This is a genomic window from Empedobacter brevis NBRC 14943 = ATCC 43319, from assembly GCF_000382425.1.
Lineage (GTDB): Bacteria > Bacteroidota > Bacteroidia > Flavobacteriales > Weeksellaceae > Empedobacter > Empedobacter brevis.
This window is the reverse complement of the sequence record NZ_KB908300.1, coordinates 57672-115342: the sequence shown is the minus strand read 5'-3', so window position 1 is coordinate 115342 and position 57671 is coordinate 57672. Positions and strand designations below refer to the sequence as shown.

Annotated in this window: 57 protein-coding genes, 2 tRNA genes and 2 riboswitches (1 of these 61 only partly in view); of the genes, 32 read left to right on the top strand and 27 right to left on the bottom strand. The window is 32.1% G+C overall.

Annotation, left to right across the window (positions count from 1 at the left end; all coding sequences use genetic code 11):
• Nucleotides 1–511, bottom strand: partial view of a S1/P1 nuclease gene (locus H277_RS0114430; protein ID WP_019976325.1) — the 5' portion only. It extends 281 nt beyond the left edge of the window; 511 of the gene's 792 nt are visible here — the first part of the coding sequence; the start codon lies at nt 509–511; its stop codon lies off the left edge, out of view.
• A 537-nt stretch (nt 512–1048) separates the two neighbouring features.
• On the opposite strand from H277_RS0114430, the gene H277_RS0114425 reads away from it, so the two are divergent.
• The 11 genes from H277_RS0114425 (at nt 1049) to H277_RS0114370 (ending at nt 9826) form a co-directional block, all read left to right on the top strand.
• The gene (locus tag H277_RS0114425) at nt 1049–1390 is read left to right on the top strand and encodes a PadR family transcriptional regulator (protein WP_019976324.1); all 342 of its coding nucleotides are present in this window, start codon (nt 1049–1051) and stop codon (nt 1388–1390) included.
• Nucleotides 1383–3173, top strand: a complete 1791-nt coding sequence (locus H277_RS0114420) for a PspC domain-containing protein (RefSeq protein ID WP_019976323.1) — start codon at nt 1383–1385, stop codon at nt 3171–3173. The genes H277_RS0114425 and H277_RS0114420 overlap by 8 nt, the downstream gene beginning before the upstream one ends.
• A gap of 146 nt (nt 3174–3319) precedes the next feature.
• Entirely contained in the window at nt 3320–3880 is a 561-nt protein-coding gene (locus H277_RS0114415; RefSeq protein ID WP_019976322.1) for a 1-acyl-sn-glycerol-3-phosphate acyltransferase, read from the top strand.
• A 3-nt stretch (nt 3881–3883) separates the two neighbouring features.
• A complete protein-coding gene (locus H277_RS0114410; RefSeq protein ID WP_019976321.1) occupies nt 3884–4306 on the top strand; it encodes a PaaI family thioesterase in 423 nt (140 codons plus the stop codon).
• Entirely contained in the window at nt 4299–5330 is a 1032-nt protein-coding gene (locus H277_RS19195) for an isochorismate synthase (RefSeq protein ID WP_019976320.1), read from the top strand. The genes H277_RS0114410 and H277_RS19195 overlap by 8 nt, the downstream gene beginning before the upstream one ends.
• Nucleotides 5331–5503: 173 nt before the next feature.
• A complete protein-coding gene (locus H277_RS0114400) occupies nt 5504–6337 on the top strand; it encodes a 1,4-dihydroxy-2-naphthoyl-CoA synthase (RefSeq protein WP_019976319.1) in 834 nt (277 codons plus the stop codon).
• A gap of 192 nt (nt 6338–6529) precedes the next feature.
• Nucleotides 6530–7291, top strand: coding sequence for a prolipoprotein diacylglyceryl transferase (locus H277_RS0114390; protein WP_019976317.1), 762 nt, complete (start codon nt 6530–6532; stop codon nt 7289–7291).
• Nucleotides 7284–7520: a hypothetical protein gene (locus tag H277_RS0114385; protein WP_019976316.1), complete on the top strand. Its 237-nt coding sequence runs from the start codon at nt 7284–7286 to the stop codon at nt 7518–7520. The genes H277_RS0114390 and H277_RS0114385 overlap by 8 nt, the downstream gene beginning before the upstream one ends.
• Before the next feature lie 10 nt (nt 7521–7530).
• Nucleotides 7531–7761, top strand: coding sequence for a hypothetical protein (locus H277_RS0114380; RefSeq protein WP_019976315.1), 231 nt, complete (start codon nt 7531–7533; stop codon nt 7759–7761).
• Nucleotides 7762–7777: 16 nt separating this feature from the next.
• Complete coding sequence (locus tag H277_RS0114375; RefSeq protein ID WP_019976314.1) at nt 7778–9187, top strand: radical SAM protein; 1410 nt, start codon at nt 7778–7780, stop codon at nt 9185–9187.
• Nucleotides 9188–9205: 18 nt separating this feature from the next.
• Nucleotides 9206–9826 (top strand): SGNH/GDSL hydrolase family protein, encoded by a 621-nt coding sequence (locus tag H277_RS0114370; protein ID WP_019976313.1) that lies wholly within the window; start codon nt 9206–9208, stop codon nt 9824–9826.
• A gap of 33 nt (nt 9827–9859) precedes the next feature.
• Here the strand turns inward: H277_RS0114370 and H277_RS0114365 are convergent, their stop codons facing one another.
• Nucleotides 9860–10624 carry a T9SS type A sorting domain-containing protein gene (locus H277_RS0114365; protein WP_019976312.1) on the bottom strand — a complete coding sequence of 255 codons (765 nt, stop codon included), beginning with the start codon at nt 10622–10624 and terminating at the stop codon, nt 9860–9862.
• Between the two features lie 381 nt (nt 10625–11005).
• Nucleotides 11006–11135: riboswitch (FMN riboswitch) on the top strand.
• A gap of 132 nt (nt 11136–11267) precedes the next feature.
• On the opposite strand from H277_RS0114365, the gene ribB reads away from it, so the two are divergent.
• Nucleotides 11268–11930, top strand: coding sequence for a 3,4-dihydroxy-2-butanone-4-phosphate synthase (gene ribB / locus H277_RS0114360; protein ID WP_019976311.1), 663 nt, complete (start codon nt 11268–11270; stop codon nt 11928–11930).
• A 136-nt stretch (nt 11931–12066) separates the two neighbouring features.
• Here ribB and H277_RS0114355 read toward each other — a convergent pair whose 3' ends face one another.
• Nucleotides 12067–13779, bottom strand: coding sequence for a T9SS type A sorting domain-containing protein (locus tag H277_RS0114355; RefSeq protein ID WP_019976310.1), 1713 nt, complete (start codon nt 13777–13779; stop codon nt 12067–12069).
• Between the two features lie 275 nt (nt 13780–14054).
• Between H277_RS0114355 and H277_RS0114350 the strand changes: the two genes are divergently transcribed.
• Nucleotides 14055–15308, top strand: a complete 1254-nt coding sequence (locus H277_RS0114350; protein ID WP_019976309.1) for an MFS transporter — start codon at nt 14055–14057, stop codon at nt 15306–15308.
• 16 nt (nt 15309–15324) lie between these two features.
• On the opposite strand, the gene H277_RS0114345 is transcribed toward H277_RS0114350, so the two are convergent.
• Nucleotides 15325–16428, bottom strand: coding sequence for a PepSY-associated TM helix domain-containing protein (locus H277_RS0114345; protein ID WP_019976308.1), 1104 nt, complete (start codon nt 16426–16428; stop codon nt 15325–15327).
• A 69-nt stretch (nt 16429–16497) separates the two neighbouring features.
• Here H277_RS0114345 and H277_RS0114340 point away from each other — a divergent pair, with 69 nt between their 5' ends.
• Nucleotides 16498–18720 (top strand): TonB-dependent receptor, encoded by a 2223-nt coding sequence (locus H277_RS0114340; protein ID WP_019976307.1) that lies wholly within the window; start codon nt 16498–16500, stop codon nt 18718–18720.
• 31 nt (nt 18721–18751) lie between these two features.
• Here H277_RS0114340 and H277_RS0114335 read toward each other — a convergent pair whose 3' ends face one another.
• Entirely contained in the window at nt 18752–19588 is an 837-nt protein-coding gene (locus H277_RS0114335; RefSeq protein ID WP_019976306.1) for a glycoside hydrolase family 25 protein, read from the bottom strand.
• 79 nt (nt 19589–19667) lie between these two features.
• On the opposite strand from H277_RS0114335, the gene menA reads away from it, so the two are divergent.
• From menA to H277_RS0114305, 6 genes are all read left to right on the top strand, one after another.
• Entirely contained in the window at nt 19668–20594 is a 927-nt protein-coding gene (menA, locus tag H277_RS0114330) for a 1,4-dihydroxy-2-naphthoate octaprenyltransferase (protein WP_026357625.1), read from the top strand.
• Between the two features lie 17 nt (nt 20595–20611).
• On the top strand, nt 20612–21292 hold the full coding sequence (locus H277_RS0114325; RefSeq protein ID WP_019976304.1) for a metal-dependent hydrolase: 681 nt from the start codon (nt 20612–20614) through the stop codon (nt 21290–21292).
• A 112-nt stretch (nt 21293–21404) separates the two neighbouring features.
• Nucleotides 21405–22001: a glutathione peroxidase gene (locus H277_RS0114320; RefSeq protein WP_019976303.1), complete on the top strand. Its 597-nt coding sequence runs from the start codon at nt 21405–21407 to the stop codon at nt 21999–22001.
• Between the two features lie 3 nt (nt 22002–22004).
• A complete protein-coding gene (gene bshB1, locus H277_RS0114315; protein ID WP_019976302.1) occupies nt 22005–22706 on the top strand; it encodes a bacillithiol biosynthesis deacetylase BshB1 in 702 nt (233 codons plus the stop codon).
• A gap of 120 nt (nt 22707–22826) precedes the next feature.
• Nucleotides 22827–22902, top strand: a tRNA-His gene (locus tag H277_RS0114310).
• A 42-nt stretch (nt 22903–22944) separates the two neighbouring features.
• Nucleotides 22945–23020 (top strand) — tRNA-His (locus H277_RS0114305).
• Nucleotides 23021–23079: 59 nt separating this feature from the next.
• Here the strand turns inward: H277_RS0114305 and H277_RS0114300 are convergent.
• A complete protein-coding gene (locus H277_RS0114300) occupies nt 23080–23568 on the bottom strand; it encodes a hypothetical protein (protein ID WP_019976301.1) in 489 nt (162 codons plus the stop codon).
• A gap of 71 nt (nt 23569–23639) precedes the next feature.
• Here H277_RS0114300 and H277_RS0114295 point away from each other — a divergent pair, with 71 nt between their 5' ends.
• Complete coding sequence (locus tag H277_RS0114295) at nt 23640–25286, top strand: dipeptidyl-peptidase 3 family protein (RefSeq protein ID WP_026357624.1); 1647 nt, start codon at nt 23640–23642, stop codon at nt 25284–25286.
• A 67-nt stretch (nt 25287–25353) separates the two neighbouring features.
• Here the strand turns inward: H277_RS0114295 and H277_RS0114290 are convergent, their stop codons facing one another.
• The 4 genes from H277_RS0114290 to H277_RS0114275 all read right to left on the bottom strand — a co-directional run bounded on the left by H277_RS0114290 (nt 25354) and on the right by H277_RS0114275 (nt 30101).
• Nucleotides 25354–25929, bottom strand: coding sequence for a porin family protein (locus tag H277_RS0114290; RefSeq protein WP_026357623.1), 576 nt, complete (start codon nt 25927–25929; stop codon nt 25354–25356).
• A gap of 66 nt (nt 25930–25995) precedes the next feature.
• A complete protein-coding gene (locus H277_RS19825) occupies nt 25996–26502 on the bottom strand; it encodes a YqiA/YcfP family alpha/beta fold hydrolase (RefSeq protein WP_019976298.1) in 507 nt (168 codons plus the stop codon).
• Between the two features lie 125 nt (nt 26503–26627).
• Nucleotides 26628–29750, bottom strand: a complete 3123-nt coding sequence (gene secA / locus H277_RS19185) for a preprotein translocase subunit SecA (protein ID WP_019976297.1) — start codon at nt 29748–29750, stop codon at nt 26628–26630.
• Between the two features lie 129 nt (nt 29751–29879).
• Nucleotides 29880–30101: a DUF2795 domain-containing protein gene (locus tag H277_RS0114275; protein WP_019976296.1), complete on the bottom strand. Its 222-nt coding sequence runs from the start codon at nt 30099–30101 to the stop codon at nt 29880–29882.
• Between the two features lie 172 nt (nt 30102–30273).
• On the opposite strand from H277_RS0114275, the gene H277_RS0114270 reads away from it, so the two are divergent.
• Complete coding sequence (locus H277_RS0114270) at nt 30274–31215, top strand: NAD(P)H-dependent flavin oxidoreductase (RefSeq protein WP_019976295.1); 942 nt, start codon at nt 30274–30276, stop codon at nt 31213–31215.
• Nucleotides 31216–31275: 60 nt separating this feature from the next.
• A complete protein-coding gene (locus tag H277_RS0114265; protein ID WP_081623235.1) occupies nt 31276–32043 on the top strand; it encodes a GH12 family glycosyl hydrolase domain-containing protein in 768 nt (255 codons plus the stop codon).
• Nucleotides 32044–32084: 41 nt separating this feature from the next.
• Here the strand turns inward: H277_RS0114265 and H277_RS0114260 are convergent, their stop codons facing one another.
• From H277_RS0114260 to H277_RS0114245, 4 genes are all read right to left on the bottom strand, one after another.
• A complete protein-coding gene (locus H277_RS0114260) occupies nt 32085–32984 on the bottom strand; it encodes an MBL fold metallo-hydrolase (protein WP_019976293.1) in 900 nt (299 codons plus the stop codon).
• A gap of 1 nt (nt 32985) precedes the next feature.
• Nucleotides 32986–33441 carry a hypothetical protein gene (locus H277_RS0114255; protein WP_019976292.1) on the bottom strand — a complete coding sequence of 152 codons (456 nt, stop codon included), beginning with the start codon at nt 33439–33441 and terminating at the stop codon, nt 32986–32988.
• Between the two features lie 97 nt (nt 33442–33538).
• Nucleotides 33539–34501 (bottom strand): zinc metalloprotease, encoded by a 963-nt coding sequence (locus tag H277_RS0114250; protein ID WP_019976291.1) that lies wholly within the window; start codon nt 34499–34501, stop codon nt 33539–33541.
• 147 nt (nt 34502–34648) lie between these two features.
• On the bottom strand, nt 34649–35134 hold the full coding sequence (locus H277_RS0114245; protein WP_019976290.1) for a TlpA family protein disulfide reductase: 486 nt from the start codon (nt 35132–35134) through the stop codon (nt 34649–34651).
• Nucleotides 35135–35250: 116 nt separating this feature from the next.
• Between H277_RS0114245 and H277_RS0114240 the strand changes: the two genes are divergently transcribed.
• Nucleotides 35251–35718, top strand: a complete 468-nt coding sequence (locus tag H277_RS0114240; protein ID WP_019976289.1) for a DUF4268 domain-containing protein — start codon at nt 35251–35253, stop codon at nt 35716–35718.
• Between the two features lie 35 nt (nt 35719–35753).
• Here H277_RS0114240 and H277_RS0114235 read toward each other — a convergent pair whose 3' ends face one another.
• Nucleotides 35754–36605 carry an ATP cone domain-containing protein gene (locus tag H277_RS0114235; protein WP_019976288.1) on the bottom strand — a complete coding sequence of 284 codons (852 nt, stop codon included), beginning with the start codon at nt 36603–36605 and terminating at the stop codon, nt 35754–35756.
• 110 nt (nt 36606–36715) lie between these two features.
• On the opposite strand from H277_RS0114235, the gene H277_RS0114230 reads away from it, so the two are divergent.
• Entirely contained in the window at nt 36716–37294 is a 579-nt protein-coding gene (locus H277_RS0114230) for a PhnA domain-containing protein (protein ID WP_019976287.1), read from the top strand.
• Nucleotides 37295–37327: 33 nt separating this feature from the next.
• On the opposite strand, the gene H277_RS19820 is transcribed toward H277_RS0114230, so the two are convergent.
• From H277_RS19820 to H277_RS0114180, 10 genes are all read right to left on the bottom strand, one after another.
• Nucleotides 37328–38155, bottom strand: a complete 828-nt coding sequence (locus H277_RS19820; RefSeq protein ID WP_019976286.1) for a hypothetical protein — start codon at nt 38153–38155, stop codon at nt 37328–37330.
• A 62-nt stretch (nt 38156–38217) separates the two neighbouring features.
• Nucleotides 38218–39021 carry a helix-turn-helix domain-containing protein gene (locus H277_RS19175; RefSeq protein WP_019976285.1) on the bottom strand — a complete coding sequence of 268 codons (804 nt, stop codon included), beginning with the start codon at nt 39019–39021 and terminating at the stop codon, nt 38218–38220.
• Nucleotides 39022–39104: 83 nt separating this feature from the next.
• On the bottom strand, nt 39105–39671 hold the full coding sequence (locus tag H277_RS0114215) for a hypothetical protein (RefSeq protein ID WP_019976284.1): 567 nt from the start codon (nt 39669–39671) through the stop codon (nt 39105–39107).
• 12 nt (nt 39672–39683) lie between these two features.
• A complete protein-coding gene (locus H277_RS0114210; RefSeq protein WP_019976283.1) occupies nt 39684–41315 on the bottom strand; it encodes an ABC-F family ATP-binding cassette domain-containing protein in 1632 nt (543 codons plus the stop codon).
• Nucleotides 41316–41497: 182 nt separating this feature from the next.
• Nucleotides 41498–44086 (bottom strand): T9SS-dependent M36 family metallopeptidase, encoded by a 2589-nt coding sequence (locus H277_RS19170; RefSeq protein ID WP_185093394.1) that lies wholly within the window; start codon nt 44084–44086, stop codon nt 41498–41500.
• 202 nt (nt 44087–44288) lie between these two features.
• Complete coding sequence (locus H277_RS0114200) at nt 44289–45173, bottom strand: Ppx/GppA phosphatase family protein (protein WP_019976281.1); 885 nt, start codon at nt 45171–45173, stop codon at nt 44289–44291.
• Complete coding sequence (ppk1, locus tag H277_RS0114195; protein WP_019976280.1) at nt 45163–47229, bottom strand: polyphosphate kinase 1; 2067 nt, start codon at nt 47227–47229, stop codon at nt 45163–45165. The genes H277_RS0114200 and ppk1 overlap by 11 nt, the downstream gene beginning before the upstream one ends.
• On the bottom strand, nt 47226–47711 hold the full coding sequence (locus tag H277_RS0114190) for a SixA phosphatase family protein (RefSeq protein WP_019976279.1): 486 nt from the start codon (nt 47709–47711) through the stop codon (nt 47226–47228). Before H277_RS0114190 ends, ppk1 begins: the two co-directional genes overlap by 4 nt.
• Nucleotides 47712–47801: 90 nt before the next feature.
• The gene (locus H277_RS0114185) at nt 47802–48233 is read right to left on the bottom strand and encodes an acyl-CoA thioesterase (RefSeq protein ID WP_019976278.1); all 432 of its coding nucleotides are present in this window, start codon (nt 48231–48233) and stop codon (nt 47802–47804) included.
• A gap of 24 nt (nt 48234–48257) precedes the next feature.
• Nucleotides 48258–49292, bottom strand: coding sequence for an AI-2E family transporter (locus H277_RS0114180; protein ID WP_026357622.1), 1035 nt, complete (start codon nt 49290–49292; stop codon nt 48258–48260).
• A 144-nt stretch (nt 49293–49436) separates the two neighbouring features.
• Here H277_RS0114180 and H277_RS0114175 point away from each other — a divergent pair, with 144 nt between their 5' ends.
• The 3 genes from H277_RS0114175 to H277_RS0114165 all read left to right on the top strand — a co-directional run bounded on the left by H277_RS0114175 (nt 49437) and on the right by H277_RS0114165 (nt 51937).
• Nucleotides 49437–50456: an isoaspartyl peptidase/L-asparaginase family protein gene (locus H277_RS0114175; protein ID WP_019976276.1), complete on the top strand. Its 1020-nt coding sequence runs from the start codon at nt 49437–49439 to the stop codon at nt 50454–50456.
• A gap of 37 nt (nt 50457–50493) precedes the next feature.
• Nucleotides 50494–51276 (top strand): hypothetical protein, encoded by a 783-nt coding sequence (locus tag H277_RS0114170; protein WP_019976275.1) that lies wholly within the window; start codon nt 50494–50496, stop codon nt 51274–51276.
• Nucleotides 51277–51361: 85 nt separating this feature from the next.
• Entirely contained in the window at nt 51362–51937 is a 576-nt protein-coding gene (locus H277_RS0114165) for a hypothetical protein (RefSeq protein ID WP_019976274.1), read from the top strand.
• Between the two features lie 113 nt (nt 51938–52050).
• Here H277_RS0114165 and H277_RS0114160 read toward each other — a convergent pair whose 3' ends face one another.
• Nucleotides 52051–52935 carry a NifU family protein gene (locus tag H277_RS0114160; protein ID WP_019976273.1) on the bottom strand — a complete coding sequence of 295 codons (885 nt, stop codon included), beginning with the start codon at nt 52933–52935 and terminating at the stop codon, nt 52051–52053.
• 56 nt (nt 52936–52991) lie between these two features.
• Between H277_RS0114160 and H277_RS0114155 the strand changes: the two genes are divergently transcribed.
• A complete protein-coding gene (locus tag H277_RS0114155) occupies nt 52992–53504 on the top strand; it encodes a gamma carbonic anhydrase family protein (RefSeq protein ID WP_019976272.1) in 513 nt (170 codons plus the stop codon).
• Nucleotides 53505–53552: 48 nt separating this feature from the next.
• Nucleotides 53553–53618: riboswitch (Fluoride riboswitch) on the top strand.
• 28 nt (nt 53619–53646) lie between these two features.
• Entirely contained in the window at nt 53647–54951 is a 1305-nt protein-coding gene (locus H277_RS0114150; RefSeq protein ID WP_019976271.1) for a voltage-gated chloride channel family protein, read from the top strand.
• Between the two features lie 82 nt (nt 54952–55033).
• Here H277_RS0114150 and H277_RS0114145 read toward each other — a convergent pair whose 3' ends face one another.
• Nucleotides 55034–55489: a hypothetical protein gene (locus tag H277_RS0114145; RefSeq protein WP_019976270.1), complete on the bottom strand. Its 456-nt coding sequence runs from the start codon at nt 55487–55489 to the stop codon at nt 55034–55036.
• Between the two features lie 181 nt (nt 55490–55670).
• Between H277_RS0114145 and H277_RS0114140 the strand changes: the two genes are divergently transcribed.
• Together H277_RS0114140 and H277_RS0114135 are read left to right on the top strand one after the other, a co-directional pair.
• Nucleotides 55671–56627, top strand: a complete 957-nt coding sequence (locus H277_RS0114140; protein WP_033422729.1) for a hypothetical protein — start codon at nt 55671–55673, stop codon at nt 56625–56627.
• Nucleotides 56628–56871: 244 nt separating this feature from the next.
• Entirely contained in the window at nt 56872–57627 is a 756-nt protein-coding gene (locus H277_RS0114135) for a 4-hydroxy-tetrahydrodipicolinate reductase (RefSeq protein ID WP_019976268.1), read from the top strand.
• Nucleotides 57628–57671 lie beyond the last annotated feature (44 nt).

Genomic DNA, 57671 nt, shown 5'->3' with positions numbered 1-57671 from the left:
CAGTATGAATATTTACTTTATCACGAAACCATTCGACTTTAATACGGTTTCCTCCTAAATCATCCGGACGTCCTACGTGAAGTGGCTGATGCGCATCACCAAGAATATGAATTAAGAAGTATAAATCGTGTTGTTTTTGCTCGATTGTAAGGTTTTTATTGTTTTTTAATTCATTCATTAAAAACAATCCTTTTTTGTACATGTTATCCTCTGAAGTTTGCTCTAATGCAATATCAAATTGCTGACGATTTAAATCTCCAGGAATGTTAACATAATGGTAAGAATCTGCATGTTTCCAAGAATCATCAGATTTAATGAAATCCGGCCAGTTTGCCCAATACGCCAACTTTTGTGGGCCAATAATTTTTGTGATTTCTTTACGAGTTTTCTTGCTAATGTGTTGTTCTGCAATTTGAGAAACTACTCGGTGGCCTGTTAATCCCCAAGCTAAAGCATTTTCTGAAGCTAAAAATGCACCTAAAAGCATTGCACTTCCTATAATTTTTTTCATTGTGTGAGCTCGATTTTTTGCAAAGATAAACAAAGTTAATTGTTGATGAATATGATTAATACGATTAAAAAAAAGGTTGATTATATTTTATAGGAAACATTTCTAAATCAAAAGAATTATTGGAATTTGTGCAAAAAATTAGAGGCAAATTTTCTAACGTCATTAAACACCAAGTAAAATTCTCAGGAAAGAGAAATGAATTAGAATCGAATTTTGAGCTTTTCTGAAAATCAAGATATTTTGATATTGAAATATTAATTTTCGTTGTTTTTATAATCTTTTATCCAAGAGAATTGATTCATTTAATGGCTTTAATTATCTCATAAATTTAATAAAAATAGCCTTTTAAAAGCTCATTTTTTTAAGATTTAAAAATAATCTTAAAAAACTTTTAAAAAATATTAATTCAACAAACCACGATAAATAGACCGATTGTTGTGTTTTATTTATAATACTAAAAATAATTCAGTACTTTGTTTTGCATAATACTAAAATATTTATATATATTTGTATAACAAAATAAAACAAGCCGTTCTTATGAATATAGAGAAAACAAAAGTTCAGATGCGAAAAGGTGTACTGGAATATTGTATTCTCAGCATTATCAAAAAAGGAGATGCATATGCATCTGATATCATAGACGAATTGAAAAAAGCAGAGATGATTGTTGTTGAAGGAACATTATATCCGCTTTTGACAAGACTAAAAAATGATGACCTTTTACAGTATCGCTGGGAAGAATCAACGTCGGGACCACCTCGCAAATATTATGCACTTACAGAGTTAGGTGAAAATTTTTTAAATGAATTAGCTGAAACTTGGGAACAGTTAATCGAAGCCGTGAATAAAGTAACCACAGAAACGCACAAAAATGGATAAAACAGTATCGATAAGTATAGGAGGATTTTCTTTCGTGTTAGACGAAATCGCCTATAATAAATTAAAGACCTATTTACAAGATGTAAAAACTTCGTTGAGAGGTACAGAAGGTGTAGAAGATATTATTGAAGATGTAGAAATCCGTATTTCTGAATTGTTCCGTGAACGATTAAAATTCAGAGAAGTTGTCAACGAAGATGATATTAATTTTGTAATTGCAACAATGGGACATCCAGATCAATACAAAGTTGAAGAGGATGAGGAGAACGAAAAAACATCTACAAATTCATCGTACAATTATTCGTCAAATAATCAATCCTATGGAGGACAACAAACAAGTGCGAAACGTTTGTACCGTGATCCGGATGATACAATTGTAACAGGATTATCTGCTGGTTTAGCACATTATATGGGTGTTGATCCTTGGTTTGTACGCTCTATTTGGTTAGTTCTGGGAGTTTTAGGGATTTTCACAGCAGGCGTATCGTTTTTGTTAGTGGTGTTCTGTTATTTTATCTTGTTAATTTTTGTTCCGAAAGCAAAAACAACATCGGAAAAATTACAAATGTATGGACAACCAGCGAATATTGATACGTTAAAAAAAAACGTAGAACAAGCCAGTGAAGCTGTTGTAAGTGGAAGCAAAGAATTAAGTAATAAACTAGGAGGAGCCTTTGGTGTTTTTGGTCGAATTTTACTGTGGTTCATTGGATTTATCATTCTAAGTACAGGAGTTGGTCTAATCATTGGAGGATTCTTTTTCTTCTTTACAACCTGGACCGAAATGCCCACAGAATTATTCGGTTACCTTGTAGAAGAGGAATGGATGAGTATGGCAGCTAAAATATTTGGAGGAATTTTAATGGTAATTCCAGGTGTTTTATTGACAATTTTAGGGGTGAAATGTTTTTGGAATAGAGTAAAAGTTAGTAAAGCTGTAATATTTGGAGCAATTGCTCTTTGGTTTGTTGCTTTATTTGCAATCATTGGAATTTCGGTGAGTACAGCTAGTAAATTTAGAAACTCAGTTGAAATGACGCAAGAAAAAAGTTATGTTATTCCTTCTGATACATTACAAGTTTATTTTAGAGAAAATAATGAAGGAAACTTGAAGTTCAAAACCTTTAACGATTTAGATCAATTAATTGATGCTGATGGAAACTTAATTATTCCAATTGATGATATTTTTGAGATTGAAGAAAGTACAGACGAAAAACTTCATGTTCAAGTAACTTATTCTTCTAAAGGTGGTAGCAAAGAAGAAGCAAAACGTAATTTAGAAGCAATTAGGTATAATTATGAATTAAACGGGAATAAACTTTATTTAGATGAATTTATTAAAATTCCTAAAGATGGTAAATTTAGAAATCAAACTGTTGATATTAAATTATATATTCCTAAGAACAAATTAATTCACACAAATAACACTGATCGAATGACAATTATTAATAATGATAACGACCGTGATTATTTATATGATTTGAAGAATAAATTTATTGGATATAATGGAAAAAAATTCGTATGTTTGAATTGTCAAAAAGATTCAGAGGATGATATCAATCTTGATTCTGAGAATCTAAACATAAATGTTAATGACGGAAACGACTCAGCGAGAGTTCGAATTGATAAAAATGGTATTCGAGTTCAAAGTAAAGATGGTTCTATAGGAATAAATTTACCAAAAACAGAAAACAAAAAAGCAAAATCAAACCAAGAAATACACTATAAAGATGATACAGATTCTATTAACATTAACTACAGAAATCATTCAAATAATCGTTGATTTCTTTGCATAGACTTAAGAAGTATTTTAATTAATCATATTCAAAAGAGACGTTTCATTTCGGAACGTCTCTTTTTATTTTTGGTTACATTTATAAATATCCGTGTTGAGTTTTGTATGTTTGCAAATGCATAAAGCATCATTGTATGAAAAAAAAAATAGGGAAACTTTTGTATTCATTAGGAGGTTGGAAATTAGATAACCATCTCGATTTATCAAAAGTAGATAAATGCGTTTTAGTTTGCGCTCCACATACTTCTAATTGGGATTTTTACTATACTATTTTGGCTTTTTGGCAAATGGGAATTCCGATGAAAATGTTCATCAAAGATGCTTGGACAAAACCTTGGTACGGGTATTTTATCAAGAAAATGGGTGGAATCGGAATTGATCGCTCTCAACGACATAATATGGTTGATTTTGCTTCAGATATTTTGAAAAAATCAGATAAATTATATTTAATCAATACGCCGGAAGGAACGCGTTCTCGTGCAGAAAAATGGAAAAATGGATTTTTCTATATAGCACAAAAAGCAGATGTTCCGATTGTTTTGGCTTATTGTGATTTCAAGAAAAAACGAGCTGGAATTTCAAAAATTGTGGATACAGAAAACAGAACTTTAGAAGATGTAATGGATGAAATTCAAGATTTTTACAAAGATGTTACGGCAAAACATCCAGCACTTTATAACCCAAAAATACATTAAATCATGAATGAACAAGATATTTTACAGAAGTTTAACGATATGTCGAAAAATACATTACTTGAAACTTTAGATATAGAATTTACGGCAGTTGGAGAAGATTTTTTATCAGGAAAAATGCCTGTTACGTCCAAAGTTCATCAGCCTTTTGGTTTGTTGCATGGCGGCGCTTCTATCGTTTTGGCAGAAACCTTAGGGAGTACGCTTTCGAATATAATTCTTCAGTCAGATGACTTTGTGGCCGTAGGACAACATGTTGATGCAAATCATCTTCGTCCAAAGTCAGAAGGAACGATTTTTGGTCATGCAACAATCGTGAAACAAGGTCGAACTTCGCATTTAATTAAGATTGAAATCAAAGATGAAAACGATAAATTAATTTGTTACACACATTTGACAAACGCTATTATTCCTAAGAAACATGCTTAAACATTTTCAAGAAAAACTTGAAAGATTAATTCAGAATCAACAAGCTTTTGTTCTTTTTCGTAAACCCAGTTCAACTCAAATTGAATTATGGGAAAACAAAAAAAATAAATCAGTGAATACGTTTATTTGCAATAGTTTTGATAATTCAAGATTAATTGAATTTAATGATGATGAGGTACTAGAAATTTCGGTTGAAGACTTACCGTATTTTGAACTTTTATTGCCGGAATCAAAGTCTGATGAAGCGATTTCCTATGAAAATTATACCGCTTTAATACACAAAACAGTCGATGAGTTGCGAAGTAATTCGCCAACTAAGAAAATTGTCATTAGCCGGATCAATACGCTTGAAAAGACAAGAATAAATTTAGCGGAGACCTTTAAAAATTTGCATCAGCATTATCCCAATGCGTATGTATATCTGCGTTATGATGCGAAAGAAGGATGTTGGATCGGAGCATCTCCTGAACTATTGTTAAAAGAAAAGAATCAATTCATTCAAACCGTTTCTTTAGCAGGAACCAAAGCGAAAGAAGATACTTGGACCGAGAAAGAATATCACGAACAACAGGTTGTAACAGATTATATAACATCAACATTAAAACCTTATACTTCTTACATAGATGTTGACGGGCCTTTTTCAGTTAATGCAGGTTTCTTTGAACATTTAAAATCATTTATTTCCGCTCAAATTAAAGATAAATCGAAACTTTATAATTTATTGAAAGCTCTGCATCCTACACCAGCGGTAGGTGGAATGCCTAAAGATTTATCCAAAGATTTTATTCTTCAAAATGAAGGATACGATCGAACTTTTTATGCCGGATTTATGGGATATCAAAATGAAACGGAATCAGAGTATTTTGTGAACCTTCGTTGTGCTAAAATATTTTCGAATAAAGTGAATTTATATGTTGGAGGCGGAATTATGCCTGATTCTATTGCTGAAAATGAATGGCGAGAAACTGAATTGAAATCGAAAACAATAGGAGAATTATTAATTGACTCAAACGAAAAAACATAATTCGTCTGTTTTATAAGTGTTGATGGAGATAAAAAACACTTAAACATAGTATTAGGTAAAGTAAGACTTTTATCAGATGGGTAGATAAATTTTGATTTTGATTAAAATTCGATAATTTATTAGAAAAGCAGTATTTTCGAAGTGTTAAAATGGTAAAATAAAAAAGATATAGAATGACAACAATAAATTGGCAAACAGTAAAAGAATACGAAGATATTACGTTCAAAAAGTGTGATGGTGTAATGCGTATCGCTTTTAATCGTCCTGAAGTTCGCAATGCGTTTCGCCCAAAAACAGTTTTCGAATTATTAGATGCTTTCCAATTAGCTGAAGAGGATCGTGAAGTTGGAGTGATTTTATTGACAGGAGAAGGACCATCGCCTAAAGATGGCGGTTGGGCGTTTTGTTCAGGCGGAGACCAACGTGTTCGTGGAACCAAAGGTTACGAAGGACAAGATGGAATAGGACGGTTGAATATTTTAGAAGTTCAGCGATTAATTCGTTTTTCTACAAAAGTTGTGGTAGCTGTAGTGAATGGTTGGGCAGTAGGAGGAGGACACTCTTTGCATGTTGTTTGTGACATGACATTGGCGTCTAAAGAACATGCTATTTTCAAACAAACAGATGCCGACGTAGCTTCTTTTGACGGAGGATATGGTTCGGCTTATTTAGCAAAACAAGTGGGACAAAAACGCGCACGCGAAATTTTCTTCTTAGGATTGAATTATTCAGCACAAGAAGCTTACGACATGGGAATGGTGAATTTAGTTGTTCCTCATGAAGAATTAGAACAGGTGGCATTTGATTGGGCGCAAGAAATTTTAACAAAATCGCCAACGGCTATCAAAATGTTGAAATATGCTTTCAACTTAGTAGATGATGGTTTGGTAGGGCAACAAATATTTGCAGGAGAAACAACGCGTTTTGCTTATGGAACGGAAGAAGCTGTAGAAGGCCGTAATGCCTTCTTAGAAAAACGTAAACGCGATTTTTCAAGGTTTAGATAAGACAAAAATAAAGAATGGATGGAGCACAACAATTAAAACTAATTGTTTTATATCTTATTTTTATAGTAGGATTTATACTATTATATCCGAAAGGAAATAAAAGAGAACGAATAGCACTACTGATATGTTTAGTTATAGTGATTATAGTTTCACTTCTCTATTCTTTTAACTAAAAAAATAGAGATATTATCAGTGACAATTACTTTCCCTGTAACGGTAGAATTATTTGGACATTCGGTTTTAGCGCATCCGATTCTCGAATCGATTGGAATTTTTATTGCGATGCGCTATTATATGTTTCTGAAAAAAAGAAGCACATCAAATTTAACAATGATTCAATCGTTCAGTATAATTATTGGAGCATTGATTGGAGCGCTTTTAGGTTCTAAAATTATTGGAACATTGGAACATCCCCAAGCGCTTTTTGAAGTTAAAAATCCATTGATCTATTTCTGGATGAGCAATACAATTGTTGGGGGATTAACCTTTGGTCTAATCGGAGTTGAATTAACAAAAAAACTGATTGACCACAGAGAGAGTACCGGCGATTTAATGGTTTTCCCATTAATGCTCGCCATGATTATCGGACGAATTGGCTGTTTCTTGACGGGAGTTTACGAACAAACGTATGGAGTAGAAACGAGTTCTTTTTTAGGAATGGATTTGGGTGATGGATTATATCGACATCCGGTTGCATTGTACGAAATTGTTTACCTTATTATACTTTGGACAGTATTAAGAATAATACAAAAAAAATATATTTATCCATCAGGTTCTATTTTTCAACTTTTTATGCTTGCGTATTTTTCATTCAGATTTTTATTGGATTTTATCAAACCAATACATCCGCTTTTTTTAGAATTAAGTTCTATTCAATTAACCTGTATTTGTATTGTAATTTATTATATCTTTAAGATCAATCAATCAAAATACAAAACTATAAATCATGAATAATTTAGCTGTAATATTTGCCGAAGGAGGTTTAGGTAATGATTTTATTTATGTGGTAATATTTATTTTAGCAGCTTTTGCCATGGGATTTGGATTGTTTAGTGTAATCATTGCTTATGCAGTGAACTCATTTAACAACGAAAAACGATCAGCTAAATATTATTGGTCAATATTTGCAATTTGTGCAGTTTCATCTCTTCTTGTTTCCGGACTTGTTTGCGGATCGATGTAAAACTTTGTGAATGTTAGCATTTATTTTTTCACAAAATTTTATAACAACAGAAGGATTAATTCTTTTTTTACTTTTTGTTGCTTTAATAGGCGCAAGTCTTATTACTCTTATTAGTTTACTTTATCAATCAATTCAGAAAAAAATCAATCTACAACGATTAACCATCTTATTTTTTGGTTTATTTATGGGGTTATTCTCTTTATCAATAGCTTTAATCTTTCTCATTTTTGGAGGATTTTAAACACTAAACTTTTACTATGCCCATTAGAAATTATACCTATTACGATTATACAATTAGTCTTTGCCCGGAATGTTTGAAACGTGTTGGAGCAAAAATAATCATTGAAGATGAAAATATTTTCATGACAAAAAGATGTCCCGATCATGGATTTTTCAAGACGAAAATAGCGTCGGATGTTGACTACTATAAAAACATTAGAAACTACAATAAAGCGTCGGAAATGCCCTTGCATTTCGGTACTGATGTTGAATATGGCTGTCCTTATGATTGTGGTTTGTGTGTAGATCACGAACAACATTCGTGTTTATCTATTGTCGAGGTGACAGATCGGTGCAATTTAACGTGTCCAACTTGTTATGCCATGTCGTCGCCTCATTATGGTTCTCACCGGAGTTTAGAGCAGATTGAAGCAATGTTTGATGTGATTGTAAAGAATGAAGGCGAACCGGATGTTGTTCAGATTAGTGGTGGCGAACCAACAATTCATCCACAGTTTTTCGAAATAATGGATATTGCCAAATCAAAACCGATTAAACATTTGATGTTAAATACGAACGGAATTAGAATTGCGAATGATCCTGGTTTTGCTGAAAAACTAGCAACTTATGCACCTGAATTTGAGGTTTATCTGCAGTTCGATTCTTTTAAAAAAGAAGTTTTAGAAGATTTTAGAGGAAAAGATTTGACAGATATCCGAATGAAAGCTTTAGAAAAACTGAATGAATTAAACCTTTCAACGACTTTAGTTGTCGTCTTGCAAAAGGATAAAAATACGGATGAAATTGGAAAAATTATCGATTTTGCTTTAAAACAAAAATGTGTACGTGGAGTTACTTTTCAACCTGTAGAAATTGCAGGTCGAAACAGAGAAGACTCTATTCATGAAAAAATTACCTTAACGGAAGTTCGTCAAGAGATTCTGAATCAGTATTCTCTTTTCAATGAAAATGATATTATTCCCGTTCCATGTAACCCGGATGCTTTGGCAATGGGATATATGTTAAAGTTAAATGATGAGGTAATTCCGTTAACACGCTATATAAATCCTGCCGATTTATTGAATAACGAATCAAAAAATACAATTGTTTACGAACAAGATGAAGAATTGAAAGTTCAGTTGTTGGATATTTTTAGCACAGGAATTTCTGTGGATAAAGTACAACCAAAAGTGAATCAGTTGCTTTGCTGTTTACCGGAAGTTTGTGCGCCTGAATTGGATTTGGATTATGATAATTTGTTTCGAATAATTATTATGAATTTTATGGACGCACATGATTTTGATGTTCGAGCAGTTAAAAAATCGTGTGTGCATATTGTCAACAAAGAGTTGAAATTGATTCCCTTTGAGACCATGAATTTATTTTATCGTGATGATAAAGCTCAATATTTAGAGCAATTGAGGAAAGAGGATAAAGTTTTGTTTTAAATTTGAAGTTTTAAAGAAATGACAAACTGCTTATTTTTTGGTGATAGTATTACCTATGGAGAATACGATGGAATTTTAGGAGGTTATGTGGATATTTTAAAACGTTATTGCCATGCCGAATTTTATCAAAACAATACAAATGAAATCAATTGTTTTAATCTTGGAATAGGAGGAGAAACAACAGAAGGATTAATAAAACGATTTGAAATTGAAGTGCAAGCCCGGTATTCACCGGATGAAAATTTGATTTTCTTTTTGTATGGAGCAAATGACTTGGCTGAGAAAAATAATGTAGAGTTGGTTTCGTTATCTGATTTTGAAGCGAATCTTTCTCAAATGATTTCTCATGCAAAAGAATTTACAAAGCATGTTTATTTGATTAGTATTTTACCAATTTCTAAAACTGTTGATGGAATAAACGTTCCTGAACGTAAATTTCGTACTACTCAAAAAATTGAATTGTATAATCAAAAATTAAAAGAATTGGCTGCTCAAAATGATATTGAATTTATAGATATTTTCTCAAGTTTTAATGCCAATAAAGAAGTTTTTCTCTCAAAAGACGGTGTTCATCCAAATGAAAAAGGGTATGATTTTATCGCAACTCAGATTAAACCTATTCTTGAGAAGTATTTGTAAAAAAAGCACCTCATTTAAGGTGCTTTTTAGGATTTATTTTTTCATAAATTTAGCCGAAGAATTACCTATTTTGTAAATGTAGTTTCCATTAGATAAATCTTGAACATCTATAGAAATTTTATTCTCATAAGGATTAAACTCTTTTTTTAGAATCAATCTTCCTGATATATCATAAATTTCTACATTGTTTATGCCGTTTTTAGGATTAACAATAGTTAAAGTAGATTGTGCAGGATTAGGAAAAGCTTGTAAGTTAGAGTTTGTTTTAACTTCTTCTATTGATAAAGATGAGGTTGGTAAAACATAAACTTCTTGATAATTCTCTGTAAAATTGCTTGTCGTAAAATCAACAATTAATTTGTTCTTGTTTGATTTTTTATCATAATATACTGATTGAATAAAGTTTGAGTAATTTGGATGAAAATCTTTTAATACTTTACCATTTTCATCTATAATTAAAGTTTTATATTGTTGATTATTTCTGATTTCTACAACAAATTCGTAATTATCATCAGAGTTAAAGATCTGTTTCGAAACTGAATACCAAGTATCAGTTGTATTATAAATAAATCTTAATGAATAATCAGCAGGCATATCCACATTAATAATCTTTTTTATTGAATAATCAGCATTATACAAGACAAGCTTATTATCTTTTGTTGAAGAAATATATGCAATATCATTATTGTTGGAAATTGCAGTAACTTTTTCGTTATTAGAAAATGTTTTTTCTAAATTAATCTGACTAAATAATAAAGATGAAGCTAATAATGCACCAGAGAATAAAATTTTTTTCATAGAAAAGTTGTTTATAATTCGTACGAAGATATTAATTAAATAATATTTAAGGGTAAAGTAATATTAGTTTTAGAATTGAAAATTTCTATTACGATTAAGTTAAGGGTATACAAATATTATACAAATAACTTCTTGCTCGAGAGAATAAAATAAGAGAGTGACAGAGGTAAAAAAAGGTTTAATTCCAATAGATAAATAATATAAATAATATTTCCAATTGAAAAGTTGATCTATTTTATAACGAATTTAAATAAATATAACTTTAAATAGTCGATATGATTTTATCTTTACTCATTATAAATAACTCATTTCTATTTTGTAACTTTGTGTTTGAAAGTTTATAGTAATTTATTTCAAAACAAATTAGTATTAATTAAACGAAATTTTCTTCGGGGCAAGGTGTAATTCCTTACCGGCGGTTATAGTCCGCGACTCCTTTAACTCTTGTTATTGGACTGATTTGGTGAAAATCCAAAACCGACAGTTACAGTCTGGATGAGAGAAGAAAATTGAACATAATCATGTCGTACTGAACAAAGTTGAGTATCGCACCTTTTGTGGTGTGATGCTTTATGAGTTTCGGAGGACGATTTTTTATGTTTCGCCCTGAAGTGATGTTTCATGATCAAACAAAAAAAATCAAATGAAAACAATCACACAATTTGGTAAGAATGCCAATGAAAGAATTGCAAATGCAATCAAAGAACTTCAAAACGGAAAAGGAATTTTATTAATTGATGATGAAAACCGAGAAAACGAAGGTGATATCATTTTTCCTGCTTCCACAATTACATCACCGGATATGGCTTTATTGATTCGTGAATGCAGCGGAATTGTCTGCTTGTGTCTAACACCAGAAAAAGCAAACCAATTGGAACTGAATCCGATGGTCGAAAATAACAATTCACGTTTTCATACAGCATTTACAGTTACAATAGAAGCAAAAGAAGGTGTCACGACTGGTGTTTCTGCAGCAGATCGTGTTCAAACGATTAAAACGGCGGTTCATGCTTTCGCAAAACCATCAGATCTTAATCGTCCCGGACATATTTTTCCATTAATAGGGCGTCCAAAAGGCGTAATAGAGCGTCGCGGACATACAGAAGGAAGTATCGATATTGTGAGATTAGCAGGTTTGGGTAATGAAGCTGTCTTATGCGAGTTGACAAATCCTGATGGCACAATGGCAAAAGTTCCTCAAATTATAGATTTTGCTGAAAAACATGAAATGACAGTTTTAACGATTGAGGATATCTATGAATATCGTGTTCAATTGGAAAAACAAAAAGAATTGGAATTAGCTTAAATCAGAATGTAAAATCAGGCTGTAAACTTTCAAAAATCTTCAGGTAGAAATGCTTGAAGATTTTTTTATTAGAAAACAAAAAAGTGAGCATTTTCAGCTCACCTTTTGTTTACATCGATTAGTTTTTAGTGATAAATTATTTTTTGATTAATTTTTTAGTGATTGATTGACCGTTAATATTCAATTTAACAATATAAACACCTTTTGGTAAAGACGAAACATCGATAGAATGATCCGGGTTTAATTGGAAAGTTATTTTTCTTCCATGCAAATCGTATAATTCAACCGAATTCAAGTTATCAGCTTTTACGAAAACTTTATCAGATGCAGGATTTGGGTAAAGTTGTAAATGATTTGTAAGCGAGTAATCTGTAAGCGCAAGATTTTCTTCTTTAGAAGCATCAGAGTACGTATTAGAAGCATCAATAGATTTTACACTCCAGTAAACATTTGCAGGCGCATTCTCTAATTCTAAGAACCAAGAAGGAGTAGTGACAATGTATTTTGCAATATCTTGTGCACCAGTTGTTGTTCCTACTTTAATTTCGTATCGTAATGCCTCAGTTGGGGTTTTATCATCACTTGCACCATTCCAAGAAAAATTAAATCTGTTTTCTTTTTTCTCTAAATGAAGTTCAGTAGGTGCAAGAGGTTTTTTATTTTCCTCTGTTGCGATGTTTTTAAATAATTTTGTTAGAGATGGCATACCTTCATGACTCCAATCGAATCCAGACATTAATACATCTAGGTGGTTGTCATTATCATAGTCAAAAAGAACTATATTTCCTTGGCTTCCAAGATTAAACAATCCTGTATCTTCTGCTTTTGTAAAAGTATGAGTAGAAGGATTATAAAGAAAAATTTTAACCCATCCGTTAAAATCTTCATCATTTCCGATTACTATAAAATCATAATAACCATCATTATTTAAATCTCCGGTTTGAACACTAGATCCTGAAAGACCTTCATTTTCGATAATTTCTGTGGTAAAATTTCCTTTCCCGTCATTCCACAAGATAGTTAAATATTCATTGAAATTTTCATCAACTCCGGAAGCGACCAAATCCAAAAATCCGTCAGCATTGAAATCTGCATAAGCCATTTTTCCGTCGCTCATTGCAGGTAAATCCTGAGAAAACTCCAATTGACCATTGTTGTTTAAATAGACTTTAAAAGTAGGTGTCATATCAGCGTCAAATCCAAAAACAACTGCATCAAGAAGATGATCGTTATTCAAATCTAGTACCTTGAAGTTTCCATTTTGAGTTCCAGGCAACCACGCATTTTTTATATCGAAACCATTTCCATTGTTTTTATACAAATCTAGTTCGAAAGTAAATCCTTTCCCTTTTACATATTGTGTTCCCTTCAAGGCAAAGTCTTGTTTTCCATCATTATTGAAGTCAAAAACATCTAAAGAGCCATAAATCTTTCCAGGTGTATTGTCAATCAATTCGAAACCGCTTCCTGTATTCCTGAATTTGTATTGTTGATAATTAACAATATCATTATAACTTAGCCCCGTAGATATAATATCTAACAAACCGTCATTGTCAAAATCAATAAATTTTATATCCCCTAGGTGAGTAGAATTCATTCCTAAATCTCCGTAAACCGAATAAACTCCATTTGTATTTTTGTAAATTTCATTGTGGGTAACATCAACATTTCCATCTTTATCAGAATCAATTGCCCCATTATAGACAATATCTAAAAGACCATCTCCGTCAAAATCTGCAACATCGCTGGAAGAGTAGTAATAATCAGCCATGGGAGTTTCTATTTCTTTGAAATTTTGAGCATTTAATGCCAATGGTAATAGTGCTAATAAAAAGGTAAATTTTTTCATATCTTATATTATTTTTATTTAGTCTAAATTAAATAATATATCAAACCTGACAAATTTTTTTACAGCTTTAGAACATAATATTTATCAGGTATAAAAGCTAGAAAAATAAAGAAGAGTTCAAGAAAACTAAGAAAGAAATTTGTTTGTTAATTTTTTTAAATATTCTGATAGGAATGCTGATTGTTTTTGTACGCATTCAAAAATTTATTATCTAAAATCAAGATGATTTGATAAAAATCAATGTACATTTAAACCTTAAAAATTCAATTTAGAAAATGACGACAGAGGAGAAAATTCCGTCCGTTTGGAAAAATAAAGAATTTATTCCATTCATCTTTTTAAGATTTTCATTAATCTTTGCTTTATTTATTCAGAGTACTTCAGTAGCCTACGAAATTTTTAAAGTGACACAGAAAGAAATTTTTCTGGGATTAATAGGTTTAGCAGAATTTTTTCCGATTCTTTTGACAGCCTTTTATGCGGGGCAGTTGGTTGATAAATTAGATAAACGAATGATTTTGATAAGAAGTATCGGTAGTCTGATGACGGCTTCTTTTGTTTTGATGATTGTCAATTTCCCTTCCGTTAGAGAGGCGATTGGAATACCTGTTTATTTAGGCGTTTGTTATTTTGCCTTTTTTATATTGGGATTAACACGATCTTTCAGTGGACCAGCTTTATTCGCACTTCTGGCATTAGTTGTTCGTAAAGAAAATTATACAAAAGCAATTCCGATTTCTTCTTCTGCCTTTATGATTGGTTCAGTTTTAGGGCCTTTAGCAGGAGGAGTAATTTTAGCGAAATTTGGGATAGAAGCAGCTCTAATAACAGCTTTTACAATCATGTGTATTTCAATGATCATGATTTTTATGATTTCGAAAAAACCGGCAGAGGCTTCTGAATCAGAGTCTACCGAATCGCCTATGACACGTATCAAAGAGGGGTTGAAATTTATTTGGGGAACACCGATTATTTTAGCTGTTTTGAGTTTGGATATGTTTGCGGTTTTCTTTGGTGGAGCAGAATCTTTGTTACCTGCTTTTGTAGAAAAAGTATTGAATCAAGGATCCGAAGCATTTGGCTTGCTACGTTCGGCACATGGCATAGGATCATTAATTATGATGTTTTTCTTATCCATGATTCCTAGTTTATTAAAAGGGAATGTTGGTCCAAAATTATTGGGTGCTGTTGCCATGTTTGGAGTTTGCATTATTTCGTTTGGATTGAGCCGAAATCTATATATATGTTTCGCAATTTTACTGTTCGGAGGTGCTTTTGATGCCATTTCGATGGTCATTCGTCAAAGTATATTACAAATTAAAACACCTGAGAATTTAAAAGGGCGTGTTTCTTCTGTCAATTCAATATTTGTGAGTTCTTCTAATGAATTAGGAGCATTAGAAAGTGGAATTGCTGCTACATTTTTGGGATTAGTTCCGGGGATTGTTTTTGGAGGATCAATGACTATTTTAACTGTAATATTAATTGCATTATTTATCAAGCAGATCAGGCAGGTTGAGTTAAAATAAATAAAAAAAATCTCAGTTATTTAACTGAGATTTTTTTATACTTACGTTTTTTGTTTCGCCAAATAAGAAAGCCTGTTATTGGTAAACTAGCTACAATTAATGAAGAAGTAAAAGCCAATAGTTTTCCAAGCAATCCTAAAATTTGCCCTGTATGAATATCATACATAGCGTTAGAGAACTTTTTACCATTCGATAAATCTTTGTCCATTAATTGAGAAACTTGAAATTCTTCGGAATCAAATTGATATTCATCAACACTATAATACCGTAAACTTTTGTGGTAAGCTCTAATCGCCAACGGATTTTTGTCAGGAACAGGAAGATAAATCCAATGCATTGCAGCAGTTGGGCTATTCTTTAAACTATATTGATATGCTTTATCGACACTTGAAAAATTATTTTCTAAAATTTCGGTAGGATGATAAACATATCCTTTTTCTTCATTCAGATAAGACTTTCCTAAATTCACAATTTGTGAATACGAGTTTCTAACTGGTTTGAAACTAAACGCTAATCCTGATAAAGCAACGATTATGGCTATAGAGAATGCATAAAAACCTAAAACATTGTGTAAGTCGTAATTGACACGCTTCCACTTTGCACTCCATTTTATTGTCAGTGCATTTTTGGTTTGTTTTTTCTTCTTTGGCCACCATAAAATCAAACCACTTATTATAATAATGATGAAAATTATTGTCGAAAATCCAATAATATTTTTACCAATTTCTCCTAGTAAAAGATTCATGTGAATGTATTGAATGACCAAAAAGAAATCTTGTTTCATATTTTCCTGATGCAGGATTTGGCCAGAGTAAGGATTAACATATATAAAATATGATTCCTTCTTGTCATCTTTTGTCATCACAACAGTCGAGCGGTTTTTATCCATATACATCACACGCAAAACCTGATGTTTAGGATTTTTCTTTTGAACGTTTTGAATGATTTGACTAGGTTGTATAAATGATTGATGGCTTACCTCAATTTTTCTATAGCTAAACAAAGCATCTTTCAATTCATCTTGAAAACAAAAAATGGCACCTGTAATAGCTACAATGAAGATGATTATCCCGGTAAACAATCCTAGCCACTTGTGAAGAAAGATGAAAAATTTTTTCATGAATTAAAATTAATTTAGAACAAATAAAAATTATATTTGCAGCAAATATAGAATTTTTAAAAATACACCATGAAAAAAAATATAATCTGCTTAGCAATTTTACTTGGAACAGCTTCGCTGTCTTCAGCCCAAACGAATGACAGCATAAGTACAGATTTAAATGATGTAGTCGTTGTAGCTTCAAGAAAACCGACTAAAATATCTGACTTAGCAGGAACTGTTTGGATCATTAATCAAGAACAAATTGCACAACAGGCCAAAAATGGAGTACCTCTGAAAGAGGCCTTATCCATTATGATTCCAGGTATGGATGTTGGATCGCAGGGACGTTCCAATTATGGACAGAATATGCGCGGACGTTCAATGTTAGTTATGATTGACGGTGTTTCATTGAATAGTATCCGAAATATCAGCCGTCAGTTAGATGCAATAGATCCTTTCAACATAGAAAGAGTTGAGGTTTTGTCTGGTGCAAGTTCAATTTACGGAGGGAATGCTACTGGAGGGATCATTAATATTGTGACGAAGAAAGCTCAGAAGAATGGAATCAGCGGAGAAACCGAACTTGGTTTACGAACAGGTTTTGCAGGAAAAGATGATCATGATTGGCGTGCAGCACAATCTCTGGGGTATAAAAATGATAAATTTACGGGAAGATTAGCCGTTGCTTTTCAACAAAATGGAGGAGCTTATGATGCAGATGGTGATCAGATTTTTGCAGATATATCACAGTTAGATCTTCAATACAATCAGTCGATAGATGTTTTAGCAACAGCGGGTTATAAATTTAATTCGAAACATCAACTGAATGGATCTGTGCAATATTACCGCTCAAAATATAGTGGAGACAGAAGTTTATATTTAGGTGAAAATATTAGTGTATTAACTAAAGGAGATGCTTCTGTTTTAGAGATGAGAGACGGTTTTGACACTGATAAAAATCCTGGAACAGAACGTATCATGGGAACATTAAGCTATAACGGAACAAATATTTTAGGAGGACAAGATGTGTATGTTCAACTTGCTTCTCGTGTCGAAAAATTAGGATTTTACCCTTTTCCGGGAAGTTTGACATTACCTTCCGGTACTAGTCCATATATGTCCGCTTCTCAACAAGATACCTACTATTCGGGATTAAAAGCTGTTTTAGTAAAAGATTGGGGGAGATTTAAATTGACATACGGAGCTGATATTGATTTCGAAAAATTTGAAGGTCAGCAAAATGTCTTTGATTCTCAAAAATCATTATCTAGTGGAGGAATGATTAATAAAACCGTTTTAACAATTGATCGTTATCCTACAAATCGTTCCACTAGTTTTGCAGGGTATGCACAAGCAGAATATGACATTTTACCTCAATTGAAAGTTTCAGGAGGAATTCGTTATCAGGATATTTCAATTAAGTTAGATGATTTCGTTGGTTCTACACAACAGCTGCAAATTGCCAATGGTTATGGAAAGACGGCAGATTATATTCCCGGAGGGAAAAGTAGTTATAACATGACCATGCTGAATGCAGGATTGTTGTATAAAATCAATGCATCCAATCAAGTATGGACAACTTACTCTCAAGGAGTTTCTTTAGCAGATCCGTCTAAATTTTATGGATATGGAAATTATAAATTTAATTCTGCTACAAATAATTGGGATTTAAGTTCAAGTGTAAATGTAAAAGACTCTCCTCTTTCTGGTGTTAAAACAGGGCAATTTGAATTGGGATATCGATTCAAAACTGCGAATGGATTTAAAGGACAATTATCAGGATTTATTAGTAATTCAGATAAAAACATTGCTTTGAAAAGAGATGGGTTGAATCTTTGGGTAGAAGTCATTGATCAAAAGCTGAGAAATATGGGAGTTGAAGCTGAGGTTTCATATGCTACCGGAGGATTTTATATTGGGGCGAATACATTGTTAATCAAATCAGAAGTTGAAAAGGAGGGGAGTTGGAAGAAGCAAGATGTTTCAACTTCAGGACCTTCTAAACTTACCGCTTATGCAGGTTATGGTTTTGATAATTGGAACTTTAGATTTCAGACTTTGCAAAGCTTCAACTACACAGATGGTTTAGAGAATGTGATTGAAAGTTACACGACTTCGGACTTGATGGTGGCTTACAAATTGCCTTTTGGAAAAATTAATTTAGGGGTACAAAATATTTTTAATACCGATTATCAAACAATTTGGAGTGCGAAATCTCAAGTGTTATACAGTGCGTATAAAGTTCCTGAATTGTTTTACTATGCTGGACGTGGAAGAACATTCAACTTGAATTTTACCTATACTTTTTAAAATATAAAGCGAATCATTTGATTCGCTTTTTTTATAAGGTCAGACTTTCCAAATCATCAATAGTTCCGTTGTATATATTGACATCAACCTTGTATCGTTCAACACCTTCTATAGTTGCTTTTTCAGTGAATTGCCAAAAATCCCAATGACCTTTCATTTCCTCTACCCAAAAATTGTAATTCGCAATCCAAATAACGTAATCCTTGAAATGATGTTGTAAATAATCTTCAAAATATTTGTCAGATGTATAGATAATAGGCTTTATATCGTAATGCTCTTCAATAATTTTACACCAATTTTTGATTCCCTCGACCAGGCGTTCCATTGATTGTGTTTTTGGTAAAGTTTCAATATCCAGAACAGGGGGTAAATCACCACTTTCTAATTTTACTTTATTGATGAAATTTTGGGCTTGTAAAGTCGAGTTTTCATCAGGGCGATAAAAGTGATAGGCACCACGTAGAATATTATTCTCTTTTGCGCCTTTCCAATTGTATTCAAAAGTTTCATCAATAGATGATGTTCCCATTGTAGAACGTATAAAAGCAAAATTGATCGGATACAATTGATAAATCGTATGCATCTTCGTCCAATCAATTTTTCCTTGATAATGAGAAACATCGACACCAAAAGTTTTGAGATAATAGTTATCCATTACCTCTATATTCCGAATGTCATATTTTGTGACTTTATCATCAGTTATTTTTTCTCCTTTCAATGATTTTTCGACGATGACAAAATAATAATGAATGCCATGCCGGTAACGGTACGTAAAATAGATAACACATAAAATAACAAACGCAATAAAATACGTCGAAGGTTTAATCTTTTTGTAAAAAGCGTGTTGTTTTGTTTTTTTACGAGGCATTTTGGTAGATAAATTCTATGCAATATTACTTCAATTTTCGATGATAAAAAAAGTAAAATCTTCATTATCTTTGTTCAGTATGAAAAAATGGATATTAGCCGCAAGGCTTCGCACCTTACCACTTTCTTTGAGTGGATTATTATTAGCAGGATTTATTGCAAAATCAGAAGGAATCTTCCGAAATGATATATTTTTCTTATCACTTTTAACGACATTGGCTTTCCAAATATTATCAAATTTTGCCAACGACTATGGTGATGCGGTAAAAGGAACTGATGCAAATAGAGTGGGAGAACAACGTGCTGTAGCTTCAGGTTTAATTACACAAAAACAAATGAAAATAGCCATCGCAATTATGGTTGCAGTCTCGCTAGTATGCGTTGCAGCATTATTGTATGTGTCATTTTATCCCAATGAGATGAACTATATTTATATTTTCCTTGGTTTGGGTGTTGCATCTATTTTTGCAGCAATGGCTTACACAATGGGGAAAAAACCTTATGGATATATTGGGTTAGGAGATCTTTTTGTATTTTTATTTTTCGGGATATTGGCAGTCGCAGGAGGAGAATTTTTGTATTCTAAAGTTTTTCAATGGCAAATTTTGTTACCGGCAGCTTCTATGGGATGTTGGAGTGTGGCGGTTCTAAATTTGAATAACATGCGTGATGTTAAAAATGATGTCAAAAACAATAAAATAACAGTAGCATCAAAGCTTGGATTTCAAAAAAGTAAATATTACCAAATGGCATTAATGACAGCACCCTTTCTATTAAGTGCACTTTATGTAACCATGATACCTGCTAAATCAGGAAAATTATCCGGATTGGTATTTTTAATATTAATCTTTTTTGCAAATGCAATTCGCCGCCAGATATTTGCTGTAAAAGATCCGAAAGACTATGATCCCTTCTTAAAACAAGTTGCTATGCTAGCTTTATTCTTTGCGGTATTACTAGGCTATAGTTTAATCGGATTTGATTTTATTGATACATTAACGCGTTAATCACAAAAAAATATACAATGAAAATTCAATACTTAGGTCATGCTTCATTAGCAGTCGAAGCAAATGGAAAACATATTGTTGTCGATCCGTTTATTACGCCAAATGAATTAGCTAAAAATATAGATTTTGAAAATTTAAAAGCAGATTATATTGTAATTACACATGCGCATCAAGATCATGTGTACGATGTAGAAACTTTAGCAAAACGAACAGGAGCTCTAATTATTTCGAATGCAGAAATAGCAGGTTATTATAGTGCAAAAGGATTAAATGCTCACGGAATGAATACCGGAGGTAAATTTAATTTTGATTTTGGTTCAATTCAGTCTACAATAGCATTTCACTCAAGTTCTTTTGCAGACGGAACATATGGAGGAGATCCTAATGGATATATTATCGAAAGCGAAGGAAAACGAATTTACATTGCTGGAGATACCGCTTTGACGTACGAAATGAAATTGATTCCGGATACCATCGGAGAATTAGATTTGGCAATCTTACCAATTGGTGACAATTTTACAATGGGAGCTAAAAGTGCTTCAATTGCTGCAGAATATGTACAAGCTACAAAAGTATTAGGTTACCATTACGATACTTTTCCACCTATTAAAATTGATAAAGCTGAAGCTAAATCAATTTTCTTTTCGCGCCATATTCAATTGATTTTATTGGATATAGGAGAAGATTTAACAGTTTAGTATAATTTTCTAAATAAACAAAAAGCTCATCAACAGATGAGCTTTCTTATTTTAACCTTCTTTAACTTACAAATCGAGACAATTTGTTTAAATTTGTTTAAAATAATACGCAATGAAATACTTATTCATCGGATTTTTAGGCCTGTTTATGGCTTGCAATGCGCAAGAAACAAAGAAATCTGTTTCTAAAAAGCAATCTATTCATCAAAACACAAAAACACCCCAAAAAGTGAACAAAATTTACAATTATACATTCAAGGACATCAATGATGACGATTTTAATTTCGCTGATTTGAAAGGAAAAAAAATCATAATTCTGAATACTGCTTCAAAATGCGGTTATACACCTCAATATGATGCTTTGGAAAAATTGTATCAGGAATACAAAGACCAAGGAGTGGTTATCGTTGGTTTTCCATCTGATAATTTCGGAGGGCAAGAATTTGATAACAATGAAGAGATTGCAAGTTTCTGTAAATTAAATTATGGTGTAACATTTCCCTTGATGTCAAAAAGTGATGTGATTGGGAAAAACCAGAATGAGATCTTCAAATTCTTAACAAAAAAATCATTGAACGGAAAATCAGATAATGAGGTAAAATGGAATTTTACTAAATTTTTGATTAATGAAGACGGAACTTTAGAAGCTTCTTATCCTTCTAAAGTAACACCGGATTCAAAAGAAATAATTGATTGGTTAAATAAATAATAAATGAAATTAGATATTCTTGCAATTGGTGCACATCCTGATGATGTTGAATTAGGGTGTGGCGGAACACTTGCAAAAGAAATTAAAAACGGTAAAACAGTTGGAATTCTCGATTTAACAAAAGGAGAATTGGGAACGCGTGGTACTGATGAAACACGTCGTGTAGAAGCGAATGATGCAAAGAATATATTGGGAGTTGCTGTTCGAGAAAACCTTGGAATCCCAGATGGATTTTTTTTAAATGACAAAGAAAATCAATTGAAAATTGTAGAAATTATTCGCAAATATCAACCAGATGTCATTTTGAGTAATGCTCCTCATGACAGACACCCGGATCATGGAAAAGGATCTGATTTAGTAAATACGGCTATTTTCTTATCAGGTTTACCAAAAATTGAGAATGGTTGGCCTGCCTGGCGTCCGAAAAAACACTTTCATTATATTCAATGGTTGCCTTTAGAACCTCATTTTGTAGTTGATATCTCCGGATTTATTGATACAAAAGTAGAAGCTTGTTTAGCCTATAAGACGCAATTCTTTGATCCAAATTCAAGCGAACCACAAACACCCATTTCGTCGAAAAACTTTACAGACTCTATTCGATATAGAGCATATGATTTGGGAAGATTAATCGGAACAGAAGGAGGAGAAGGATTTATTTCGAGAAGTTATATTGGTGTAAATAATTTAGATTCTTTAATTTAGAAATAAAGGTGTAAAAAACCTTTATTTTTTTTATCAAAATTATTTGCAAGTACCGATTAATAGGCTATATTTGCAATCCAATTGAGAGATTAATTTAAAGTTAATTTCTCAATGAAAAATGGTGATTGTAGCTCAGTTGGTTAGAGCGCCGGATTGTGGTTCCGGAGGTCGTGGGTTCGAGACCCATCATTCACCCTAAAAACGTTAGAATTCGTTTCAAAAGAAATTCATACCAAATGGTGATTGTAGCTCAGTTGGTTAGAGCGCCGGATTGTGGTTCCGGAGGTCGTGGGTTCGAGACCCATCATTCACCCGCATTAAATCTCAATTTCAATAGAAGTTGAGATTTTTTTATTTCATATAATAATGATAATTAGTCAATGCTAATATAAGTTGTAATAAAATTTTTAAGTTTAAACTTCTCTTGTTCAGTAAAACCCGTAAGAATAATTTTTGTTTTATTACTACCCAAGAAAAATGAAAAAATATTATATGGATAATAAACAACCACTAATCTTTCCTTTTTGTCAAAATACAATTCGTTAATAGTTTCTGTTTCTTGATTTTCAAAAAATCCAGAACTTGATAAAATCAAACTTTTCAAGGGATTGAAATTTTTTTGAGATGTAATGTAAATTATATTTTCTCTAATAAATAAATTATACGTTGAAAAGTCTAGCTTAAATTTTGGAATAATATCTTTTTCGACTACCAGCCCTTTTAATTTAAATATTGATACATCTGAGTTGACGTTTAATTTATGATTATTTTTTTTATTATTCCTAATTCTAAATAAAGTAAGAATGAAATAAATAATATAGAAAAGTATAATTAGGATTATAAATTTTTTATCAAAAAGCATTACAAATTTTATGTATGAACTTAATTTATAAATATACTCTTTTTCTCTTTAAATTTACCAAAACAATCGAAATGAAAAAATCATCAATATTCTTGGGATTGATTGCTTTTGCAGGAGTTTTGAGTTCTTGTTCAACTCAGAAAGCTGTAAGTGAATCGACTCAAACCTCAACTCAAATGACAAAAGATTATGCTTATCAATATTATGCTCAAGTTCCATTAACAACAGATATTTCGCATTTAACAAAAAACGAAAAAGAAATTTTACGTTTGATGTTTAAAACGGCTGATATTATGGATGATTTATTTTGGCAGCAAGCTTATGGTGCTAAGATAGATTTGATAGACGAAACCAAAGGAAAAGCCAGAGAATATGCAAAAATAAACTATGGCCCTTGGGATCGATTGAATAACGAAGTGCCTTTTATTAATGGTGTTGGAACAAAACCTGCTGGAGCAACTTTCTATCCTACAAATATGACCAAGGAAGAATTTGAACAAGCTGATTTAAAAGATGGAAAATCTCCGTATACAATTGTTCGTCGCAATAGAGAGGGAAAATTGTATGCAGTTGCTTATCATGAAAACTTTAAAAATCAATTGCAAAAAGCAGCCGAATATTTGACTCAAGCTTCCGAATTAGCAGAAGATGCTGGGCTTAAAAAATATTTAAAATTACGTGCTGCCGCTTTGATGAGCGATGATTTCTATGCAAGTGATTTGGCTTGGATGGATATGAAAAATGCAAATATCGATATGGTGGTTGGCCCGATCGAAAATTATGAAGATCAATTGTTCGGATACAAAACTTCATATTCAGCGTACATTTTAGTAAAAGACATCGAATGGTCGAAGAGATTGGCAAAATTTGTTCAATATTTACCGGAACTACAAAAGAATTTACCCGTTTCTGCAAATTATAAAAAAGAAGTTCCCGGAACAGACTCTGATCTTAATGCGTACGATGTGGTTTATTATGCGGGAGATTGTAATGCTGCAGGAAAAACAATCGCCATTAATTTACCAAATGATGAGCGTGTACAACTGGAAAAAGGAACACGTCGTTTGCAATTAAAAAATGCGATGAAAGCAAAATTTGATAAAATTTTAGTTCCGATTTCGACAGCTTTAATCGATGAGAGCCAACAAAAGAATGTTAGATTTGATGCATTTTTCTCAAATGTGATGTTTCATGAAGTAGCACATGGTTTAGGAATCAAAAATACAGTCAATGGAAAAGGAACTGTACGAGATGCTTTGAAAGAAGCAAATTCTGCTTTAGAAGAAGGAAAAGCAGATATTCTTGGTTTGTATATGGTGAATCAATTATTGAAGAAAGGGGAATTGACAGGTGCTCAGGAAGATTATTTTGTGACCTTCTTGGCCGGAATTTTACGTTCTGTTCGTTTTGGAGCAAGTTCTGCTCATGGACAAGCAAATATGATCGCCTTCAATTATTTTGCTGAACAAGGTGCTTTTGAGAAAACTGCAAGCGGACGTTACAAAGTAAATGCTGTTAAAATGGAAAAAGCAATGAATGGTTTATCAGAATTGATTTTGACATTACAGGGAAATGGAGATTACGAGGGAGTAAAAAAATTGTATGCAGATAAAGGAACTATTCATACTGATTTACAAAATGATTTAGATATTTTGAAAACGAAAAACATTCCGGTTGATGTTGTTTTTGAACAAGGACCTGAAATGTTGGGATTATAAAAAACTATTGATAAAATAAAAGCCACTTTTAAAAGTGGCTTTTATTTTATTTAGTAAGAATGTAAATTTATTTATGTCCCAAGTAAATTTGGAACCCTACAGCTACACCTAAACCGTTTTGAGCTTGCGCGTTGGCTAAATTAGATTTTGAATAGTTGTATCCAACCGTTCCTTCTAATGCTACATTTCGGGAAATAAAGTGAGCATAACCTGCATTTACTCCAAATCCAAATGAAGTATCAGAGACACCTCCTGATTTAGCTCCTGTTACACCAACTTCTCCTTGTCCAAAGAAACGTCCTGTCGAACTAGCTCCTTCAGGAAAATAATAACGAGCAAAAGGCATTAATTTGTATTGATAAATATTATCACCTCCTTTCACGGTTTGCAAACCAAAACCAGTCGTTAAACCAATAGCAATCCCATCAGAAATAAAATATCCGGCTTGAGGGCTTAAATTGATATTAAAATTTTCACCTTCAAAAGAATAACCTATAGAACCTATCGACCCACCTACAATCCAATTTCCTTGTTTAATTGGAGTTGTACCGACATTGGCTGAAGTTTGAGGAGTTGTTATCTCTTGAGCATAAGAAAATACAGATAGCATACCTACACAAAGTGTTAAAACTAGTTTTTTCATAATATTTATTTTGATTTTCTTTAGAACTTCATAAACTATACCAAAAAACGTTAAAACTATATTTACTTATTCTGACTTCTTCAATTCAAGGAACATTTCAAATGCTTTTTCAAATTCTTCGAGTGTAATTAAGTGTGTCATTTCTGCATCAAAAATTTGATCAATGGTTGCGTTTTGTTGTTTTAAACGTTCAACAAATTCGATTTGGAATTTTGGTTCGATAACATCATCTTTTAAACCTGTAAAAATTAAGTTGCGTTGCTGTGGAATACCATTTAACAGTTGGTCAGGAATAAATGGTTTTAACCGTTCTACAGCAATTACAGCAGGGTTGAACATCAGAACAGGGATGTTTAACATTAATCCCAAATAATAACTTATCATTCCGCCTAAACTTGTTCCTGCTATAAATTCGATTGGTTCATTTGTAAATTGCTGCACTAAATCCTGAATCAATGTAGGTGAGTTGTCATAATCTATTGTTGGGGCATAACATTCTCCCAAAGAATTTAAATATTCTCTTTTTTCATCTGTTACAAATCCTTGGTAGCCATGTAAATATGCAAATTTCATTTGTTTTTAAATTTATTTAATAAATAAAATACTGAAAGATATTCAGTATGACAAGAAATGTAAAAATACGAAAAAACCCTTTCTGAAAATATTCAGAAAGGGTTAAAATTATATGAATAAATCTTTTAGTTCGCTGTTTCAGTTTCCTCTACAGATTCTTCCTTTTGAGCATTTGGCAATTCACCTTTGAACAAGAATGAAATAATTTCTTTGTTTACAGTGTCTAACATTCTTTGGAAGATATGGAAAGATTCTTGTTTGTAAATTACTAACGGATCTTTCTGCTCGTAAACCGCATTTTGAGATGTTTTGCGTAAATCATCAACGTCACGTAAATGCTCTTTCCAATTGTCATCAATTAAACTTAATACAACAGATTTTTCGAAATCTTTGATTAATGTTTTACCTTGAGATTCATACGCTTCTTTTAAATCACAAACCACAGTCATTTGACGAATTCCATCTGTAAATGGGACTTGAATACGAGAGAACATATGTCCTTGATTTTCGTAAACATTCGAAATAACAGGAAAAGCTGTTTCTGCCACATATTTCATACGTGCTTTGTAATCTTCGATTGCCGCATCGTATGTCATATTTGTTAAATCCTTTATTGATTTAGATCTAAATTCATCCTCTGTAACAGGAGTACCCATTGTGAAGTATTTAATTAAATCTAATTCGTATTGAGCAAAATCTTCAAAATCTTTGTTCGATTTTACAATAGAAGCTGCAACATCATAAATCATGTTTGCAATATCTACTTCAAGACGATCTCCAAATAAAGCATTGTGACGACGTTTGTAAATTACCTCACGTTGTTTGTTCATAACATCATCGTATTCCAGCAAACGTTTACGAATACCAAAGTTGTTTTCTTCAACTTTTTTCTGTGCACGTTCGATAGATTTTGTAATCATCGAGTGTTCAATGACATCACCATCTTTGTGTCCCATACGGTCCATTAGCTTAGCGATTCTTTCAGAACCAAACAAACGCATTAATGAATCTTCTAATGAGACAAAGAATTGAGATGATCCTGGATCTCCTTGACGACCGGCACGACCACGTAACTGACGGTCTACACGACGAGAATCGTGACGTTCGGTACCAATGATAGCCAAACCTCCGGATTCTTTTACTTCTTGGGTTAATTTGATGTCGGTACCACGACCGGCCATATTTGTTGCAATTGTAACAGCTCCCGGTTTACCAGCTTCTGTTACAATATCAGCTTCACTTTTGTGTAGTTTTGCATTCAAGACATTGTGTGCAATTCCACGTAGCTTTAAAGCTTTCGATAATAACTCAGAAATCTCAACATTCGTTGTTCCAACCAATACAGGTCGTTTATCTTCTTGTGATAATCGAACAATTTCCTCGATTACGGCTTTATATTTTTCACGATTTGTTTTAAAAACAATATCATTTCTATCGTGACGTAAAATTGGGCGGTTTGTAGGAATAGAAACAACATCTAATTTGTAAATTTCCCAGAACTCACCAGCTTCAGTTTCCGCTGTACCAGTCATACCTCCTAATTTGTTGTACATACGGAAGTAATTCTGTAATGTAATGGTTGCAAATGTTTGTGTAGCAGCTTCAATTTTTACATTCTCTTTCGCTTCTATTGCTTGGTGTAAACCATCTGAATAACGACGACCATCCATAATACGACCTGTCGATTCGTCAACAATTTTTACTTCTCCGTCTACCACAACATACTCAATATCTTTCTCGAATAATGTATATGCTTTCAATAATTGACTTAGCGTATGAATACGTTCAGATTTAATAGAAAAATTACGGAAGAATTCTTCTTTCATTTTAAGAATCTCTTCTTTCTCTTTTCCTGAGTTTTCAATTGCCCCAATATTTGTAGAAACGTCTGGTAAAATGAAGAATTGATCATCTTCCATTCCTTTAGACAAATACTCGATACCTTTATCTGTTAAATCTGATTGATTTTGTTTTTCATCAATTACAAAGTATAAATGCTCGTCAACTTTTGGCATTTCACGGTTATTATCCTGAATGAAATGAGCTTCTGTCTTTTGTAATTGAGCACGAATACCGTCTTGTGATAAGAATTTAATTAAAGGTTTGTATTTTGGTAAACCACGGTAAACCTGATACAATTTGAAACCACCTTCTTTTAAATCACCTTGTTTAAATAATGTTTTTGCTTCGTTCAATGTTTTACCCAACATTTCACGTTGCATATTGTATAAACGATCAATTTTTGGTCTTAATACATCGAACTCGTGACGATCACCTTGTGGAACAGGCCCGGAAATAATCAATGGTGTACGGGCATCATCAATTAATACAGAATCGACCTCATCGACAATCGCAAAGTTTAGTTCGCGTTGCACCAAAGCGTCAGGCGTATTGGCCATATTATCACGTAAATAATCGAAACCAAATTCATTATTTGTACCATAAACAATGTCACAAGCATAAGCTTCGCGACGACCCGGAGAGTTTGGTTGGTGGTTATCAATACAGTCTACAGATAACCCATGGAAAGAGAAAATCGGACGCATCCATGCCATATCTCGTTTTGCCAAATAATCATTCACCGTTACTAAGTGAACACCACGGCCTGTCAATGCATTTAAATAAATTGGCAATGTTGCTACTAACGTTTTACCTTCACCTGTTTGCATCTCCGCAATACGACCTAAGTGCAAGGCAGAACCTCCAATAAACTGAACATCATAGTGCGACATATCCCATGTAACCTGACGACCTGCTGCATCCCATGAATTTTTCCATATTGCAGTATTATCATCTTTTAGAGATACGAAATCGTGACCACGATTCACTAATGTTTTATCAAATTCAGAAGCAGTTACTTCTAATGTTTCATTTTCAGTAAAACGTTTACCTGTTTCGCGCATAACCGCAAAAGCTTCCGGTAAAATTTCTAATAAAATCTTTTCTTCAATCTCGTAAGCTTGTTTATTGATTTTATCGATTTGAGAATATAACTCTTCTTTTTCACCAAAATCTTCAGTTTCTTCAACTTTCTGCTTTAACTCATCAATCTGAGCTTTAAGGTCTTTTGTTGCTTCAACTAATTTTGTTTTAAAGCCTGTCGTTTTTTCTCTTAATTCATCAATTGTTAATGAACCAAACGATTGACCAGCTTCGTTAGCTGCATCAACATATTTTTGTAATTCTTTTACATCTTTCGCATTCTTATCTCCTAAGAATCCTTGTAAAATTTTTGTTAAAATATTCATATTTTTCTGCGTTCTTCGTCCAAATTAGCTACAATATATTTGATGACTAATTTAGATGCAAATATACGTTAACTATGTTAGTTATAGATTATAGAATTGAAAAAAGCCCCAATTTGGGCTTTTTTATTTTTAATATTCGTCTTCGTTCCAAAGGAAATCATCATCCGTTGGATAGTCCGCCCAAATTTCTTCAATGCTTTCGTAAGAATCTCCTTCATCCTCTATAGATTGTAAGTTTTCTACCACCTCCAAAGGTGCACCAGTACGAATTGCGTAATCAATTAATTCATCTTTTGTTGCTGGCCAAGGCGCATCACTTAAATAAGATGCCAATTCTAAAGTCCAATACATAGCTTATATTTTTTTTATTATTAGTAGAGATAATTAAACTCTAAATTATTTTCTAAAAATTTGATTTTTGCAAATCAAATAATTTGCCAAAGTCAAACTGTCAGTATTTATGTTAAAATTAAATTTTTTCCTTCTCTATATTTAATTATTTTTATGCCTAAATATAACGAAAATGGACACGAATATAACAAAATTATTTGCAATAAAATACCCAATTATTCAAGGTGGTATGATTTGGAACAGTGGATGGCGTTTAGCTTCAGCTGTCAGTAATGCAGGAGGATTAGGATTAATAGGTGCAGGAAGCATGTATCCCAATGTTTTACGTGAACATATTCAAAAGTGTAAAGCTGCTACAAATCATCCTTTTGGAGTAAATGTTCCGATGCTTTATCCTAATATTGAAGAAATTATGCAGATTATTTTAGAAGAAGGTGTAAAAGTTGTGTTTACTTCTGCAGGAAATCCAAAAACATGGACTGAAATTCTAAAAAAAGAAGGAATTACTGTAGCACACGTAGTGAGTAGTGCTAAATTTGCACTGAAATCTCAAGAAGCAGGTGTCGATGCTGTCGTGGCAGAAGGTTTTGAAGCTGGCGGACATAATGGCAGAGAAGAAACAACAACATTGTGTTTAATTCCGAATGTCAGACGTCAAATAGATATTCCGTTAATTGCAGCGGGAGGTATAGGAACAGGTTCTCAAATTTTGGCAGCATTAGCTCTAGGTGCAGACGGAGTACAAATTGGTTCCCGTTTTGCCGCAACACGAGAATCTTCTGCAAATCAAACTTTCAAGGAGGTGATTGTAAAAGCGCAAGAGGGAGATACGCAATTAACATTAAAAGAATTGGCTCCTGTCAGGTTAATTAAAAATGAATTTTTTGATCAAATACAAGAGAAATACCGACTAGGAACAAATGCAGAAGAATTAAAAGAACTTTTGGGTCGAGGACGCTCTAAGAAAGGAATGTTTGAAGGTGATTTAATTCATGGAGAATTAGAGATTGGCCAAGTTTCAGCTTTGATTGATTCAATTCCGACGGTTGCTGAAGTGTTTGATGATTTATTAATTGATTATAAACATGCAAAAGAAAAATTATTGCAATTATAATTACAACAATTTTATATTTTTACAAGGATGCAAAAGCATCCTTTTTTTGAATAATAATCTATGAAGCAATTCTTTGTAACAATACTAACAACCGTGTCTGTTTTTATTTTTGGTCAGAATACTAATCAAGAGAAAACTGAAAAAGGAGCAACTATAGAATGGCAGGGGTATCAAATTAACAACAATAAATGGGGTGAAAATAAAGTGAAAAAAGGTATTTATTCCCAAACGATTTTTACAAACGATAATATAGCAGGTTGGAAATGGCAAACTTCTGGCAGAAAATATGGTGTTATTGGCTATCCTGAAATTTGGTTTGGAGAAAGTGCCTGGTTGAATTTGACTGATGTTAAATCGGATAATTACTTCAAAAATATCAATGAAATTAAAATTTTTGAGGTTGATTATGAAACGATTTTAGAAGTGAACAATAAAAAATATAATTTAGCTTTTGATTTTTGGTTGCATTATTCTCCAAAAGTAGCCTTGCAAACAATTGGAGTAGAGGTTATGATTTGGGAAGATTACAATAAGTTTAAACCTTTTGGTAAAAAAGTAGGAAATGTAATTACTTCCTTTGGTCAGTATGATATTTACAAAGGTCATTTGATCAAAAAAGAGTTAAATTCAAGTTGGGATTACGTTGCTTTTGTGAGAAAAGATAAACGAACTGCAGGAAAAGTAAATGTGATGGAATTTATCAATGCAATGAATAAACATCATCTCATCGGAGAAAATATTTATTTATCATCATTTGAATTTGGAACTGAAATTTTAAATTCTACCGGAAATATACGTGTTAAAAAATATGACTTGAGAATTGAATAAAAAAAAGAAAAGCTGTCAAGTACCTGACAGCTTTTCTTTTTTTATAATCTTCCTTGTTCTTTCAGTTTCCAATACCGGAGTAATCCATTCACAGACATCCAGCATGGATTAGCATATTCATATACCTGAATCTGATCTTCTGAGAGTCCTTCATCTTTGTAGGATTTCGTTACAAAATCAACAAAAACAGGAACAACATCTTCTGTTGGGATTTGATCATCATACATTGGTTTTATATAATTTGCCCATTGGTCCAACGTTTTTTCTAATTGATGAAAATGAGCTTCAAGGTTTTCATGGTAACCATAATGTGTGGGATAAATTCCTTTTGCATCTATTTTTCTCAATTTAGCGATCGATTCTTTCCATAATTCGATGTTGATATCAGGTGGTGGACAAGGAGGGGATACAGGTCCGTTTTCTATTTTAACTCCTGCAACATCTCCTGTGAAAATAACATCATCTAAAACATAAGCATTATGATGTACTGCGTGTCCGGGGGTATAAATTGTTTGGAAAACAACATCACCAAACTCGACACTCTGTCCATCTGCCAAACCAACTAAATATTCTTCATTGATCGGTTTCATTTCTCCCCATAAACGATTCATATCATCACCATAAATCATTTTAGCTGAATCCCATAATTTTTCCGGATTCTTAAGATGAAGTAAACCAATTGGATTGACAAAAATTGTCGCACCATGTTCTGTAAATTTCCAAGCGGCACCGGCATGATCAAAATGAATGTGTGTAATTAAAATATTTTCAATGTCAATTACCCGCCAACCTAAAGTTTCTATCCCTGTTTTCAGCTTTTCGAAAGTGGAGTATGGACCCGGATCAACTAAAACCGGTCCCTGTTCTGTTTCGATTAAATAAGTTGCGATGGCTTCCTTTTCATTTTGAAAATTCAGGTCTATTGTATGTATTTTTGGCATGCTATAATATTTCTTCTATGGTATATTTTATTCCATTAAATTCTATTTTATCGCCGGCTCGTTTTCCAACCAACGCTTCAAAAATAGGAGCTTGTGTACTAATTCCTACAAACTTTTTATTTTCCCATTCGAAATCTTTGAAAGATAAACCAATGACAAAATTAACTTTGTCAGTCAAAACAACATTTCCTTCCGTTATTTCATCAATCAACTCAGGACGAAGCACTTTGAAGTTGTTTAAATCTTCTGTTGCTTGATTAATTCTTATTTGTAGATTTCTGGCGGAATCTGTAGATTGACTTTGCTGTGCAAAATCATCCAGCTCTAAACTCGATTCTTCATCTAAATCAGCGCTTTCAGTATAAATTCGTTCCGACTCTTTTAAGGCGTTTATTTCATCTTGTTTAAGTTGGATAAGATGCTGAATGACATCTTTTCTGATATGTTTTTTATTCATTTTTGTAGTTTTAAGTTTAGATAAACTTACAAAAAATAAAAAACTCCTGAACTATTCATTCAAGAGTTTTTTACTACTATATTTAATTATCCTGATGTTATTGAGCGAAACTATAGCGCGCACCTCCCGGACTGAAAATAGATAACATTCTGCTTTTTTGCCCTTCAGAGAACATATATAATCCTCTATCGTCACTATAATCCATATAATTCATGGTCATTTCGACAGGAGATCCTGAACATGTACTATAATGAGGGTATGCAGGGACACCGTAGTTTGGTGCATTATGATAAGGCGTATCGTCTACATAATCTGTTAGACATCCACCTCCATCTCCCCAAATGTGACGTAAATTCATCCAGTGACCAACTTCATGAGTAGCTGTTCTCCCTAAATTGAACGGGTAAGTTGCAGTTCCGGTATTTCCAAAATACCTTGAATCAATTACCACTCCGTCTGTTGCAGAACTACCTCCTGGAAATTGTGCATAACCTAAAATACCACTTCCGATTGTACACACCCATAAATTAAGTTTTGTTGTAGGGGAAGTTGGCAGAATTCCTGTACTTTTCTTCATGGCATCATTTGTTCCCCAAGAAGTTTTTGTTGTTTGTTTTCTGTTCACCGTTTCTAATTCAAATTTAATCCCAACATTTGCTTTTACATTTGAAAACAAAGCGGGCACCTGAGAAAAATCAGCATTCTGTGCATTGAAATCTTTATTTAAAACATCAATTTGAGACTGAATCTGAGCTAAAGAAATATTTTCAGCGGCCGTTTTATACAAAACATTTACAACAACAGGGATAACAATAGTTCCGTTGACTAGTTTTCCTTGCATTTTTTCAAAGTTTTGGGCATGGGCTTCAATATCTGCCATTTTTGAGGCCAGATTAGGATTTTCTGATAGCTGTAATTTTAAAACTTCATCAGAAGCGCACGTTCGACTTGCAACTTTTTGATTAGCAGATTCTGCTTGAGGATCCATTTCGTTTTTAGTGTCATCACTACAAGCTGTTAATACAGCAAGTGTAGCTAATGTAAAGATAAATTTGTTCATATTATTGTTATTTAATTAGTGTCTACTAAAAATACAATAATATTTATTGAAAACATGAATAAAATCATATTTTAACAATAAAACAATTTACAGGTACATATAGTTTGCAGAAATGGAAGTTAAATTGAAAAAATATCACATGTGATTTTATGGAAGAATTTCATTGATTACATCCTCCAGTTCATATTTGGTCATGGCTTGATCATGGAAAGCAACTTTTTCTCCTTTATTGTAAATAATTGTAACGGGAATATTTCCACCCCACTTGGAATCGAAAGAAGGAATCCATTCATTCATCCGCTTGGTGTCATCTAGCAAAACAACTTCTGTATTGATGTGATAATCTGTTATAAATTTCTTTACTTTATCCAATACTTTTGGTCGATCCAAAGATACCAATAGCATTTTGAAATTAGGATTGTCTTTGTATTTTCCATTAACTTCCATAAATGCAGGAATCTCTTCAACGCAAGGAGCACACCATGTTGCCCAAAAATTAACGACAACAACTTGATCTTTATAAGTTGTGATTTTTTCGTGTAAAGCTTCATATTTCACAGTTTCCACAGATTGTGCATTCACAGTAGAGAAAGTTAAAGTTCCTATTAAACCAAGGAAAGAAAATAATTTCATATTTACTTTTTTAAATATTTTTTCAAATTTAATAGAACAAGAATCAATCCAAGGTATTTTTTATGAAATTTTGCCGAATAGAATATTAAACCGATTTTTGTAGAAAATTATTCACTTTGTTTTCAAAAGAAGAAGCTTATCGTATAAAAAAAGATTTTTGGATTTCGTACGGATCGTACATGAAATTGCAGATGAATGCTGAGGGACTACCGATAAATTGGGTTAATTATAAAACAACAATTAAAGGAATTAGTTTTAGAACTGATGTTGAAAGGAAGTATGCAGAAGTGTCGATAGAAATTTCGCATCCTGATGCTTCAGTTCAATGGATGATGTATGAACAGTTTGAAGAATATGAAAATCTTTTGGAGAGTTATCTTAACGAGAAATGGATTTGGACAAAAGAAGATTATGATGATGATGGAAAAATGATTTCGACAATCAAAATCCGGTTAGATAATATCAGTATTTTTAGAGAAACAGATTGGCCTCAAATTATTTCGTTCCTAAAAGACCGAATGATTAACCTGGATGAATTTTGGTGTGATCATAAAGATAGTTTTGAGATCTTTAAAGAATTATAAATAAAAAAGAAGCTTTAATTAAGCTTCTTTTTTATTTATTCTATTACACAAGTGAAATTTTCTATTTCCAGCAATTCATTTGTTTCTTCTAAAACTTCTTTCAATTGATCTTGAGGTAAATTTAATGAGTCTAATATTTTGATATTATTTTGCAAGTCTTTCACTAAAATACATTCTTTTGATAACAAAACTTTTTCTTGTTCAGGCGTTAAAGTCGTTAAACAAGTAACAGGATATAAAGCGGCATTATCAACCAAATATTTGATGCTGTTTTTTTCCGGATAATCCCATGAAATTAAGCCAATACCATAATAATTTGCAAAATCTATACTATCTGTTGTCAGGTATGCATTGGTCACGAGAAAGCCTTTGGTCGGTTTCAGCTCTCTTCCGAAAAAATGGTAGGTGTGATCTTCTACATCTTTCATTCGGGATAAAAAATACATCGGTGTTGTTACACTAATTTTAGCATCTTCATCATTTCTGAATTTACATTCACAGAAAATCAATTGATTTCCTTTAGATGCGACAACATCTATTTCATGTGTTACGGCATTTCCTTGTACAATTTCCGAATGTAAAGATTGATACCCCGCAGCTTGTAAAACTTTTCCAATCCACTTTTCGAAATAATAGCCTTCCGGACCTAAATCTCTCAATGCTCTTTTTAGGCTGTAACGTGCCGCATAAGAACTTCTGTAGTGTTTGAGGTGTGAAAAGGCGATACGATACAACTCTTTGGTTGGAATCCCATTGTAAATATCCTTTGAAACCAACTCAAAAACTTCTTCAACTTCTTCTTTTTTTGCTCCTGACTTTGTTAATGAACGCTTTAAAGCTTTGGGATTATATGGGATTAATTCACCTGAATTCTTTTTTACTAACATATTTAGATTGATTTTTATTCTAAACGAATTTAAATAAAAGTTTATTCAAATACGATAAAAGTTTAAATTCTAAATAAAAGTTATCTTTGCAAAAGTTTTAAAATCAATACATGAAATTAGAAGCATTTTTACAAGAAAGAAGCGGTAACCAATGTGAATTGACAGGAGTTACAGAAAATTTATCGATTTACGAAGTAAATCCTGAAGCGAGTAGTAATCCTGATCGTAATGTTTACATCACTCAAAAATGTATCAATCAGATTGAGAAGAAAGAGGAATTAGATGCTACTTTTTGGGAATCATTTTTACTTTCGTCAATGTGGAGTGAAGTTCCTGCGGTTCAGGTGCTTTCTTGGCGAATGTTAAATCGTTTTAGAAATGAATCTTGGGCTGCTGATGCTTTGGACATGATGTACTTGGATGACGAGAATATGGAATGGGCAAAAGCTTCGGGAGATCACGAAGGTGATGGAAGTGTTGAATTGCACAAAGACAGTAATGGAAATATTTTGGTGAATGGGGATACCGTAACCTTAATCAAAGATTTGGATGTAAAAGGATCTTCTATTAACGCTAAAATAGGAACTGCTGTAAGAAATATTCGTTTGGTACATGATAATACAGAACAGATTGAAGGAAAAGTTGACGGACAATTAATCGTTATTTTAACGAAGTTTGTAAAGAAATAAATAAAATCCACTCAACTGAGTGGATTTTTCGTTTTATCTAATTCTTTTATAGAATTTGACTCCTTTCGTTGTTTCTATTTTCAACTCATTATTATTGATATTAAACTTTCCTTTAAGAATAATTTCGGGAGTTCGATTTTCTTCTTGCGTTCCTTTTAAATAAATTGAATCTTTTTCAAAAGTATATGTTCCTGAATTAATAGGTTTAAATGTAGAATTATTCACTTTTTGAAATGTATTAGCAGATTCAAAATAAATTCTTTCATTATTTTCTACATTTTCCCAAGCTCCAAAAAATTGATTTTGACTTAAAAATTTATCTTTTAGTGTCGTAATCAAAACAAATAACCCGATGAAAACAAGAGGGATATAGATAAATTTCAGTTTACTTATTTTATTGATTTTTATAGTTCTTTCTTTCTCAAATAGTGGAGGCGTTTTTATAAAATATTTAATTAATTCGTTATAATCAGAGAAAAAAACGAATAATGCCATTATGGTTAAAACTACAGCCATTCCTTTTGCTCCATCAATATCATAAGCAAAATCCATCAGTAAAATATTAATCATAAACGTTAAGAAAATGATGATGCCAATTCTTGTTGTTTGTCTAAAAAATAGAAGCAAAGAACTGATAATTTGCGTTGAAGCAATGATTAAACCATACCAATATGAATAACCATAATAAAACCACGTAAGTTCAAATCCAGAAAGATTTCCAATTGGCTTGTCATAAACACTTGGTTGCGATATAAATTGAGTTTCAAAAATTTTTGCAAAAGCGTAAGAAATAATCATGGTTGCTAAAAAGTAGCGACAAAATGTATAAGTAAAATAATGAATCTTTTTCCAATTGATCATGTAACAATAATTTATTGGCTAAAATATTTTAATAAATAGATTCAAAATTGTAAGAATGTAAACTAATCAAAAAATTTCAAAGCTGTTTCGTTTTGTAAATCAACTTCTTTAAAAAATTGATTTGGGTTTCGTTTTGTAATTGATTTGAAATCTTTGATAAAGTGTGATTGATCATAATAATCTTTCGATGATAATTCAGTTAAATTTTTACTTTCTTTTTTATTAAGTAAAGAATTTCTGAATCGGAAGATTTTTCTATATTCAGAAGGAGATTTTCCTAAATGTTTTTTGAAAATTCGGTTCAAATATTGTCTTGAAACAGAATATTTTTTTGAAATATCTTCAATTTTAATTTCTTTTTCAACATCTCTACTTATATTCTCCAGAAAAGATAAATCAACTTCGATCAACTTTGAAATTAAATATTGTTCCAATGCAACAGTCTTTTCATTAATAGTTAAATCAAATAATTTAGCAGAAAAATCGGTTATATCTTTAAACAAATTAAAATCAATTAACGTCTTTTTGTTTTTTGAACTAAAATCAGTTATATCAAAATGAAATATTCCTAATGGTTTAAAACAAATTGTTATTTCGTCTATTAAATGTGTATAGAAAATTCTCATTGGTTTAGAATAACTCAAAACCAAAGAACAAATAATCATATTATTTTCAGAAGAACTAAGAAAAATATTCTCTTTTTCTTCCTTGACAATTGTGTTTTTATTGATTGTATAAAAGATATTGTTATTCGGAAATGTTTCATATTCTACACTTCCAGATAGTTTATCTTTTTGTATAAAATAATAGCCGTCTACATATTTTTTTAAAATATCATTTTTAGGCTTGTAGTATTCAATATTCATTGATTAAAGTCTGTAATTTTATTGAATTTAAAGTTAATTTGAAACAATAAAAAAACCACTCAATTGAGTAGCTTTTTTATTATTTAATTCTTTGAATCATTATATCTTGTCAGAATATCTACTAAATCGATATTATCCATACGTTGGTCTTCAATTTCTTTCAATAATTCAGGATTATCAGCAATTGCTTTACTTAGCTGATTTTTTCTATGATTAAATAAACCTAATTGAAAAACTTCTCCTTTTTCATTTACTAAATAATCATGATAACTTATCGAACCATCCATTAAATGTTGAGAGATTCTTTGGTACCATTTTATTTTTCCATCAAAAACTAAAACTTTTAATTGACTTCCATCGTTTACATAAGTCACTTTACGATCATATAGATTGGTAAAAGATAAGGATTTAATCTCTCTTGCTTTAATTTTTGCTGTTTTTTTCTTGTTGGTATCAACTAAAATGGCTTTTTTGTAAAAACTAGCATCATTAATTAATTTTTTATTAAAAAGATTAACAATTACCATCATTGTAGAATGAATTGTGTCGTTATTATTTTTGATTAATTCTACATCTACATACCTTTTTTGAGCAAAGGTAAAACTTGAAATAATCAAAAAAACTAATGCAAATAATTTGTGTTTATTCATATTTTTTCGTGTTTATTTTTCTATTTCTTTTAAACTCTCCATTTTTTTTGTGGCCAGGAAGCCTTTGATATCTTCAAAATGTTCTTTCACACGTTTGTTTCCAAATTCAAAAACTTTTTCCGCTAAACCATCTAAGAAATCACGGTCGTGCGAAACCAAAATAACCGTTCCTTCAAATTCTTTTAACGCATCTTTGATGATATCTTTTGTTTTCATATCTAAATGATTCGTTGGCTCATCTAAAATCAATACATTATAGGGTTCTAATAACAATTTTACCATCGCCAGACGTGTTTTTTCTCCCCCCGAAAGCACTTTTACTTTTTTGTCGATATCATCACCTTTAAACATAAAAGCTCCCAGAATACTTTTGATTTGTGTTCTGATGTCTCCTTCTGCAATACGGTCTACAGTTTCGAAAATTGTCAAATCTTCTTCTAATAATGAAGCTTGATTTTGTGCAAAATACCCGATTTGAACATTATGACCGATTTCTAATTTACCATTGAAATCAATTTCATTCATAATGGCTTTAATCATTGTCGACTTTCCTTCACCATTTTTCCCGATTAACGCAACTTTCTGTCCACGTTCAATAACCATATTAGCCTCATTAAAAACAATATGTTCACCATAAGATTTTGATAAATTTTCCACTACGACCGGATATTGCCCTGAACGAGCTGCAGGCGGAAATTTTAGTTTAAGCGCAGAAGTGTCTACTTCATCTACTTCAATAATTTCTAATTTCTCTAACATTCGAACACGCGATTGTACTTGTTCTGTTTTAGAAAATGTTCCGCGAAAACGTTCGATAAATAATTTATTTTCGGCAATAAATTTTTGTTGTTCATCATATGCCTTTTGTTGATGAATTCTTCTGTCTTGACGCAAAACTAAATAATCGGAATATTTTGCTTTGTAATCATAAATACGTCCCATCGTTACTTCAATTGTACGATTGGTAATATTATCGACAAAGGTACGATCGTGTGAGATAACCATTACGGCTTTGGCTTGGTTTTTCAGGAAATCCTCTAACCATTGAATCGATTCAATATCCAAGTGATTGGTTGGCTCGTCTAACAAAATTAAATCAGGCTTGCGTAAAAGAATTTTTGCCAATTCGATTCGCATACGCCAACCACCGGAAAATTCAGATGTAGGTCTGTCCAAATCTTTCTGCAAGAATCCCATTCCTTTCAAAACTTTTTCAACTTCAGCTTCGTAGTTAACTTCTTCCATTGAATAAAACTTTTCACTGACCTCTGATACACGTTCGATTAATTTCATATAATCATCGCTTTCATAATCAGTTCGTACAGTTAATTGTTCGTTTATATCATCTATCTCTTGTTTCATTGAAAGGTATTCGTCGAATGCTTTCGACGTTTCTTCTCGGACAGAACAATTATCTTCAGTTAATAAATGCTGCGGTAAATAAGCAATAACGGCTTCTTTAGGAGCCGAAATATTTCCTGATGAAGGTTTATTTATCCCAGCGACAATTTTGAGTAAGGTAGATTTTCCTGCCCCATTTTTACCCATTAAAGCAATTTTATCGTTTTCGTTTATCACAAAACTTACTCCACTAAATAGTGCTGTAGAGCCAAATTGAACGGAAATATCATTAACTGTAACCATATGTTTTATCGAATAATTGCGGCAAAGATAATTGAATGAAGAAGAATATGGTTAAACTTTTCTTTTTTTACGAAAGATGCCTATCGATTAAATTTATTTGATGGTATTCTATGAAGAGTTGAGAAATAAAAAATCCGAGAAGTTTTTACTTCTCGGATTAGTTTTTTTAATCAAAAACTAATTTAGTTTTTGATTAATTTTTTTGTAACGATACCGTTATTTGTTTCGAATTTTAAGATGTAAACTCCTTTCGGTAAATTTTCTGTAGAAACACTTCCTTTTTGACCATCAAATTTTACAGTTTTAGTTGAAACACTTCTACCGGTCATATCAACAATATCAACTTTGATATCATTTTTGATTGATTTGTCTACAATATAAACCATATCTTTCGCAGGGTTTGGATACATTTGGAAAGTTGATTCTTTGATTTCTGAAGTTGATAACTTACATGCCAAAATATCTGCAGGCGGCATATCAAAAGCTTCAGTTCCATCAGTTCTGCTATTTGAACTCCCTTGCTTAGCACTATATCCTAATCCTCGGCGGGCAAAAGCTTCCCAAATATCACATTTGTTCGCGCCTTCATTCAGTTGTTCATCTGCCTTAAGAATCGCATCACGACCATCCACAAATCCGGGAGAACAAGGTTGTAATTTAAGTCCTGTCATTACCAATTGTAAAGCCATATTGTTACCCGCTTTCCCATGATATAAATCTGGAGAAAAACCATATTTATCAACCAGTTTCCAATTTAAATCCCAAATCATAGAGGCCCATACGTATCCTGTATTATGTGGCGAATCTGCATTTCCATAATTTTTTAAGAATCCATATTTTGCCGGATTAACATTCATATCAGTTGAATAGGCAGTGGCACGAATTCCTGCTCCATCAATAGCTTGATTTGCAGCAAATGTACCAATTCCTCTTTTTGTTGTACCTGTATCATTTGGAAGTTGCGTAATCATTAATCCGAAGAAATCTGACCAGCCTTCTCCCATTTGTTCAAGGTTATTTAAACAATTTGCATTTGTTATTGGTCCTGTTAAACGATTAGAAATTCCATGTCCGTATTCATGTGCAATAATACCATTATCAAAACTTCCATCAATATACGTATCTTCAGTTTTAACCAAAGAACCATTAACTATTCTTTTGTTTTCTAATTCTTTAATAATAGCATCACCATCAGCTTTACGAATTGCTATTACAGGAATGGTAATTGTTGGATCATCTCCAGACATATTGATCATTCCGTCAACATTATTTACAATTATGGCAGCTTTTGCACCTGCATTTTGTGCATTTTTAGCTTTTATTGCAAAAGAACAATCACCTCGGTAAATGATAGCGATTTTATCGTTAACTTCTGAGGCATTTGTAATTGTTCCACATCCATCATAAGGTGTTCCTGTAGTTTCACTTTTTAAAGTTAAAGAGAAATCTTTTGTTAATGGAGTAGAAGTCAAGGTTCCTCCCCAAGTAGGAATTGAAGCTTGGTAGCTTCCGGCTATATTGGAAGGGCTATTAACAATAAGTGATTCCGGAGTTTTACTCCATAAAAACATTGACATACGTGGAGATCGACCATCGGCAGGAGTTGCAAAAGTGGCATTGTTTAAAACTCCTTCATTAAATCTTGTTTGAGCTAAGGCTATCACATCATCATTACCTGTTCCGCCTTTATCAAAGTTAATTTTTTGAAAATTTCCGTTCGCTTCAGTAAATCCGTAATTATAGAAAATATCATGCATCATGTTATTCATATAGAATAGATTTGTTGTTGCTGCCTGCCATGATTCAAAAGGATGTTTTGTGAAATCGACAGGGAAATCAAAAGCTAAAGAATTTCCTCCATCAACATAATCCTTGTTATCTATCGATACAGTATTCAACACAGAGTTATACGAATTATAGCCTTTAGATTCGTGATCTCGTACAGCTCTTACATTATTTCCTTCAGTTCTTGTTTTTATGGTACTTTCAGAAGTATTGTGCCAGCCATTTGGAGAAGCTGTTGTGTTGGATACAGATAGATCTGCAAATGTTCTACCTCCTCGGTTGGGTGCTTCTAAAGGTAATTGATAAACATTATATTGTGGAGAAGCTGTATTGCTAATATCTGTATATAACCAGCTCCAATCTTCTTGATTAAATGTTGCTAAATTTTCGTTATAAAATGATCCGTGATCAAAACTACAACTTAATGTATTGTTATGTTTTTCTAATATTTTCCCGGTATTGGCATCAACGACAACATGTATGATGTCATTTTGATTTTCTTTTACCAGCTGATAACTAAACGCATAACTTAAAAGAGGTTCTTGATTCTCACTAATATAATATACAATTTCTTGAGTGTCTTCATTCGAAACGTAAATTCCTTTCTGATTGATTTTTGTGTCAGAAATGATATTTAATCCTTCGCTTTGCGCGATCATATTGACTGCTTGATTGAAGCTAAGAGATGGAGTTATATTTGCTCTTTTTAAAGAAATATAAAAGCTATCAGAAGAGGTCTTTGAAACAACTTGGTTGTCTTTAATGATATAAGTAGCATAACTATTATAAATAGGTATTCCCTGAAAGGTTCTCTGAGTATAAACTCGTTGTGTTTGATTATCGTGAATCGTTTGAGCAAATTTATACTCAACATCGCTTGCGATTGCTTTCGTTTCATAATTGTCGACAATTTGTTCTGCCGTTTGGGCGTGAACAGTCATAGACAAAATAAACGCAGAAAATATCAGCGTAAAATTTTTCTTCATTTTAAATATTGTGTTAATTATTTAACTAAAATAGGGATTAGATTTTGAAGAAAAAAATTGGAGATTAAAAATAAAAAAGGATTCAGTGATCTTTCATTTTTAGAGGGATTTAAATAATGAATATACTATTTTCTTAGCATATTTTTTCAATTAAAAAAGGTCAAAATCTCTTCTGACCTTAAATTAAACTTGATGTATTTTTTTATTTTAAATCTTTATAAACTTTTCGAATAATGCCATCGGAAAGTCCGATTTTTGGAACATGTATTTTCTTTGCATGCGACCATTTTAAGACATTATTGTATATTTCTAAGGCATATACAACAACATCCGCACGATCTGGTTTCATATTAAAGTTTTGCATACGTTCCTCTGTTGTCATAGTTTGTAGAACCTGATAATGTTTTTTAACATAAACACTACTCAAAGGCATTCCTAATTTGACACCAGAATATTTGTAAACATGGTTGATGTTTCCTCCGGAACCAATTAATTCTATTTCATCGTGTCCAATATTTTCATGAATCCAATTTTTCATTTCGATAAATGTAGTAGGTGAAACTTTATTTTCTAATAACCGGACAGTTCCAACTTCAAACGATTTAGATGTAAAAACTTTGTTATCTTTTAATAAGGTCAATTCTGTACTACCTCCACCAACATCAACATATAAATAGGTTTTTTCATCTTTTATAAAAGAACCTAATTCGGTATTAAAAAGTAATTCAGCTTCAGTTTTACCATCAATAATTTCAATGTTAATTCCTGATTTTTTCATGACTTTTTTTACAACCTCTTTTCCGTTTTTTGCTTCGCGCATGGCAGATGTTGCATAAGCCTTATATAGCTCGATGTCATAAACTTTCATCATCAGAGCATAAGATAGCATTGCATCACATATACGGTTAATATTATTCTCACTAATCTGTCCGTCAATAAAAACATCGTGTCCTAAACGAATGGGCATTCGGACAATACTTGTTTTATTGAAAATAGGTGTACGGCCATCTTCTTCATAAACATAATTAATCAACAATCGCATTGCGTTCGACCCAATATCTATTGCTCCTAATTTTCTAATCTTCATTTTCTTGTTCGTTTAATTTTTTTAAATATTCGTAGGTCGTGTATTGAGAGCGGTTTGGTTTTTTATTATTGCGTTTATAATCCAAAGAAGATTCAGCCGTAACTAGGCGCCCTTTTACATTGTCTTCAAAACTTAGGTTGAAAGTGTCCATGACAATTTTCTTAAATTTGTGATCGTAAATAGGGCAAGCAACTTCTACGCGATTATCTAAATTTCGTTCCATCATATCAGCAGAAGAAATATAAACTTTATCATCTCCTGCATTTTTAAACCAGTAAACACGTGGATGCTCTAAGAATTTATCAATGACACTCACACACTGAATATTTTCGGATAGATTTTTTGCTTCAGGAATCAAACAGTTTATTCCACGAACAACCAAACGAACTTTTACTCCTTTTTGAGAAGCTTTATACAACAAATCAATGATTTGTTTATCGCTTAAGCTATTCAATTTCATATTGATTTCAGCAGGTAAACCGGCTTGCTGATTCTTGATTTCCCGTTTAATCATTTTGACTATTTTTTTTCGCGTTCCATATGGCGAAACTAATAAATGATTGTAGGTTAAGTTTAAATAATTGGCTCCGAAGAATTTGAAAATTTGTTCTACATCTCTTATAATTCCGGGATTTGTAGTGAAATAAGTGTAATCGGTATAGATTTTGGCTGTTCCGGCATGGAAATTTCCTGTACTGATAAATACATATTTTTGGGCGAGATTGCCTTCCGGCTTGCGTTCGATATAACCAATTTTTGAATGAACTTTTAGTCCCGGCACTCCAAAAATGACATTTACACCAGCTTCTTGTAATTTTTTCGACCACATAGCATTGTTCGATTCATCGAAACGTGCACGAAGTTCTAAAATAGCAGTTACTTCTTTTCCATTCATTGCAGCATTAATTAATGAATGCATGACTTGTGAATCTTTTGCAACACGATAAATGGTGATTTTTATTTTGGTTACTTTAGGATCTATTGCAGCCTCCCGTAAAAATTTTAACAATAAAGAATAATCGTGGTAAGGAGCCATCATCATTTCCTCATTCTCGGAAAACGCTTGAAAATAACTATTGTATTTGAAAGGCTTTTTTAAAATGATTGGTTTTATTTTTTCATAAGTTAATCCTGGAATATCAAAGCTCGGGAAGCTCATCAAATCACGTTTGTTGTGATATTTTCCACCTGGATTTATACTATCATATTCATCTAATCGCAATTTTTTCAAGAAAAATTTCAATGTATCCGCTGCAATTTCAGCATCATAAACTAATCGGACAGGTACTCCTTTTTTTCGATTTTCTAAACTATGGATCACTTTTTCTAATAAACTGTGTTCTAGGTCATTATCAAAGTCTAATTCACTGTCCCTCGTGATTTTAATCGAATGTGCTTCTATTGATTCGAAATCGAACATTTTGAAAATATCTTTCAAATGATAACGAATAATATCTTCCAAATACATGACATATGTATTTTCATCGAATTTGGGTAGAACAATGAAACGAGGAAATAAATGTGTAGGAACAATTAAAAGGGCATATTGAATTTTATCTTTCAATTGCATTTTTACAGCCAAATAGAATGATCCGTCGCGTAAAGGTGGTGCTTTTTTGATATCATCTAAAATAAAAACACCCACTGTATGAATAAATTCGTTGTAAAAATATTCGGAAATAAATTCTAAATAATTTTTAGGGATTGATGTATCATCAACGACATAAATATTGTGATTTTCTAATTCTTTGAACAATTGATTATGCAAATCATCGTACTGAACACGTTGTTGACGGACAATTTCATTGATTTCGTCAATTAATTCTTCATCGGTTTGGTCAGGTACAATATTCTGATAAACAATTTCAACATCTTTGAACTGGATAGAGCGTAAAATGGTAGAATATCGAACGGAATAAAATTCATCTAAATTATTGGAATAAATTCCCAAAAACCGAATTCGTTCTAACAACGGAACAGATTCATCAGAAGCTTCTTGCAACACGCGTGCATTAAAAGAAAGCCAACTGATTTCACGGTTTATATATTTTTTCATTTAATTTCTTTAGGTATAATAATTTTCATGGTTTTACCTTTTCCAATCGTTTTCCAGTTATCTATATCAAACTGAATCCATACAAATCCTGATGTAGGAAGATTGTAAATCATTTCATTTCCTAGCTGATTGGTGATATCAGTAAAAGCAGGATTGTGCCCAAAAATAAGAACATTTTCGAATTGATTATCTAATTTTCGAATCCATTTATCCAACAGATAATGTGAAAATGTGTACAGTTCATCTTCAATTTGAATATTTTGAGCAGGAAAAAGAATTGGTTTTACAATTTGTGATGTTTCTTTTGCGCGAACAGCTTTGCTTGAAAAGATTTTGTCAAACTTTAAATCCAAATTATCTTTAAGGAAATGCGCAACTTTTTTAGTTTTAAACTCACCAATTTCTGTAATAGAACGAAATTGATCTGAGACATTTTCATTCCACTTACTCTTTGCATGACGCATTAAAAATAAATTTTTCATAACGCAATTAATTAAAAAAGAAAAAGTAGTTAAATCTAATCATTATCTAACGAAAAGACCTAACTACTGTTGAGTTTTTTATGCTATTTTTTAAAGATTGCCTTCGTAATGCTTAAAATCATTTTTTACCCAATCAGGTAATTCCATCGATTTTTTTTCTTCCATATCATACATAACCTGCGTACTTTTTCCGATACAATGTATCAAATCCTCTCCATCTTCACTCTTACTTGTAACGATGTATTCAAAATCAAAACTTTTGTTTCCTAATTTGGTTACTCGTACACCAATACGTGGATCGATAGCATTTGGACGCAATTCTTTTTGATAATTGGCTTCTATATGAGCAATCACAAACATATGTCTTGTCCATTGCCATTTTTTGCTGGAAGTCATCATATAATAGGCGCGGCCTATCTGAAAATATTCGAAATAATAAACGTTATTTACATGTCCAATTGGATCAAAATCACTCCAACGAGGCTCTAAGGGTTTAAAGAATTTAAATTTTTCTAAGCTCATTTTTTAATTGGGTTTTATAATATATTAATCTTCAGGATTAGGATCAATGAATTCGTATTTGTACAATTTAACTAACCAAAAGAAGACTGAAAATAAGATGGGACCAAAAATAATACCGATAAATCCGAATAAATTTAATCCAACGATCACACCAAAAATAGTAATTAATGGATGAACATCGGCCATTTTTTTCTGCAAAACTAAACGAATTAAATTATCTGAAAGGCCAACAATAACAAAGCAATAAATTAACAATCCGATTGCATTTACCGAATCTCCGCTTGCAAGTAAGAACAGCGCTAATGGAACATAAATTAAAGCAGCACCAACCACTGGAAGCATTGCTGCAAAAATTGTTAAAATAAACCAAGTGAAAGCATCATCTACACCAAAAATAAGATAACCTATATATGCAATAATTGCTTGTAGAAAAGCTGTTAACGGCATTCCTACCGCATTTGAAATAACCAAATCTTTAAGATCTGTATTCATTTTTTTTAGGTTATTTGTATTGAGAGGAATCGTTTTATAAAACCAATTTTCCAGTTTATGATGATTCATCAGCATGAAATATAAAATAAGAAAAGCAACACCAAGCTGAATAGTCATGTCCATAGAAGCATTCAATGTTTTTTCTAATAATTTTCCTCCGACCTGAGTGATTTTTTCAATATTTGCTGCGCTAAAAATATCGATATGAAATTTTGTTTGCAGCATTTCGATGATTTTATTTACATCTGTTTTGATTTGAGCAGTATCATTTAATAAGACAAGAACCTTGTTTGTTAACATTTGAATTAGTAAATACAATGGTCCAATAATTAAAATAGAACTGGTAAACATTAATAGAATGACGCTAGCTAATTTGTTCCACTTTTTTACTTTAACCATCCATTGTAATGGATTTAGAAGTAGCACATATAAACATAACGCTCCGAGAAAACCAGGAAAAAAAGCCAATAAATTTTTGGTAATTAAGCCAAAAACTAAAATGATAATAGCAATAAATGCCAGCTGTAACAAAATATTGTTAGAGAGATAGTGTTTATTTAAATTCATAGCGATTCATTTGTTTTAATAACAGTTGTTGATATTTGATTTTATCAAATTCAATGCTAAAAATTTTAATTTCTTAAAATTTTTTAAAAATAGTTAAATTCTGTAAACTTTTTTATTTTTAAGCCTTGGAATAAAATTTTATACATGAAAAAAATAATAGGTTTGATTTTATCTATTTTGACGATATCAATAGATGCTCAAACAAAAGAAGATAAAATTGTTTTAGTTATTCACGGAGGAGCAGGAACAATTCTGAAAAAAAATATGACCTTGGAAAAAGAAAAAGCTTATCGTGATGCATTAACAGTATCTTTGACCAAAGGTTATGAAGTGATTCAAAGAGGAGGTGAAAGTGAGAATGCGGTTATAGAAGCAATAAAAGTAATGGAGGATTCTCCTTTGTTCAATGCAGGAAAAGGTGCTGTTTTTACCCATGAAGGTAAAAATGAACTAGATGCTTCTTTAATGATTGGCCATACTATGCAAGCAGGTGCTGTAGCAGGAGTAACGACAATCAAGAATCCGATTTTAGCAGCAAATGCAGTTTTACATAATTCAGCTCATGTGATGATGATAGGAAAAGGGGCAGAGGAATTTGCAGAAAAGCAAGGTTTGGAAATCGTAGCTCCAAGTTATTTTAAAACAGAAGAACGTTGGAAATCTTTGCAGAAAGTATTAGAAAAAGACAAAGAAAAGACGGAATTAGATCACGATACTAAAACTCAAGCTTATGTTCCATTCAATTTTGTCGATGAAAAATTTGGAACAGTAGGAGCGGTTGCTTTAGATCATCAAGGACATATATCTGCAGGAACTTCTACAGGAGGGATGACAAACAAACGTTTTGGGCGTGTAGGAGATTCTCCTATTATTGGAGCAGGAACTTATGCGAATAAGGAAGTAGGAGTTTCGAGTACAGGTTGGGGAGAATATTTTATAAAAGCTGTTGCCGCATATGATGTTGCCGCTTTAATGAATTATAAAAATCTTTCGTCTAAGCAAGCCGGTGAAGAAGTCATCAAAAAAATAGGACAACTAGGAGGTGATGGTGGAATGATAGTTTTAGATAAAAACGGGCAGGCAAGTTTTCCGTTTAATACAGCAGGAATGTATCGCGGAAGTATTACACAGTCGGGTAAGATAACTATCGAAATTTATCAATAAATTTGAGACCATTTTAAAAATAAAAGAAATACACTACATGATAAAACAAATTTTACTTACAGCGACTGTTATTCTTTCAAATTTTGCAACAGCTCAGGTAACATCAATGATTAATGAGAAAAATGTAGATGCATCTACAAAGGTTTATGGAATGGCTCCTTTAAGTGATGCAACGAAAGCTTATGAAAAATTTAATTTTATACTTGAAAACTCTGCAGCTATTCAATTTGCAAAGCCTCTTTTAGAATATGGGTATCAATCTTCTAATTTTCAGGCACAAGAAAACGGGTTGATGATTTACATGGTGAAAGACAAAAAAATTATAGACCAATGGTTAGTAAATCCTGTTTTTTACAATACTTTTCATGACGGAACACCTTATTCTTATGATGCAGATAAACTGGCGCTTATTGCAGAAAAGTATCCATTGATTTATAAGGAAGAAAAACGTCAATATAAAAATGAAAAAGAATACCAGAAACAACGTCAGGCTTTATTTTCAGATCCTTATAATTTGATTGTTACTGAGCCTGATTTTACGTATGAAGGATATTTTGAAGTTCAATTTCCTCAAAACGAACAATTCAAAAATCCTGAAGCAGCGATGGCTTATTTAAAACCTCTTGTTGATAAATTGACAAAAAAGAAATATGATATCAATTATTCTTTATCAGAAAAAAATATTTTAGATCGTACTCAGTTTACAATGACAATCGCAGGAGAAGAAAATATCTACAAAAAAATAAAATTAGATCATTTACAAAAAGGAGATTGGCAGTCATTGAGTTATGAAGCTTCAATTTTTAGAAAAGAGAATTAAAAATAAAAGAATAGGTTTTTGAACTTTCAAGAACCTTTTTTTTGCTAATAAAGATTCGTACTTTCAGTGTTTAACTGAAAACAATATGAACTCTAATTTCTATAAAATTTTACAGCATTCTAAAGAAAATCAGTCTATTATAGCTATTTATAATGATCCGGAAGGAGATAATTTTTGGGCGGGTTATATTTTAGATTTTAATGACGAATTTTTTACGATGCAACATATCTCGAAGTATGGGAAAAAAGATGGAATACTCATTGAACCTTATTTCAGAATTAGCCGAATAGATGTAGATGATTACTGCAAATGTCTGAATTATTTGAAAGAACGTCATACGGATTTAGATGAAGAAAATTTAGTCACTTTCAATGTTACAAGTGAAGAAAACTGGATAAATCAAATTTTAAACGAGTTAAATAACCAGACTGACTATGTTTCAAGAATTCAATTCAATAACAATAGTCGTTTTTCTGGTTTTATCCGAAATTTAACAGAAAATGATTTCGAATTAAAATGTATTGGTTCTGAAGGAACTGATGAAGGATTTTTGTATTTTCAAATTGATGATATTTCATCAATCCGAGTAAATGACTTGGAAGCTCGTAGAAGACTATTTTTATACAATTATCGTCGTTCGATTGATTTTTTTGATGAATAGTATTTTAGATATAGAGGACTTTCTTTTACTCAATAATTAAAGTATTCAAAAAAAAATAGCGCCTTCCAATTGGAAGGCGCTATTTTTTTGAATTAAAGTGATTAAACTTAAGTTTATCCGTTGACAGCTTCTACATTGTCTACAACATCAGGCATCATTTGTTTTAAAATACCTTCGATACCGTTTTTAAGTGTAGCTGTTGAAGACGGGCAGCCTGAACAAGCACCCTGTAATAACATTTTAGCTGTACGAGTTTCTTCATCAAATTCGATCAATTCGATATTTCCACCATCGTTCGCAACTGCTGGCTGTACATATTCATCTAATATAGCTTTGATTTGTTGCTCTACGGAAGAAAATTCTTCAGCAGATTTTACCACAACATGTTCCGGTGCTTCTGTTGTAAATTCATAGAATTCATCAAAAACAATACCCCCAGCTTGCAGATAGTTTGTAATAAAAGAACGAACATCCATTGCCCAAAGGGACCAGTCTTCAGATTCATTTTTAGTAAGTGAAACATAATTATCTACAATAAAAACTTCCTCAACAAATGGATATTCTTTGTAAATAGCAACAGCCAATGGAACTCCTGCTGCCTTATCGCTCGATTTAATTTCGATGATTTCCGGTGATAGCATTGAGTTTGAGACAAATTTCATAGCAGCCGGATTAGGCGTCATTTCTGCATAAATAGAAATAGGAGCCTTTTTCATAGGAGCTAAAATTGCATTTTCCTCTAAATGATCATTGATAATTTCTTTCAAATCTTCTGTTACATCAGCCCAATCAACTCCATCTATTTTTTCTATCGCAACAAAATTAGCCGTGATAAATATTTTGTGAATAAATGGTATTGTCAATAAAACTTGTGCTAAAGGAGATTCTGCAGCTGTAGATTCTTTATCGAATTCTACGCCACCTTGTGTCAAAGTCACGTCACAAACGAACTTCATCACATTATTATTTGGTGTAATTTCTTCGTATACTCTCATCATACTGCAAAAATAAGCTATAAAAACGTATCTTTATCATTAGAATTATAGATTTTGTTATGGCAATAATTAAAGAATTAAATGGACACGCACCGAAGTTCGGTGACAACTGCTTTCTGGCAGATAACGCAGTAATTGTAGGAGAGGTGGAAATGGGAAATGATTGCTCCATTTGGTTTTCTGCTGTTGTGCGTGGTGATGTTCATTATATAAAGATGGGAAATAAGGTAAACATCCAGGATAATGCAACAATTCATGCAACTTATCAAAAGTCACCAACGACAATTGGAAATAATGTTTCGATAGGACACAATGCAATTGTTCATGGTTGTACAATACATGATAATGTGTTGATTGGAATGGGAGCTATCGTAATGGATGATTGTATTGTAGAATCGAATTCGTTGATCGCTGCAGGTGCAATTCTAACAAAAGGATCACATGTAAAGGAAGGTGAATTATGGGCAGGTATTCCTGCAAAAAAAATAAAAGATGTTCCGAAAGAATTAAAAGAAGGCGAAATAGAACGAATCGCCAATAATTATTTGATGTATAGTAGTTGGTATAAATAAGAAATGATTATAATTGTTTTTTCTAAATAAAATAATACCTTTGCAAAAGACAAGAAAGGAAATGGTGTTCTTCCTTACCCAACCGCTTCAAAAGCTGATGACGCCTGATTAATTAAAAGTATAACATTTAATCAGGAGAGCTATGTCTAAAAATAAGCAAAATTCAGTTTTAAAAAAAAATACCTATTTTACATTTTTTTTCAGAAAGTATCCGGCATCTCTTTATATGTTAAAATGGACATTTATTTGTTTGTTTATGAGTATTCTTATCGGAACGGCTTCAGCCGGCTTTCTACAAACTTTAAATTTAGCGACAGATTTTAGAGAAAATCATCCATGGCTTATTGCCTTTTTACCAATAGGTGGTTTTCTTATCGGATTGCTGTATTATTCATATGGAAAAGAAGTAGAAGGAGGAAATAATTTATTAATTGATACGATTCATACCCCGAAACAAATTATACCTTTCAGAATGGCTCCTTTTATTTATATCGGAACAATTGTGACTCATTTTTTCGGAGGTTCGGCCGGACGTGAAGGTACAGCTTTGCAGATGGCAGGAGCTATTGCAGATCAATTTAGTAAACCACTCAAGCTTTCTCCAGCAGATAGAAAAGTTTTAATTATAGCAGCAGTTGCAGGTGGATTCGGTTCTGTTTTTGGGACGCCACTTGCAGGAGCTGTCTTTGCGTTAGAATTTTTTCTAATTGGACGCATACGTTACAATGCACTTTATCCAGCTTTTATGACTGCAATATTTGCAGATATAGTGACTAAGCTATGGCAAACACCTCATACGCATTATCAGATAGATCTCGTGCCTAATGTTTCGATTTTAAATATTACGTATGCTATTTTTGCAGGCTTATTTTTTGGTTTATGTGCTTCTATTTTTAGCAAATTAATGCATAAAGCAAGTCATATTTTTAAATCTAAAATTTCGTATCCTCCATTACGACCATTTGTGGGAGGAATTATTGTAGCTTGTATTGTTTTAGCAATAGGTACCACAAAATATATTGGTTTAGGAATTCCTACGATAATTCAGGCTTTTGATGAACAATTGCCATCATATGATTTTGCTTTAAAAATGATGTTGACCATTATAACACTTTCAGCAGGTTTTAAAGGAGGAGAAGTTACTCCTTTATTCTTTATAGGAGCAACGTTGGGAAACGCTTTAAGTCTTTTTATTCCTTTACCAACAGGACTTTTAGCAGGGATGGGATTTGTTGCCGTTTTTGCAGGAGCTACAAATACACCAATTGCGTGTACCATTATGGCAATAGAATTATTTGGAGTAGAGTGTGGTGTTTATGCAGCAGTGGCTTGTATTGTTTCTTATTTTATTTCAGGACACAACAGTATTTATGGACAACAAATAATAGGAGAAGCAAAGCATAGACGATTTTCAGCTCAAGAAGGTAAAAGATTAAATGATCTTTGAGAATAAAAAAATAATGGTGAGAAACAACTTAGTTTCGTCTCTCATCACTATTTTTTGTTTAATCAAAAAGAGTTTTATCTATTTAAAATAAACCAAATTGTTTAAAATGATGAGTAAAATGTTTTTTATGAAATATTTTCCAATCTTCATAACCAATTTCATCAAGAACAGGATTTACAATTTTTGCTTCAGGGTTATGCTCAAAGTACACATGAAATTGATCAATTTCATGTTCTAATTTTTCAATAGAAGCAGCCAAAGAAGGATAACGTAGATCTAATAAACCTTCCATGCCATTTGCTTTTATTCCTTTTTGCATTTCTTGATCAGATTCCAATAAAAATGCTTTGTATTGAGGAATTTGTTCTTTCGGAATGCGACAAGGAATCGATAATCCCCCGTTCGATATTTTTGTTGTCACAATTAAATGTTCAACCATATGTTGAGGAGTCATTATTCCCCATTCCGGCTGTTGATCAGTTTTTAAACTTTTCAACCTTGAAATAACATCAGCTTTATCTTCAAAATTTAGAAACATACGTTTATTTTTTATTGAAGATAGGAAAAAAATAGTGGATTACATGAATGAATTGATTAAACTTATAAGAATGTTGATGTTGTAAAAATATATTTTTAAAAGGTGGATTGATATTTTGTGTCATAAAAATGAAGAACACAAAGATTATCTTATTTTTGTTTACGCAATTAATCTTGATTTTATGAAATTATTCATCTATATATCATTCTGTTTAACTTTAATAACTTCTTGTGTTTCTCAAAAGAATCAACATATCAACGAGCATATTTTGACTTTAAAGAATAGTTATTGTAAAGCTCCTCATCATTACAATTATAAGAAAGAATTGCCTTCGTATAATTCGGATTCTATTTTAAGCGCAAATACAGATTTAAGAACGACCTTTTCAGAACAAAGTATATTGATTTTAAATGCACTAGAATCTTTGGATGAAGTGAAAACAATCAATGAATTGAAAAAAGATTCATCTTTAGAGTCAAGAGTGAGAGTTTTAGAACTTAAAAATTCAATCAATAATAAAATTACAATTGCATTAACCGAATTAGATGCTGTAGCTGCTGAGTTTGATTGCGAAGGGGAACGGGTAGAACAAATGGCAAGCTATCTACAAAATATCAATGACAATCGCAATAATAAATTAGTCATTTATTCAATTATTGCAGGAGCTGCAGCATCTGTTGCAAGTGGAATTATTAGCAATGATAGTTGGGGAAATGCCGTAGACATCGGAGGAGGAGTTGTAGGGGCAGGGCTTGGTTTCGCTACTTTAAATCCTAAAGGGAGAAAAGTGGAATTTATCCATCAGAGAAATTTATTACGAGATATTTGGACACAAAAGTTAGAATCAGAGAATTTCCCTCCGTTCGTTTGGTACATGTACACCGAGAAAAAGTTTTCGAATCATACAGATGGGAAATCAATTATAGGAAATATAAAGAATCGTTGGCTCGAATTTAATTTTGAAAATAATATAGAAGAAGCGAATCGGTCTGTAAATTTTGGAGATGGAGGTGAATATAGAGCTTCAGATTTATTTAACCGCTCACGCATGTTAAATCAAATGCAATCGGCTACACGAACTATAAACCAAAACATTAATTATTTGTTGCTAGATTTGGACAGATTAGTGTTATATTAGAAATAACAGAAAAGACTTCTCAGGGTAAGTCTCATTATTTTTCATTATATTACAACATATAAACGGTACTGAACGATTTACATTTTTATGTATGTGTTTGATAATTAACGTTATGCTGGTTTTGATTTGCTGCTTTTTTGGTGGTTTTAATTTTTAAGAGGAAAACTCTTTTTTTTAATTATTACATTTTATAACGTTTTCAACGACCGTAAAAATAATTAATAATTGTACAAAAATTATAATCATGAAAATAGGTTTGATGGGATTTGGAAAAGCAGGAAAGGCAGTCGCTAGTGTAATATTGCAGCATGCAGACTTTTCCTTGGAATGGGTACTGAGAAACCGAAAAATAACAGAACATTCATCTGTAAAAGACTTTTTGGGTATTTCTAGTACTGATACAGGTTTCATCTATTCATCACAAAATACTGCTATAGATGAATTATTGTCTCAACATCCTGTTGATATTATTATAGATTTCTCTACTGCGGAAAATATTTATTCATATGGGAAAACATGTGCTGAAAAAGAGATCAAAATTATATCAGCCATTTCGCATTATGGACAAAAAGAAAAAGAATACCTGCGCTTGCTTTCTGCCGATACTGTTGTTTTCTGGTCACCTAATATTACGCTAGGAGTAAATTATTTATTATTTGCTGCATCCTTATTAAAAAATATTGCTCCACAAGTTGATATCGAAGTGATTGAGGAACATTTCAAAACTAAACCGGGAATTTCCGGTACTGCTGTGAAAATTGCAGAAACTTTAGAGATTGAAACTGAAAATATTAATTCTGTCAGAGTAGGCGGTATTGTGGGAAAACACGAAGTTATTTTTGGATTTCCTTATCAAACTATCCGATTAGTTCATGAATCAATATCCCGCGAAGCATTTGGAAGTGGGGCTTTGTTTGTTGCCGAAAATATAAAAGATAAACCTAAAGGGCTTTATAATTTTGAAGACATTCTAAAACCGTATTTTTTCGATCCGTCATAAAAGTGTACAGCAATTTTATGAATCCTTAAATACCTCTTCGAATC

Coding starts and splice junctions, on each gene's coding strand:
- H277_RS19170 (WP_185093394.1), bottom strand. CDS start 44,086: ATGAAGAAAAATTTTACGCTGATATTTTCTGCGTTTATTTTGTCTATG.
- H277_RS0114410 (WP_019976321.1), top strand. CDS start 3,884: ATGAATGAACAAGATATTTTACAGAAGTTTAACGATATGTCGAAAAAT.
- H277_RS19175 (WP_019976285.1), bottom strand. CDS start 39,021: ATGAATATTGAATACTACAAGCCTAAAAATGATATTTTAAAAAAATAT.
- H277_RS0114215 (WP_019976284.1), bottom strand. CDS start 39,671: ATGAATAAACACAAATTATTTGCATTAGTTTTTTTGATTATTTCAAGT.
- H277_RS0114365 (WP_019976312.1), bottom strand. CDS start 10,624: ATGAAAAAAATTTTATTCTCTGGTGCATTATTAGCTTCATCTTTATTA.
- H277_RS0114210 (WP_019976283.1), bottom strand. CDS start 41,315: ATGGTTACAGTTAATGATATTTCCGTTCAATTTGGCTCTACAGCACTA.
- H277_RS0114385 (WP_019976316.1), top strand. CDS start 7,284: ATGAATAATTTAGCTGTAATATTTGCCGAAGGAGGTTTAGGTAATGAT.
- H277_RS0114370 (WP_019976313.1), top strand. CDS start 9,206: ATGACAAACTGCTTATTTTTTGGTGATAGTATTACCTATGGAGAATAC.
- H277_RS0114400 (WP_019976319.1), top strand. CDS start 5,504: ATGACAACAATAAATTGGCAAACAGTAAAAGAATACGAAGATATTACG.
- H277_RS0114345 (WP_019976308.1), bottom strand. CDS start 16,428: ATGAAAAAATTTTTCATCTTTCTTCACAAGTGGCTAGGATTGTTTACC.
- H277_RS0114140 (WP_033422729.1), top strand. CDS start 55,671: ATGAAATTATTCATCTATATATCATTCTGTTTAACTTTAATAACTTCT.
- H277_RS0114260 (WP_019976293.1), bottom strand. CDS start 32,984: ATGCCAAAAATACATACAATAGACCTGAATTTTCAAAATGAAAAGGAA.
- H277_RS19195 (WP_019976320.1), top strand. CDS start 4,299: ATGCTTAAACATTTTCAAGAAAAACTTGAAAGATTAATTCAGAATCAA.
- H277_RS0114155 (WP_019976272.1), top strand. CDS start 52,992: ATGGCAATAATTAAAGAATTAAATGGACACGCACCGAAGTTCGGTGAC.
- H277_RS0114190 (WP_019976279.1), bottom strand. CDS start 47,711: ATGAAAAATTTATTTTTAATGCGTCATGCAAAGAGTAAGTGGAATGAA.
- H277_RS0114175 (WP_019976276.1), top strand. CDS start 49,437: ATGAAAAAAATAATAGGTTTGATTTTATCTATTTTGACGATATCAATA.
- ppk1 (WP_019976280.1), bottom strand. CDS start 47,229: ATGAAAAAATATATAAACCGTGAAATCAGTTGGCTTTCTTTTAATGCA.
- H277_RS0114235 (WP_019976288.1), bottom strand. CDS start 36,605: ATGTTAGTAAAAAAGAATTCAGGTGAATTAATCCCATATAATCCCAAA.
- H277_RS0114380 (WP_019976315.1), top strand. CDS start 7,531: ATGTTAGCATTTATTTTTTCACAAAATTTTATAACAACAGAAGGATTA.
- H277_RS0114255 (WP_019976292.1), bottom strand. CDS start 33,441: ATGAATAAAAAACATATCAGAAAAGATGTCATTCAGCATCTTATCCAA.
- H277_RS0114265 (WP_081623235.1), top strand. CDS start 31,276: ATGAAGCAATTCTTTGTAACAATACTAACAACCGTGTCTGTTTTTATT.
- H277_RS0114290 (WP_026357623.1), bottom strand. CDS start 25,929: ATGAAAAAACTAGTTTTAACACTTTGTGTAGGTATGCTATCTGTATTT.
- H277_RS0114340 (WP_019976307.1), top strand. CDS start 16,498: ATGAAAAAAAATATAATCTGCTTAGCAATTTTACTTGGAACAGCTTCG.
- H277_RS0114295 (WP_026357624.1), top strand. CDS start 23,640: ATGAAAAAATCATCAATATTCTTGGGATTGATTGCTTTTGCAGGAGTT.
- H277_RS0114270 (WP_019976295.1), top strand. CDS start 30,274: ATGGACACGAATATAACAAAATTATTTGCAATAAAATACCCAATTATT.
- H277_RS0114180 (WP_026357622.1), bottom strand. CDS start 49,292: ATGAATTTAAATAAACACTATCTCTCTAACAATATTTTGTTACAGCTG.
- ribB (WP_019976311.1), top strand. CDS start 11,268: ATGAAAACAATCACACAATTTGGTAAGAATGCCAATGAAAGAATTGCA.
- H277_RS0114350 (WP_019976309.1), top strand. CDS start 14,055: ATGACGACAGAGGAGAAAATTCCGTCCGTTTGGAAAAATAAAGAATTT.
- H277_RS0114335 (WP_019976306.1), bottom strand. CDS start 19,588: ATGCCTCGTAAAAAAACAAAACAACACGCTTTTTACAAAAAGATTAAA.
- H277_RS0114250 (WP_019976291.1), bottom strand. CDS start 34,501: ATGAACAAATTTATCTTTACATTAGCTACACTTGCTGTATTAACAGCT.
- H277_RS0114170 (WP_019976275.1), top strand. CDS start 50,494: ATGATAAAACAAATTTTACTTACAGCGACTGTTATTCTTTCAAATTTT.
- H277_RS0114150 (WP_019976271.1), top strand. CDS start 53,647: ATGTCTAAAAATAAGCAAAATTCAGTTTTAAAAAAAAATACCTATTTT.
- H277_RS19820 (WP_019976286.1), bottom strand. CDS start 38,155: ATGATCAATTGGAAAAAGATTCATTATTTTACTTATACATTTTGTCGC.
- H277_RS0114325 (WP_019976304.1), top strand. CDS start 20,612: ATGAAAATTCAATACTTAGGTCATGCTTCATTAGCAGTCGAAGCAAAT.
- H277_RS0114200 (WP_019976281.1), bottom strand. CDS start 45,173: ATGAAGATTAGAAAATTAGGAGCAATAGATATTGGGTCGAACGCAATG.
- H277_RS0114420 (WP_019976323.1), top strand. CDS start 1,383: ATGGATAAAACAGTATCGATAAGTATAGGAGGATTTTCTTTCGTGTTA.
- H277_RS0114160 (WP_019976273.1), bottom strand. CDS start 52,935: ATGATGAGAGTATACGAAGAAATTACACCAAATAATAATGTGATGAAG.
- menA (WP_026357625.1), top strand. CDS start 19,668: ATGAAAAAATGGATATTAGCCGCAAGGCTTCGCACCTTACCACTTTCT.
- H277_RS0114145 (WP_019976270.1), bottom strand. CDS start 55,489: ATGTTTCTAAATTTTGAAGATAAAGCTGATGTTATTTCAAGGTTGAAA.
- H277_RS0114355 (WP_019976310.1), bottom strand. CDS start 13,779: ATGAAAAAATTTACCTTTTTATTAGCACTATTACCATTGGCATTAAAT.
- H277_RS0114320 (WP_019976303.1), top strand. CDS start 21,405: ATGAAATACTTATTCATCGGATTTTTAGGCCTGTTTATGGCTTGCAAT.
- H277_RS0114415 (WP_019976322.1), top strand. CDS start 3,320: ATGAAAAAAAAAATAGGGAAACTTTTGTATTCATTAGGAGGTTGGAAA.
- H277_RS0114230 (WP_019976287.1), top strand. CDS start 36,716: ATGAAATTAGAAGCATTTTTACAAGAAAGAAGCGGTAACCAATGTGAA.
- H277_RS0114185 (WP_019976278.1), bottom strand. CDS start 48,233: ATGAGCTTAGAAAAATTTAAATTCTTTAAACCCTTAGAGCCTCGTTGG.
- H277_RS0114425 (WP_019976324.1), top strand. CDS start 1,049: ATGAATATAGAGAAAACAAAAGTTCAGATGCGAAAAGGTGTACTGGAA.
- H277_RS19825 (WP_019976298.1), bottom strand. CDS start 26,502: ATGAAATTTGCATATTTACATGGCTACCAAGGATTTGTAACAGATGAA.
- H277_RS0114300 (WP_019976301.1), bottom strand. CDS start 23,568: ATGCTTTTTGATAAAAAATTTATAATCCTAATTATACTTTTCTATATT.
- H277_RS0114135 (WP_019976268.1), top strand. CDS start 56,872: ATGAAAATAGGTTTGATGGGATTTGGAAAAGCAGGAAAGGCAGTCGCT.
- secA (WP_019976297.1), bottom strand. CDS start 29,750: ATGAATATTTTAACAAAAATTTTACAAGGATTCTTAGGAGATAAGAAT.
- H277_RS0114375 (WP_019976314.1), top strand. CDS start 7,778: ATGCCCATTAGAAATTATACCTATTACGATTATACAATTAGTCTTTGC.
- H277_RS0114275 (WP_019976296.1), bottom strand. CDS start 30,101: ATGTATTGGACTTTAGAATTGGCATCTTATTTAAGTGATGCGCCTTGG.
- bshB1 (WP_019976302.1), top strand. CDS start 22,005: ATGAAATTAGATATTCTTGCAATTGGTGCACATCCTGATGATGTTGAA.
- H277_RS0114165 (WP_019976274.1), top strand. CDS start 51,362: ATGAACTCTAATTTCTATAAAATTTTACAGCATTCTAAAGAAAATCAG.
- H277_RS0114245 (WP_019976290.1), bottom strand. CDS start 35,134: ATGAAATTATTTTCTTTCCTTGGTTTAATAGGAACTTTAACTTTCTCT.